General features: G+C 70.9%; 55 protein-coding genes and 2 pseudogenes (2 of these 57 running past the window's edge). 27 read left to right on the top strand and 30 right to left on the bottom strand.

The features are described from left to right. The 13 genes from ACFWRT_RS11575 to ACFWRT_RS11515 form a co-directional block, all read right to left on the bottom strand. Positions 1-379: the 5' portion of a YccF domain-containing protein gene (locus ACFWRT_RS11575; protein ID WP_380955130.1), read on the bottom strand. The gene continues 14 nt to the left of window position 1, outside the view; only the first 379 of its 393 coding nucleotides appear in the window; its start codon is at positions 377-379; its stop codon lies off the left edge, out of view. Continuing rightward, the gene (htpX, locus tag ACFWRT_RS11570; RefSeq protein WP_018510621.1) at positions 376-1,239 is read right to left on the bottom strand and encodes a zinc metalloprotease HtpX; all 864 of its coding nucleotides are present in this window, start codon (positions 1,237-1,239) and stop codon (positions 376-378) included. The genes ACFWRT_RS11575 and htpX overlap by 4 nt, the downstream gene beginning before the upstream one ends. A gap of 288 nt (positions 1,240-1,527) precedes the next feature. Then, positions 1,528-1,983 (bottom strand): large conductance mechanosensitive channel protein MscL, encoded by a 456-nt coding sequence (gene mscL / locus ACFWRT_RS11565; RefSeq protein ID WP_380955128.1) that lies wholly within the window; start codon positions 1,981-1,983, stop codon positions 1,528-1,530. Between the two features lie 118 nt (positions 1,984-2,101). Beyond that, positions 2,102-3,670 carry an NADH-quinone oxidoreductase subunit N gene (locus tag ACFWRT_RS11560; RefSeq protein ID WP_380955126.1) on the bottom strand — a complete coding sequence of 523 codons (1,569 nt, stop codon included), beginning with the start codon at positions 3,668-3,670 and terminating at the stop codon, positions 2,102-2,104. Continuing rightward, entirely contained in the window at positions 3,667-5,385 is a 1,719-nt protein-coding gene (locus ACFWRT_RS11555; protein ID WP_380955124.1) for a complex I subunit 4 family protein, read from the bottom strand. Before ACFWRT_RS11555 ends, ACFWRT_RS11560 begins: the two co-directional genes overlap by 4 nt. Beyond that, positions 5,382-7,382: an NADH-quinone oxidoreductase subunit 5 family protein gene (locus ACFWRT_RS11550; protein WP_380955123.1), complete on the bottom strand. Its 2,001-nt coding sequence runs from the start codon at positions 7,380-7,382 to the stop codon at positions 5,382-5,384. Before ACFWRT_RS11550 ends, ACFWRT_RS11555 begins: the two co-directional genes overlap by 4 nt. After that, positions 7,379-7,735, bottom strand: a complete 357-nt coding sequence (gene nuoK / locus ACFWRT_RS11545; protein ID WP_109979154.1) for an NADH-quinone oxidoreductase subunit NuoK — start codon at positions 7,733-7,735, stop codon at positions 7,379-7,381. Before nuoK ends, ACFWRT_RS11550 begins: the two co-directional genes overlap by 4 nt. Then, positions 7,735-8,361, bottom strand: a complete 627-nt coding sequence (locus ACFWRT_RS11540) for an NADH-quinone oxidoreductase subunit J family protein (protein WP_380955122.1) — start codon at positions 8,359-8,361, stop codon at positions 7,735-7,737. The genes nuoK and ACFWRT_RS11540 overlap by 1 nt, the downstream gene beginning before the upstream one ends. Beyond that, entirely contained in the window at positions 8,358-8,933 is a 576-nt protein-coding gene (locus ACFWRT_RS11535) for a NuoI/complex I 23 kDa subunit family protein (RefSeq protein WP_380955121.1), read from the bottom strand. Before ACFWRT_RS11535 ends, ACFWRT_RS11540 begins: the two co-directional genes overlap by 4 nt. After that, positions 8,933-9,901 (bottom strand): complex I subunit 1/NuoH family protein, encoded by a 969-nt coding sequence (locus ACFWRT_RS11530; protein WP_380955120.1) that lies wholly within the window; start codon positions 9,899-9,901, stop codon positions 8,933-8,935. Before ACFWRT_RS11530 ends, ACFWRT_RS11535 begins: the two co-directional genes overlap by 1 nt. Then, complete coding sequence (locus ACFWRT_RS11525) at positions 9,898-11,313, bottom strand: NADH-quinone oxidoreductase subunit C (protein ID WP_381121260.1); 1,416 nt, start codon at positions 11,311-11,313, stop codon at positions 9,898-9,900. Before ACFWRT_RS11525 ends, ACFWRT_RS11530 begins: the two co-directional genes overlap by 4 nt. After that, entirely contained in the window at positions 11,310-11,990 is a 681-nt protein-coding gene (locus ACFWRT_RS11520) for an NADH-quinone oxidoreductase subunit B (protein WP_380953564.1), read from the bottom strand. The genes ACFWRT_RS11525 and ACFWRT_RS11520 overlap by 4 nt, the downstream gene beginning before the upstream one ends. Continuing rightward, complete coding sequence (locus tag ACFWRT_RS11515) at positions 11,981-12,406, bottom strand: NADH-quinone oxidoreductase subunit A (RefSeq protein ID WP_380953573.1); 426 nt, start codon at positions 12,404-12,406, stop codon at positions 11,981-11,983. Before ACFWRT_RS11515 ends, ACFWRT_RS11520 begins: the two co-directional genes overlap by 10 nt. A gap of 207 nt (positions 12,407-12,613) precedes the next feature. Here ACFWRT_RS11515 and ACFWRT_RS11510 point away from each other — a divergent pair, with 207 nt between their 5' ends. The 5 genes from ACFWRT_RS11510 (at position 12,614) to ACFWRT_RS11490 (ending at position 19,693) form a co-directional block, all read left to right on the top strand. After that, positions 12,614-13,804, top strand: a complete 1,191-nt coding sequence (locus ACFWRT_RS11510; protein ID WP_380953563.1) for a sensor histidine kinase — start codon at positions 12,614-12,616, stop codon at positions 13,802-13,804. A 244-nt stretch (positions 13,805-14,048) separates the two neighbouring features. Beyond that, the gene (locus ACFWRT_RS11505) at positions 14,049-15,428 is read left to right on the top strand and encodes a sensor histidine kinase (RefSeq protein ID WP_380953562.1); all 1,380 of its coding nucleotides are present in this window, start codon (positions 14,049-14,051) and stop codon (positions 15,426-15,428) included. 237 nt (positions 15,429-15,665) lie between these two features. Then, positions 15,666-16,325 (top strand): LuxR C-terminal-related transcriptional regulator, encoded by a 660-nt coding sequence (locus ACFWRT_RS11500; RefSeq protein ID WP_380953561.1) that lies wholly within the window; start codon positions 15,666-15,668, stop codon positions 16,323-16,325. Positions 16,326-16,665: 340 nt separating this feature from the next. Further along, positions 16,666-18,627, top strand: a complete 1,962-nt coding sequence (locus ACFWRT_RS11495) for a 2-oxoacid:acceptor oxidoreductase subunit alpha (RefSeq protein ID WP_380953560.1) — start codon at positions 16,666-16,668, stop codon at positions 18,625-18,627. Further along, positions 18,620-19,693, top strand: a complete 1,074-nt coding sequence (locus ACFWRT_RS11490; protein ID WP_380953559.1) for a 2-oxoacid:ferredoxin oxidoreductase subunit beta — start codon at positions 18,620-18,622, stop codon at positions 19,691-19,693. Before ACFWRT_RS11495 ends, ACFWRT_RS11490 begins: the two co-directional genes overlap by 8 nt. Positions 19,694-19,804: 111 nt before the next feature. On the opposite strand, the gene ACFWRT_RS11485 is transcribed toward ACFWRT_RS11490, so the two are convergent. Beyond that, positions 19,805-20,230, bottom strand: a complete 426-nt coding sequence (locus ACFWRT_RS11485) for a winged helix-turn-helix transcriptional regulator (protein ID WP_380953558.1) — start codon at positions 20,228-20,230, stop codon at positions 19,805-19,807. A 93-nt stretch (positions 20,231-20,323) separates the two neighbouring features. Here ACFWRT_RS11485 and ACFWRT_RS11480 point away from each other — a divergent pair, with 93 nt between their 5' ends. From ACFWRT_RS11480 to ACFWRT_RS11460, 5 genes are all read left to right on the top strand, one after another. Continuing rightward, on the top strand, positions 20,324-21,184 hold the full coding sequence (locus tag ACFWRT_RS11480; RefSeq protein ID WP_380953557.1) for an SDR family oxidoreductase: 861 nt from the start codon (positions 20,324-20,326) through the stop codon (positions 21,182-21,184). Positions 21,185-21,368: 184 nt separating this feature from the next. Continuing rightward, positions 21,369-22,394 (top strand): EamA family transporter RarD, encoded by a 1,026-nt coding sequence (gene rarD / locus ACFWRT_RS11475; protein WP_380953556.1) that lies wholly within the window; start codon positions 21,369-21,371, stop codon positions 22,392-22,394. A 69-nt stretch (positions 22,395-22,463) separates the two neighbouring features. After that, positions 22,464-24,164 (top strand): FAD-dependent oxidoreductase, encoded by a 1,701-nt coding sequence (locus ACFWRT_RS11470; protein ID WP_380953555.1) that lies wholly within the window; start codon positions 22,464-22,466, stop codon positions 24,162-24,164. Positions 24,165-24,182: 18 nt separating this feature from the next. Then, on the top strand, positions 24,183-24,668 hold the full coding sequence (locus tag ACFWRT_RS11465; RefSeq protein ID WP_380953554.1) for a hypothetical protein: 486 nt from the start codon (positions 24,183-24,185) through the stop codon (positions 24,666-24,668). A 129-nt stretch (positions 24,669-24,797) separates the two neighbouring features. Next, entirely contained in the window at positions 24,798-25,583 is a 786-nt protein-coding gene (locus ACFWRT_RS11460) for a carbonic anhydrase (protein ID WP_380953553.1), read from the top strand. A 51-nt stretch (positions 25,584-25,634) separates the two neighbouring features. Here the strand turns inward: ACFWRT_RS11460 and ACFWRT_RS11455 are convergent. Then, positions 25,635-25,715: pseudogene (locus ACFWRT_RS11455) on the bottom strand (SRPBCC domain-containing protein); the annotation flags it as partial. A gap of 5 nt (positions 25,716-25,720) precedes the next feature. Further along, positions 25,721-26,296 (bottom strand): CGNR zinc finger domain-containing protein, encoded by a 576-nt coding sequence (locus ACFWRT_RS11450; protein ID WP_380953572.1) that lies wholly within the window; start codon positions 26,294-26,296, stop codon positions 25,721-25,723. A gap of 88 nt (positions 26,297-26,384) precedes the next feature. Here ACFWRT_RS11450 and ACFWRT_RS11445 point away from each other — a divergent pair, with 88 nt between their 5' ends. Further along, a complete protein-coding gene (locus ACFWRT_RS11445; protein WP_380953552.1) occupies positions 26,385-26,840 on the top strand; it encodes a VOC family protein in 456 nt (151 codons plus the stop codon). A 62-nt stretch (positions 26,841-26,902) separates the two neighbouring features. Next, the gene (locus ACFWRT_RS11440; RefSeq protein WP_380953551.1) at positions 26,903-27,292 is read left to right on the top strand and encodes a VOC family protein; all 390 of its coding nucleotides are present in this window, start codon (positions 26,903-26,905) and stop codon (positions 27,290-27,292) included. A 37-nt stretch (positions 27,293-27,329) separates the two neighbouring features. On the opposite strand, the gene ACFWRT_RS11435 is transcribed toward ACFWRT_RS11440, so the two are convergent. The 3 genes from ACFWRT_RS11435 to ACFWRT_RS11425 all read right to left on the bottom strand — a co-directional run bounded on the left by ACFWRT_RS11435 (position 27,330) and on the right by ACFWRT_RS11425 (position 28,578). Next, positions 27,330-27,881 carry a hypothetical protein gene (locus ACFWRT_RS11435; RefSeq protein WP_380953550.1) on the bottom strand — a complete coding sequence of 184 codons (552 nt, stop codon included), beginning with the start codon at positions 27,879-27,881 and terminating at the stop codon, positions 27,330-27,332. Between the two features lie 62 nt (positions 27,882-27,943). Continuing rightward, positions 27,944-28,318, bottom strand: a complete 375-nt coding sequence (locus tag ACFWRT_RS11430; protein ID WP_380953549.1) for a hypothetical protein — start codon at positions 28,316-28,318, stop codon at positions 27,944-27,946. Beyond that, on the bottom strand, positions 28,318-28,578 hold the full coding sequence (locus tag ACFWRT_RS11425; protein WP_109979140.1) for a hypothetical protein: 261 nt from the start codon (positions 28,576-28,578) through the stop codon (positions 28,318-28,320). The genes ACFWRT_RS11430 and ACFWRT_RS11425 overlap by 1 nt, the downstream gene beginning before the upstream one ends. 73 nt (positions 28,579-28,651) lie before the next feature. On the opposite strand from ACFWRT_RS11425, the gene ACFWRT_RS11420 reads away from it, so the two are divergent. From ACFWRT_RS11420 to ACFWRT_RS11370, 11 genes and pseudogenes are all read left to right on the top strand, one after another. Beyond that, entirely contained in the window at positions 28,652-29,512 is an 861-nt protein-coding gene (locus tag ACFWRT_RS11420; RefSeq protein ID WP_380953571.1) for a helix-turn-helix domain-containing protein, read from the top strand. Then, positions 29,509-29,724, top strand: coding sequence for a DUF397 domain-containing protein (locus ACFWRT_RS11415; RefSeq protein ID WP_380953548.1), 216 nt, complete (start codon positions 29,509-29,511; stop codon positions 29,722-29,724). Before ACFWRT_RS11420 ends, ACFWRT_RS11415 begins: the two co-directional genes overlap by 4 nt. 103 nt (positions 29,725-29,827) lie before the next feature. Continuing rightward, positions 29,828-30,144: pseudogene (locus tag ACFWRT_RS11410) on the top strand (transposase); the annotation flags it as partial. Between the two features lie 714 nt (positions 30,145-30,858). Further along, positions 30,859-31,221: a hypothetical protein gene (locus ACFWRT_RS11405; RefSeq protein WP_380953547.1), complete on the top strand. Its 363-nt coding sequence runs from the start codon at positions 30,859-30,861 to the stop codon at positions 31,219-31,221. A gap of 31 nt (positions 31,222-31,252) precedes the next feature. Further along, entirely contained in the window at positions 31,253-31,933 is a 681-nt protein-coding gene (locus ACFWRT_RS11400; RefSeq protein WP_380953546.1) for an ABC transporter ATP-binding protein, read from the top strand. Beyond that, a complete protein-coding gene (locus ACFWRT_RS11395) occupies positions 31,933-34,533 on the top strand; it encodes a hypothetical protein (RefSeq protein WP_380953545.1) in 2,601 nt (866 codons plus the stop codon). The genes ACFWRT_RS11400 and ACFWRT_RS11395 overlap by 1 nt, the downstream gene beginning before the upstream one ends. Before the next feature lie 286 nt (positions 34,534-34,819). Beyond that, positions 34,820-35,014, top strand: coding sequence for a hypothetical protein (locus ACFWRT_RS11390; RefSeq protein ID WP_380953544.1), 195 nt, complete (start codon positions 34,820-34,822; stop codon positions 35,012-35,014). Next, on the top strand, positions 35,007-35,522 hold the full coding sequence (locus ACFWRT_RS11385; RefSeq protein WP_380953543.1) for a DUF6879 family protein: 516 nt from the start codon (positions 35,007-35,009) through the stop codon (positions 35,520-35,522). Before ACFWRT_RS11390 ends, ACFWRT_RS11385 begins: the two co-directional genes overlap by 8 nt. Further along, entirely contained in the window at positions 35,519-36,352 is an 834-nt protein-coding gene (locus ACFWRT_RS11380; RefSeq protein WP_380953542.1) for a helix-turn-helix domain-containing protein, read from the top strand. Before ACFWRT_RS11385 ends, ACFWRT_RS11380 begins: the two co-directional genes overlap by 4 nt. Positions 36,353-36,425: 73 nt before the next feature. Next, positions 36,426-36,650 (top strand): DUF397 domain-containing protein, encoded by a 225-nt coding sequence (locus tag ACFWRT_RS11375; protein WP_380953541.1) that lies wholly within the window; start codon positions 36,426-36,428, stop codon positions 36,648-36,650. A gap of 14 nt (positions 36,651-36,664) precedes the next feature. Then, entirely contained in the window at positions 36,665-37,141 is a 477-nt protein-coding gene (locus tag ACFWRT_RS11370; protein WP_380953540.1) for a hypothetical protein, read from the top strand. A 31-nt stretch (positions 37,142-37,172) separates the two neighbouring features. Here the strand turns inward: ACFWRT_RS11370 and ACFWRT_RS11365 are convergent, their stop codons facing one another. Further along, positions 37,173-38,072 (bottom strand): hypothetical protein, encoded by a 900-nt coding sequence (locus ACFWRT_RS11365; RefSeq protein WP_380953539.1) that lies wholly within the window; start codon positions 38,070-38,072, stop codon positions 37,173-37,175. Positions 38,073-38,358: 286 nt separating this feature from the next. Then, positions 38,359-39,555 carry a S1 family peptidase gene (locus ACFWRT_RS11360; protein WP_380953570.1) on the bottom strand — a complete coding sequence of 399 codons (1,197 nt, stop codon included), beginning with the start codon at positions 39,553-39,555 and terminating at the stop codon, positions 38,359-38,361. Positions 39,556-39,922: 367 nt separating this feature from the next. Between ACFWRT_RS11360 and ACFWRT_RS11355 the strand changes: the two genes are divergently transcribed. Next, positions 39,923-40,729, top strand: coding sequence for an HAD family hydrolase (locus ACFWRT_RS11355; RefSeq protein ID WP_380953538.1), 807 nt, complete (start codon positions 39,923-39,925; stop codon positions 40,727-40,729). Between the two features lie 44 nt (positions 40,730-40,773). On the opposite strand, the gene ACFWRT_RS11350 is transcribed toward ACFWRT_RS11355, so the two are convergent. The 9 genes from ACFWRT_RS11350 to ACFWRT_RS11310 form a co-directional block, all read right to left on the bottom strand. Beyond that, the gene (locus tag ACFWRT_RS11350; RefSeq protein WP_380953537.1) at positions 40,774-42,924 is read right to left on the bottom strand and encodes an ATP-binding SpoIIE family protein phosphatase; all 2,151 of its coding nucleotides are present in this window, start codon (positions 42,922-42,924) and stop codon (positions 40,774-40,776) included. A 574-nt stretch (positions 42,925-43,498) separates the two neighbouring features. Further along, positions 43,499-44,194, bottom strand: a complete 696-nt coding sequence (locus tag ACFWRT_RS11345) for an alpha/beta hydrolase (protein WP_380953536.1) — start codon at positions 44,192-44,194, stop codon at positions 43,499-43,501. Between the two features lie 214 nt (positions 44,195-44,408). Next, positions 44,409-45,284, bottom strand: a complete 876-nt coding sequence (locus ACFWRT_RS11340) for a lipase family alpha/beta hydrolase (RefSeq protein WP_380953535.1) — start codon at positions 45,282-45,284, stop codon at positions 44,409-44,411. 148 nt (positions 45,285-45,432) lie between these two features. Continuing rightward, positions 45,433-46,095, bottom strand: a complete 663-nt coding sequence (locus ACFWRT_RS11335; protein WP_380953534.1) for a TetR/AcrR family transcriptional regulator — start codon at positions 46,093-46,095, stop codon at positions 45,433-45,435. A 37-nt stretch (positions 46,096-46,132) separates the two neighbouring features. Next, positions 46,133-46,723 (bottom strand): TetR/AcrR family transcriptional regulator, encoded by a 591-nt coding sequence (locus tag ACFWRT_RS11330; protein ID WP_380953533.1) that lies wholly within the window; start codon positions 46,721-46,723, stop codon positions 46,133-46,135. Between the two features lie 259 nt (positions 46,724-46,982). Then, positions 46,983-47,891 carry an ABC transporter permease gene (locus ACFWRT_RS11325; RefSeq protein ID WP_380953532.1) on the bottom strand — a complete coding sequence of 303 codons (909 nt, stop codon included), beginning with the start codon at positions 47,889-47,891 and terminating at the stop codon, positions 46,983-46,985. Next, on the bottom strand, positions 47,878-48,951 hold the full coding sequence (locus tag ACFWRT_RS11320; RefSeq protein WP_380953531.1) for an ATP-binding cassette domain-containing protein: 1,074 nt from the start codon (positions 48,949-48,951) through the stop codon (positions 47,878-47,880). The genes ACFWRT_RS11325 and ACFWRT_RS11320 overlap by 14 nt, the downstream gene beginning before the upstream one ends. A 115-nt stretch (positions 48,952-49,066) precedes the next feature. Beyond that, positions 49,067-50,332, bottom strand: coding sequence for a LolA family protein (locus tag ACFWRT_RS11315; protein WP_380953530.1), 1,266 nt, complete (start codon positions 50,330-50,332; stop codon positions 49,067-49,069). A gap of 285 nt (positions 50,333-50,617) precedes the next feature. Beyond that, entirely contained in the window at positions 50,618-51,628 is a 1,011-nt protein-coding gene (locus ACFWRT_RS11310) for a polyprenyl synthetase family protein (RefSeq protein WP_380953529.1), read from the bottom strand. Between the two features lie 159 nt (positions 51,629-51,787). Between ACFWRT_RS11310 and ACFWRT_RS11305 the strand changes: the two genes are divergently transcribed. The 3 genes from ACFWRT_RS11305 to fahA all read left to right on the top strand — a co-directional run. After that, positions 51,788-53,287: a peptide MFS transporter gene (locus tag ACFWRT_RS11305; protein ID WP_380953528.1), complete on the top strand. Its 1,500-nt coding sequence runs from the start codon at positions 51,788-51,790 to the stop codon at positions 53,285-53,287. A gap of 156 nt (positions 53,288-53,443) precedes the next feature. Beyond that, entirely contained in the window at positions 53,444-55,438 is a 1,995-nt protein-coding gene (locus ACFWRT_RS11300) for a CocE/NonD family hydrolase (RefSeq protein ID WP_380953527.1), read from the top strand. A gap of 169 nt (positions 55,439-55,607) precedes the next feature. Continuing rightward, a protein-coding gene (gene fahA, locus ACFWRT_RS11295; protein ID WP_380953526.1) for a fumarylacetoacetase crosses the window boundary here: on the top strand, positions 55,608-56,027 show its 5' portion. Its footprint extends 810 nt past the window's final position; the window shows 420 of its 1,230 coding nt (coding positions 1-420); its start codon is at positions 55,608-55,610; its stop codon lies off the right edge, out of view.

Here is a 56,027-nt window from a genome sequence, read left to right as displayed (position 1 = left end):
ACGGCTGGTCCGTGGGGATGATCTCCTTGCCGAACGGCATCAGCGAGACGGGGATCAGCTTGAAGTTGGCGATGCCCAGGGGGATGCCGATGATCGTGATGCAGAGGGCGATGCCGGTGGTGATGTGGCCGAGGGCGAGCCACCATCCGGCGAGGACCAGCCAGAGGACGTTGCCGACACAGGAGGGCGATCCGGCGTCCCTGCGGTCGACGACGGTGTGGCCGAAGGGCCAGAGCGCGTACACCCCGATCCTGAAGGCGGCGACGCCGAACGGGATGCCGATGATCGTGATGCAGAGCAGGACGCCTGCGAGGAGATAGCCGAGGAACATCCAGAACCCGCAGAGGACGAGCCAGATGATGTTCAGGATGGTTTTCATGGGCGGCGACCTGCCATCTGTTCCAGTCGGGAGATGCGCTCCGCCATCGGCGGATGGGTGGAGAACATCTTGGCCATCCCCTGTCCGGGGCGGAAGGGGTTCGCGATCATCATGTGGCTCGCGGTCTCGATCCTCGGCTCCGGGGGCAGCGGGAGCTGTTTCGTTCCTGCGTCGAGTTTGCGCAGGGCGCTCGCGAGGGCGAGCGGGTCCCCGGTGAGCTGCGCTCCGGAGGCGTCGGCCTCGTACTCGCGGGAACGGCTGACCGCGAGCTGGATGACGGAGGCGGCGAGCGGGCCGAGGATCATGATCAGGAGCATGCCCAGAAGGCCGGGGCCTTCATCATCGTTGGAGCGGCCGATGGGGATGAGCCAGGCGAAGTTGACCAGGAACATGACGACGGAGGCGAGCGCTCCGGCGACGGAGGAGATGAGGATGTCCCGGTTGTAGACGTGGCTCAGCTCGTGGCCCAGGACCCCGCGCAGCTCCCGCTCGTCGAGGATCTGGAGGATGCCCTCGGTGCAGCAGACGGCCGCGTTGCGCGGATTACGGCCGGTGGCGAACGCGTTGGGCGCCTGGGTCGGTGAGATGTAGAGGCGGGGCATCGGCTGGCGTGCCGCGGTGGAGAGCTCGCGGACGATCCGGTAGAGCTGTGGCGCCTCGAATTCGCTCACGGGGCGGGCCCGCATCGCCCGCAGAGCCAGCTTGTCGCTGTTCCAGTAGGCGTACGCGTTGGTGCCGACGGCCACGACGAGGGCGATGACGAGGCCCGTACGTCCGAAGAAGCTGCCGATGATGATGATGAGTGCGGACAGGCCCCCGAGGAGTACGGCGGTTTTCAGCCCGTTGTGCCGGCGGTGCACGGTACGCCCTCCAAGTGGTGCAGCAGGGGAACCCTTTGCATGGTGGTGCTCCACTCCCCCAGTGGAGCCTCCCGTACTGGTCAACGCCAGGCGAGGGAAGCTAGTTCCCTTGTGCGTGCGGCCGGAGGGCGGGGCCGTTCCGGCGTGATCCGGCCGGTTCCGGCTCCTGGCCCGTACAGCGTGGCACTGGGCCGTACGGGTGTCGGGGCGTGTGTGCGTCAGCGCTGGACGGGCAGGGGGCTCCGCACGGGGCGGGGGCTCGACTCGGTGCCGGACGCGCAGCCCGGCTCAGCGCTGGACGGGCAGCTTGGCGAGGGCGACGGCCTCGGGGTCGGGCTCGACCTCGCTGGTGCAGTGGGCGCAGCGGGAGGCCACGGCGGGGATCGCGCTGAAGCAGCGCGGGCAGTCGCGGAGGGCGGCCTTGATGTCGACCTCCTCCTCCTTGGTGAAGCGGTTCTGCACCTTGGTCATGGGCACGACGACGCAGAAGTAGAGGACCGCGGCGGTGATGATGAAGGCGATCGCGGCGCTGACGAAGAGGCCGTAGGGGAACTTCACTCCGTCGACGCTGTAGAAGGCCTTGCTGAAGTCTCCGGTGCCACGGGTGGCGAGGCCGATCAACGGGGTGATGAAGGCGTTGCTGAAGCCGGTGACGACGGCGGTGAAGGCTGCTCCGACGGCGAGGCCGATCGCCATCGAGATGACGTTGCCCCGCAGGATGAAGTCCTTGAACCCGTTCAGCACTGCTCTCTCTCTCCTCTATGGATTTCGTACGTCTTCGCCGTGTATGTGACGTGGGCAGCCACGACCTTGCCCTGTGGCGGCCGCCCTGGGCAAACCGATCTTCCGCCTCCGAGAGACGTCAGAAGAGGTTGACGGCGGCGAACCTCAGGACCAGTTGCGGGGCCCCGGAGAGGAGGACGCCGACGGCCGTGGTGAGGACGATCGCCGTGGTGAGCGGGACCGGGGCCCGGAATCGGCGCGGTGTTCCGGAGGCTGGCGTTCCAGTGGTCGGGTCCGTGGTTTCCGGGCTCCTGAAGAGGATCGCGGTCCACTGGAGGTAGTAGTAGAGGGCGATCACCACGTTGACGGCCATGACGACGGCGAGCCAGCCGAGCCCCGCGTCGACGGCCGCCGAGAAGACGGTGACCTTCGCGAAGAGCCCGATGATGCCGGGCGGCAGCCCGGCCAGGCAGAGCAGGAAGAACCCGAGCGCGAGAGCGGCGAGCGGGCGGGTGGCGTACAGGGCCCGGTAGTCGGCGATGCGGTTGCCGGGTTCCGTACGGGCGACGAGAGCCGCGACGGCGAAGGCGCCGAGGTTCACGACGGCGTACATGAGTGCGTACGCGACGGTGGAGCCGATCTGTTCGTCGCTGGAGTACGCGGCGGCGGCGATCGGGACGAGCAGATAGCCGGCCTGGGCGACGGAGGACCAGGCCAGGAGCCGGACGGCGCTGCGGGCACGGTCGGCCCTCTGGCGGAGGGCCGCCACGTTGCCGACGGTCATGGTGAGGGCGGCCAGGACGGCTACCGCGGGGCCCCAGACGTCGGCATAGGAAGGGAACGCGATGACCGTGACGAGGATGAGGCCCGAGAAGCCGACGGTCTTCCCGACGACGGAGAGATAGGCGGCGATCGGGAGGGGGGCACCCACATAGGTGTCGGGGACCCAGAAGTGGAAGGGGGCCGCGGCGGTCTTGAAGGCGAAGCCGACAAGGGTGAGGACGACGCCGGTCTTGGCGAGGGTGTCGAGCACCGGAGGTACGTCGTCCAGGTGGGCGGCGATCTCGGTGAGGTGCAGGGTGCCCGTGGTCGCGTACACGAAGCTGACGCCGAGGAGCATGACGGCGGTGGCGACGACGGAGGAGAGGAAGAACTTGAGCGCGGCCTCGGAGGAGCGCCGGTCACCGCGCTTGATGCCCACGAGGGCGAAGGCCGGCAGCGAGGCGACCTCCAGGGCGACGACGAGGGTGGCGAGGTCGCGGGAGGCGGGCAGGAGGGCCGCGCCCGCCGCGGAGGCGAGGAGCAGGAACCAGTACTCGCCCGCCGGGAGCTTCCGGGTGTCGTCGAGGGAGAGCAGCGCGGTGAGGAACGCCCCTCCCAGGACGAGGGCCTGGATCACCAGGGTGAAGTGGTCGGCGGTGTAGCTGCACGCCTGGGCGCCGGTGGTGACACAGAAGGTGGAGCGGTCGCCGGCACGCAGCGGGATCAGGAGGGCGAGGGCGGCGGCGAGGGCGGTGAGAGTTCCGTAGCCGAGGAGCTTCTTGCGGTGCTCGGGGAGGAAGAGGTCGGCGACGAGCACCAGCAGGGCGGCCAGCGCGGTGAGGGTGGGGGGCGCGATGGCGAGCCAGTCGATGGACTGGACGACGCTGGGGGCGGTGTCGGCCGCCGCGGTGAGGGCGCCCGGGGCGGTGCTGAGGTCCGCGGTCACGACTTGCCTCCTGCGAGGAGCTTCTGCACGGCCGGATCGGTGAGGCCGAGGAGGATCGCGGGCCAGAGTCCGGCGAGGACGGTGAGGGCGGCGAGCGGGGTCCAGGCGGCGGCTTCGTACCCCTGGATGTCGGCGAGCTGCGGCGTGGTGGCCGGCCGGTCTCCGGTGGCCCCGGAGCGCCGGGGCGCGCTCGGCGGCTGGGGCGCGTCTGCCGGATTGGGCGCGTCTGCCGACTGGGGCGCGTTTGTCGGCTGCGGGGTCCGGTCGTCGGGCGAGAGCTGGGAGTGGGGCGCGTGCTCGCCCATACAGACGCGGCGGACCACGATGAGCATGTACGCGGCGGTGAGGAGGGTACCGAACGCGCCGATGGCCATGAACGTACGGAACGCCGGGCGGCTGAGGCCTTCTGCGGGGCTGTAGGCGCCGAACAGGGTGAGCATCTCGCCCCAGAATCCGGCGAGTCCGGGCAGGCCGAGCGAGGCGACCGCGGCGAAGGCGAGCAGGGCGCCGAGGCGGGGCGCCCGGCCGTAGAGGGCGGCTCCGGTGGCGCCGGCGAGGGTGTCGAGGTCGGCGGTGCCGTAGCGGTCCTTGATGGCGCCGACCAGGAAGAACAGCAGGCCGGTGATGAGGCCGTGGGCGATGTTGGCGAAGAGCGCGCCGTTGACCCCGGTGGGCGTCATGGTGGCGATGCCGAGCAGCACGAAGCCCATGTGGCCGACGGAGGAGTACGCGATGAGCCGCTTGAGGTCCCCCTTGGCGCCGTTGCGGGCGAGGGCCAGGCAGGCGAGCGACCCGTAGACGATGCCGACGACGGCGAAGGCGGCGAGACAGGGCGCGAAGGTGCGCATGCCGTCGGGGGCGATGGGGAGCAGGATCCGGACGAATCCGTACGTTCCCATCTTCAGCAGGACGCCCGCCAGGAGCACCGAGCCGACGGTCGGGGCGGCGGTGTGGGCGTCGGGGAGCCAACTGTGCAGGGGCCACATCGGGGTCTTCACGGCGAGCCCGATGCCGACCGCGAGAACGGCGATGACCTGCACGGATGTGGTGAGGCCACGGCCGTTGTCAGTGGCGAGTGCCACCATGTCGAAGGTGCCGCTCTTCAGCCCGATGAGGAGCAGGCCCAGCAGCATGACGACCGAGCCGAGCAGCGTGTAGAGGATGAACTTCCAGGCGGCGGCGCGCCGTTGGTCACCGCCCCAGCGGGCGATGAGGAAGTACATCGGGATGAGGACCATCTCGAAGGCGAGGAAGAAGAGCAGCAGGTCGAGGACGGCGAAGGTGGCGAGGGTGCCGGATTGCAGGACGAGGACGAGGGCGGTGAACGCCTTCGGTGAGGGGCCCGCGGGCAGCTTGAAGTAGCTGTACAGCGCGCAGAGGAAGGTCAGCAGCGCGGTCAGGAGCAGGAGGGGGAGCGAGATGCCGTCGATGCCGAGGTGGATGCGGACGCCGAGCGCCGGGATCCAGCTGATGTCGGTGGTCGCCTGCATCGTGGCGGGGTGGTCGTGGTCGAAGCCGACGGCCAGGACGATCGCGGCGATGAGGACGGCGCCGGTCACGGTCACGCCGTGGCGGAGCACGGCCTGGTCGGGGTTCTTGCCCCTGAGCCCGGGCGGGGCGGGGAGCAGGGCCGCGACGGCGCCGAGGAGCGGGGCGACGACGATGAACGCGAGAAGGAACTGCATCACGGACGGGCTGATATCGATCACGGTCACGACCCCGCGTTGACGTTGGCGAAGACGACGGCGGCGATCGCCAGGACGAGGGAACCGGCGAGCAGGACGCTGAGGTAGGTCTGCACGTTTCCGGTCTGGGCACGGCGTACGGCGGTGCCGAGGAGGCGCGTGGCGGCGCCCGAGCCGTCGACGTAGGTGTCGACGACCGCGCGGTCCAGGAAGCGCACGAGGCGGGCGGCCTGCTGGACGGGCCGGACGAACAGCGCCGTGTAGAGGGCGTCGAGGTGGAAGCCGGTGACCGCGTGGCGGTGGAGCGGGCCCAGGAGGAGGCGTCCGGGGTCGGCCGGGTCGGGGGCGTCCGCGATGGTGCCGTAGGCGGCGGTGTGGGACGTCATGGCCTCGGCTTCGACGAGGGCGGGTTCGGCGCCGGGGTGGGCGGCGACGGCGCCGATGGGGGTACGGGCGGCGAGCGCCGTGGTGTGGCGCCAGGCGCCGTAGGTGACGAGACCGCCGACGAGGCCGACGCCGGTGGAGAGGACAGCCGTGGTGAGGGACGGGGTGAGGGCGTGTCCGTCGAACCAGTCGCCGATCACGCCCGCGGTGAGTCCGAAGGCGATGGTGGGGACGGCCAGGACCCACAGGACGGAGGTCATGGCGAGGGGCTGGCGGCCGTGGTCGGGCACTTCGGTGCCGCGGCCCTTGAAGGCGAGGAGCCAGAGGCGGGTGGCGTAGGCGGCGGTGAGGACGGCGGCGAGCAGCCCGGCGACGAGGATCGTCCAGCCCGCGGCGGCGGGGGCGACGGTCCGGTCCCCCATCGCGGTGTGCTCGGCGGCGACGAGGACGGCTTCCTTGGAGAAGAAGCCGGCGAACGGCGGGATGGCGGCGAGCGCGAGGAGGGCGACGGTCATCGTCCAGTAGGCGTCGGGGATCCGGCGCGCGAGGCCGCCCATGCGGGACATGGCGGCGAGTGAGTTGGTGCCGGCGGCGTGGATGACGACGCCGGCCGCGAGGAAGAGGACCGCTTTGAACGCACCGTGCGAGATCAGGTGGAAGACGGCGGCGCCACGGTCGGCGACGGCCAGGGCGCCGGACATGTAGCCGAGCTGACCGATCGTCGAGTAGGCGAGGACGCGCTTGATGTCGTCCTGGGCGAGGGCGGCGAGCCCGGAGCCGATCATCGTGACGGCCGCCATCACGGCGAGGACGACGAGGGCCGCGCCGGAGGCGGCGAACACGGGGAGCAGCCGGGCCACGAAGTAGATCCCGGCGGCGACCATCGTCGCGGCGTGGATGAGCGCGGAGACGGGGGTGGGGCCGGCCATCGCGTCGGGCAGCCAGGTGTGCAGGGGGAACTGGGCGGACTTCCCGGCGACGCCCGCGAGGAGCAGCAGGGCGATGAGGGTGGGGTGGTCCAGGCCTCCGTTGGTGACGGCCGCCAGGATCTTGGTGATCCGGAAGCTGCCGGTGTCGGCGGCGAGGGCGAACAGACCGATCAGGAAGGGGACATCGCCGAGCTTGGTGACGAGGAAGGCCTTGAGGGAGGCGGCGCGGGCTTCGGGCGTCTCCCAGTAGTGGCCGACCAGGAAGTACGAGCAGATGCCCATGATCTCCCAGCCGACCAGGAGCACCATGAGGTCGCCGGAGTAGACGACGAGCAGCATCGCGGAGGTGAAGAGGGAGACCAGGGCCGCGTAGGAGGGGTAGCGGGCGTCGTCGCGGAGGTAGGCCGTGGAGTAGAGCTGTACGCAGGTGGCGACGACGGTGACGAGGACGGCGACCAGTACGGCGAAGCCGTCGAGGTGCAGCGCCAGGTCGATCGGGACGGACCCGGTGGGGGTGAGCTGGGTCGCGGCGTCGATGGCGCGGCCGCCGCCCTGGCGGACGGCGACGAGCACGGCGAGGACGGCCGCGGTGAGCGTCGGCAGGATCGCCAGGGGGCGGACGAAGCCGGGGGCGGTGCGGCCGAGCGCGAGTCCGGCGACGGCTCCGAGGAAGGGGAGGAGCGGGACGAGGGCGGCGAGGGTCGTCGTGGTCACGAGGTGGCCTCTGCGTTCGTGGTGCTCCGTGCTGTTTCGGCGTCGTCGGTCTCGGCGGTGTCGCGGAGCCGGTCGATGTCGGAGGAGCCGCGGTTGCGGTAGACGGCGAGGACGATCGCGAGGCCGATGCCGATCTCGGCGGCGGCGATGGCGATGGTGAAGAGGGTGAGGGCCTGGCCGGAGTGCAGGGTGTCGCGGAGCCAGACGTCGAAGGCGACGAGGTTGAGGTTGACGGCGTTGAGCATCAGCTCGACGGACATCAGGACCAGGATCGCGTTGCGGCGCGCGAGGACGCCGTAGAGGCCGGTGCAGAAGAGGAGGGCGGCGAGTACGGCTGGATAGGCGAGGTGCATCAGCTCTGTCCCTCCTTGCCGCGTCGGGTCTCCGTGTTACGGGCGGGCCGCACGGCGGCGTCCGTGTCGTGCTTGCGGGACAGGACGATGGCGCCGACGAGGGCGGCGAGCAGCAGCACGGAGAGCGCCTCGAAGGGGAGGACCCAGTTCCGGAAGAGGAAGGCTCCGGTGACGGCGGTGGAGCCCTGGGCCGGTCCTTCGAGGTCGATCCAGGTCGTACGGAAGGCGTCCACGACGACCCAGACGAGCGCGGCCGCCGAGGCGAGGGCCACGCCCAGGGCGACCCACCGGTTGCCCGAGTCGGCGTCCGGGGAGCGGCCGATGGGGGCCCGGGTGAGCATCAGGCCGAAGAGGAGGAGGACGACGATGGAACCGACGTAGATCAGTACCTGCACCCAGGCGATGAACTCGGCCGTGAGCAGGAGGTACTCGACGGCCAGTCCGCCGAGCGCCACGACGAGCCAGAGGGCGGCGTGCACCAGTTGCCTGGTCGTGACGGTGATGACGGCGGCACCGAGGGTGGCGAGGCCGACCAGGACGAACGCGATCTCGACGCCGGTCGGGGAGAGGAAGCCGGGGTGGTCGGCGACGGCTGCGGCCAACGGCGCTGCGATGGAGTGCGTCACGGGGTTCCTCCGTCCTCGCTCTGTTGGGCTTGCTGGACTTGCTGGACTTGCTGGGTGGCGAGTTTGTCGGCCGTCTTGCGGGCGGCGGCGATCTCCTTCGGCTCCTCAGCCCCGGGGTCGAGCGCGGGCGGCTCCGGCACGGTCCACATCCACTCGCGGAGCTTGTCCCGTTCATGGGTGAGCTCGTGGATGTCCGTCTCCGCGTACTCGAACTCGGGCGACCAGAAGAGGGCGTCGAAGGGGCAGACCTCGATGCAGATACCGCAGTACATGCAGAGGGAGAAGTCGATGGCGAAGCGGTCCAGGACGTTGCGGCTGCGCTCGCGTCCGCCGGGGGCGGCGGGCGGCACCGTCTCCTTGTGGGAGTCGATGTAGATGCACCAGTCGGGGCACTCACGGGCGCAGAGCATGCAGACCGTGCAGTTCTCCTCGAACAGCCCGATGACACCGCGTGAGCGGGGCGGGAGTTCGGGCTGGGTGTCGGGGTACTGCGCGGTGACGGTCTTCTTCGTCATCGTGCGCAGGGTGACGGCGAGGCCCTTGGCGAGGCCTGATCCGGGGATCGGGGGCATCAGTTGATCGCCACCTTCACGATGCCGGTGAGCGCGATCTGCGCGAGGGCGAGGGGGACGAGGGTGGTCCAGGCGAGCTTCTGCAACTGGTCCTCACGCAGACGCGGGTAGCTGACGCGCAGCCAGATGACGACGAACGCGAGGAGGGCGGTCTTGAGGAGGGTCCAGAGCCAGCCGAGTCCGTCGGCTCCGAAGGGACCGTGCCAGCCGCCGAGGAAGAGGACGGTGGTCAGGGCGCAGAGGATGACGATGCCCGCGTACTCGGCGAGCAGGAACAGGGCGAAGCGCAGCCCCGTGTACTCGGTGTACGCGCCGAAGATGATCTCGGAGTCGGCGACCGGCATGTCGAAGGGCGGGCGCTGGAGTTCGGCGAGGCCGGCGACGAAGAAGACCAGGGCTCCGGTGATCTGCCAGGGCAGCCACCACCACGCGAAGGCGTCGAGGATGCCGGTGAGCGAGACCGTGCCGGCCGCCATGGCGACGGAGGCGGCGGCGAGGAGCATCGGGAGTTCGTAGGAGAGGAGCTGGGCGGCGGTGCGGAGGCCGCCGAGGAGGGAGAACTTGTTGGCCGAGGCCCAGCCCGCCATGAGCGAGCCGAGGACGCCGATGCCCATGACGGCCAGCACGAAGAAGATGCCCGCGTCGATGACCTGGCCCACCGCGCCGTCGCCGGGGCCGATGGGGATGGCCACGAGGACGAGGAGGTACGGGAGGAGGGCGACGGCGGGGGCGAGCTGGAAGACGCGGCGGTCGGCGGCGGCCGGGACCACGTCCTCCTTCTGCGCGAACTTCACGCCGTCCGCGACGAGCTGGGCCCAGCCGTGGAAGCCGCCCGCGTACATGGGGCCCAGGCGGCCCTGCATATGGGCCATCACCTTGTGTTCGGTCTGGCCCACGAGGAGGGGGGCGACCAGGAACACGACGAAGACGATGGCCAGGCGGAGGGCGACGTCGAGTACGTCGTTCACTCGGGATCGCCTCCGGCGGGGTGGGGGTTGTCGGGGTCAGGCGTGGGCTCGGACTTGGGCTCGGGCTCGGACTTGGGCTCGGGCTCGGGCTCGGTGGGGGTGGGCTCGTCCGTCGGCGGGCGGTCTGGGTCGGGGTCCGGGGTGGTCCTGGGCTCGGTGGGGGCGGGGGTGGGGCCGCTGCGCGGGGCTTCTCCCCTACCCGCCCCTTCCCGAACCGGGGGCTCTGCCCCCGGACCCCCGCTCCTCAAACGCCGGAGGGGCTGGGAAGACGGGTCGCCGCTCTCCGCCTCGGGGCCACCCGGTGAGGCATCCGGGTCGTCGAACGCCGGTTGGGCGTCGTGCCAAGGGGCGTCCGTCGCGCGGGCGCGCTGGCTCGCCGAGCCCTGGGAGGCCGAGCGGGAGCGGCGCGGCGGGCGCGGCGCGTCGGCCCCCGGGGGCTGCTGCTGGCTCGCCGAACCGTCGGACGCGGAACGGGTGCGGCGCGGGCGGGGGGCCGGGGGTGAACCGGGCGGTACGTCGCCGGACGACGCGCCTCCCGGAGGCGTGGTCGCGGGAGGCGTGGTCGCGGGCGGCGGCTGCACGGCCTCCGGCGAAGCCGCGTCCGACGACCCGGGTGCGGGAGTGCCAAGTGCCGGGGCCTCAGGCGCGAGGCCCCCCGACTCCGGAGACCCCGGGCCCGAGGGCTCGGGCGGGGTCGTGCGCGGGCGTTGCGCCGCTGAGCCCTCGGTCGCCGAGCGGGTGCGGCGGGGTGGGCGGTCGGCGGCCGTCGCCGCCGGGCGCGCTGCGCGGCCCGGGCGGGCTGCGGCCGGGGGGAGCTGGCCCTTGAGGGGGCCCCATTCGTTCGGGTCCGGGACGCCGGGGGGAAGCATCGTGCGCCGCTTGGGGCCGCCGTGTTCGGACTCGCCCGGCTCCTTCGCACCGGGCCAGGCCTTGGCGACCCGGGCAGCCAGGACGAAGTCCTTGCGGAGCGGGTGGCCCTCGAAGCCCTCCGGCAGCAGGAGCGGGGCGAGGCCGGGGTGGCCCTCGAAGGCGACGCCGAACATCTCGTGCGTCTCGCGCTCGTGCCAGGCCGCGCCCGCGTAGACGTCGATCGCGCTGGGCAAGGCGGCCACGTCGTGCGGAACGGTGGTGCGCAGCATCAGCCGGCGGACCGTGCCGCCGCCGAGCGCCGCGACGTGCGCGCAGACGCGGAAGCCGGTGCCCGGCTCGTCCACGGCGCTGAGCCAGTCGAAGTACGTGCAGCCGAGTCCGTCGCGGGCGGTCCGCAGTGCGGTGATCCACTCCGTGGCGGGGACGTCGACGGTGAGCAGGTCGTAGGCCGACTCCGCCGTCGCACTCTCGCCGAACAGCTCCGTGACGGCGTCCGGGAGCCGGTCGTACGGGGGGTGGCCCTCGGGTTGACGCTCGCTCACCGCTGCTCCTCCCCCGCTGCCGGTGGTGTAGGTGCGGTCACCAGGCCGCTGCGCAGCGCCGCCGTGGAGGGGGTACCTCCGGAGAGGCTGGGGCCGTCCCCGTACCGCTCCGCCAGGGACTCGCGCGCGATCTTCTCCTGGAGCTTGAGAATGCCCTGGAGCAGCGCCTCGGGCCGGGGCGGGCAGCCGGGTACGTACACATCGACGGGGATGATCTGGTCGACGCCCTTGGTGACGGAGTACGAGTCCCAGTAGGGGCCGCCGCAGTTGGAACAGGCGCCGAAGGAGATGACGTACTTCGGTTCGGGCATCTGCTCGTAGAGGCGCTTCACCGCGGGGGCCATCTTGTCCGTCACCGTGCCGGAGACGATCATCAGGTCCGCCTGGCGGGGGCCGGGGGCGAAGGGGATCACGCCGAGCCGGATGAAGTCGTGGCGGGCCATGGAGGCGGCGATGAACTCGATGGCGCAGCAGGCGAGTCCGAAGTTGAAGACCCAGAGGCTGTAGCGGCGGCCCCAGTTGAGGACGACCTTCATCGGTTCGGGCGCGAGCCGGGAGAGGATGCCGAGACGCTTCGGTTCCGGGAGGAGCACCGGTTCCGGCCCGGTTGCCGCCTGTGGGCCGGCGGAGGGTTCCGGCTGGTGTCCTGCGGGGGTCGGCCGGCTCGTCAGGCCCATGCGAGGACGCCCTTCTTCCATGCGTAGAGCAGTCCCACGGCAAGGAAGCCGAGGAAGATGAACATTTCCACCAGCGTGGTCGCGCCGTATCCGGGTGCCGCGAAGACCGTGGCCCACGGGAACAGGAAGATGGAGTCGACGGCGAAGATGACATAGAGGAACGCGTAGACGTAGTAGCGGACCTGGGTGTGGGCCCAGCCCTCTCCGACCGGGTCGACGCCGCACTCGTACGTCAGGAGCTTCTCCGGCGTCGGGACCACGGGCCGCAGGAGCCGTCCGGCTCCGAAGGCCACGGCGACGAACAGGACGCCGACCACGGCGAGCAGGCCGACCACCGAGTAGCTCTGGAAGTACTCCGAGGCGAGGGCGGTCTGTTGGTGGACCGGCACGTACGCCACGTGCGGCACTTCCGGCACGTACGCCACGTCCCTCACGTCCACCCCGTGTTCCTCGTCATCCGGTTGTCGCCCCGAACGTATCCGGGGCCCCTCTGTACGCACGGGAGTCTAGGCCCTGATAAACGCCCAGTAAGCAGCCGCGTCGCACACAGGTGGGGTTATCCCTACTTCACCCCACCTACGAGCCCCATGGCGTGCGCGGACACCGCCCGGCAGGCTGGTGCCATGACCATGAGCCCTTCCGTGACGGCCCCCGACCGGCCGCCGCCCGCCCGCCTCGCCTTCGACCGGTGGACCTGGCGGGAGATCGCGCATCTGCTGGCCGATCTGCCGTTGGCCATCGCCGGTTTCGTCTACGCACTCCTCGTGATCACCGTCGGTGTGGGCCTCTCCGTCACCGTGATCGGACTGCCGGTGCTCGTCAGCGGGTTGCGGGGCGCGCGGTGGCTGGGCCGGGTGGAGCGGGGCCGGGCGCGGTCGTTGCTCGGGGTGCGGATCGAGGAGCCGAGCCCGTTGCCGCGCGGCCGGGGGGACGAGGGGGTGTTCACCTGGCTCTGGTCGGGGCTGAAGGACCCGGTGGGGTGGCGTTCCCTGCTGTACGCGTTCATCCGGCTGCCGTGGGGGGTCCTGACGTTCGGGGTGACGTTGGTGAGCCTGATCGTGCTGTGGCCGGTCCTCCCGTTCATCGCCCGCGGGCTGACCACGGCCGACCGGGCGATGGTGCGGGGGCTGTTGTCGCCCTCGGACGAGCTGGAGCGGCGGATCGCGGAGCTGGAATCGGACCGGGGCGTGGTCGTGGACACCGCAGCCGCCGACCTGCGCCGGATCGAGCGGGACCTCCACGACGGCGCGCAGGCCCGGCTCGTCGCCCTGGCGATGGGGTTGGGGCTGGCGAGGGAGAAGCTGACGCACGATCCGGAAGCGGCCGCCCGGATGGTGGAGGAGGCCCATGGTGAGGTGAAGGTCGCCCTTCAGGAGTTGCGCGACCTCGCCCGGGGTATCCATCCCGCTGTCCTCACCGATCGCGGTCTCGACGCCGCCCTCTCCGCCATCGCCTCCCGCTGCACGGTCCCCGTCACGGTGTCGGTGGATCTGCCGGGGCGTCCGGCGGAGGCGATCGAGGGCATCGCCTACTTCACCGTGTCGGAGCTCCTTCAGAACGTCAGCAAGCACAGCGGTGCCGGGTCCGCCTCCGTCGAGGTGTGGCGTGCGGCGGACCGGTTGCTGATCCAGGTCACGGACGACGGTTCGGGCGGCGCGCGGATGGACGGCGGTACGGGCATGGCGGGGCTGGCCGAGCGGCTGGGGGCGGTGGACGGGCTGTTCGTCCTGGACTCCCCGGTGGGCGGGCCGACGTCCGTCACCGCCGAGCTGCCCTGGCGCGACCGGGTCCCGGCGGAGAGCCGGGCCTCCTGAGCGCTCCGCCGGCGTACGGGGGTGGGGAAAACCCCCGTACGGATACGGAGACCGGCCACATGGTGCCGGGGAGGGCGGCCCAGCACCCTTGAAGGAGCACAGCTTGAAGCAGCACAGCTCGACGTGACACGTCTCGACGTGACACGGCTCGACGCAGCACGGTCTGCGGCGGATGAACACGGGCGCGGAGCAGGGACGCGGAACACCCCGCCGATCGACAGAAGAGACGGAACGGACGGCACTCATGGCCACGGCATACGGACCGGACACCCGGGACCACAAGGGATCGGGCACGCGCGGCCACACAGGTCAGGGCGCTGGGCCCCAGGGGCAGGCCCCGGTGAAGCACTTCTTCCCGGCGGCGCTGCGGGCGCCTCTGGAGGCGCGCAGTTGGCGCGAGCTGCTCTATGTCCTGCTGAGCCTGCCGCTCAGCACGGCGATGTTCGTCTTCGCGATCACCATGACCTCGGTCAGCGCCGGCCTGCTCATCACCTTCGTCGGGATCCCCCTGCTGGCCGTCGGCCTGGCCGCCTGCCGGGGCTTCGGGGTGATGGAGCGGGCCCGGGCGCGCGGGCTGCTGAAGCTGGACGTGGCGGAGCCCGTGCGGGTGCGGGGGAAGAGCGGCGGCCCGATGTCGTGGATCGGTGCCGTCCTCAAGAGCGGGGTCTCCTGGCGTCACCTTCTTTACGCGCTGCTGCACTTCCCCTGGGCCGTGTTCACGTTCTGCGTGTCGGTGACGTTCTGGACGTACGGCCTGGCGGCGCTGACGTATCCGCTGTGGCACTGGGTGTTCCCCGTGTTCGCGGGCTCCGACGGCCTCCAGCTGTACGGGGACCGCACCCACACGGAGTATCTGGACTCGCCCGTCGAGCTGGCGGCGACGGGTGCGGTGGGTCTGGTGCTGGTGCTGGTGTCGCCGTGGATCGTGCGCGGGCTGGTCTCGGTGGACCGGCTGATGGTGTCCGGTCTGCTGGGCCCGTCGGCGCTCTCCGCCCGGGTCACGGAGCTGGAGTCGGACCGGGGCGTGGTCGTGGACACCGCAGCCGCCGACCTGCGCCGGATAGAACGGGACCTCCACGACGGCGCGCAGGCCCGGCTCGTCGCTCTGGCGATGGGGTTGGGGCTGGCGAAGGAGAAGTTCACCGACGACCCCGAGGCGGCCGCGCGGATGGTGGACGAGGCCCATGGTGAGGTCAAGGTCGCCCTCCAAGAGCTGCGGGACCTCGCCCGGGGCATCCACCCCGCCGTCCTGACCGACCGCGGTCTCGACGCCGCCCTCTCCGCCATCGCCTCCCGCTGCACCGTCCCCGTCACGGTCGAGGTGGACCTGGATGCCCGGCCCGCGCAGGCCATCGAGGGCATCGCGTACTTCACCGTGTCGGAGCTGTTGCAGAACGTCAGCAAGCACGCGCGGGCGACCCGGGCGTCGGTCGATGTGTGGCGGACGTCCGACCGGCTGATGCTCCAGGTCACGGACGACGGGCAGGGCGGGGCGTCCACGGCGGCCGGCAGCGGTCTGGCCGGGCTGACGGAGCGGCTGGACGCGGTGGACGGGGTCCTGGTGGTCCATTCACCGGCCGGCGGCCCGACGACGGTCACCGCGGAGCTGCCCTGGCGCGGCTGACCGCCCCTCGCCCCCATCGCCGCCCCTCGCCCCCGTCCGCCGACCCCGTCGCCGGTTCCGGGCCGGGGACGGGGTTTCCGTCCGGGTGGCCGGATCGGGCACGTTATCCACAGGGCCCCCATCCGCGCCCCGGGCCTGGGATGCTGAAGGTGTCGGGCGCGGTGCGCACAGAAGCACGGCGCCTCAGAGACTCAGGACAGCGGGGGACGCAGCGTCGTGCAGCACGTGGAGAACAGAGTGCGGGTAGTCATCGCCGAGGATTCGGTCCTGCTGCGGGAAGGCCTCACCCGCCTGCTCACCGATCTCGGGCACGACGTGGTCGCGGGGGTGGGCGATGCCGAGGCCCTGCTGAAGACCGTGGCGGACCTCGGGGCGGAGCGGGCGCTGCCCGATGTGGTGGTGGCCGATGTGCGGATGCCACCGACCCATACCGACGAGGGCGTTCGGGCGGCGGTGCGGCTGCGGAGGGAGTACCCGGGGATAGGGGTGCTGGTCCTCTCGCAGTACGTGGAGGAGCAGTACGCCACCGAGCTGCTGGCGGGCAGCAGCCGGGGCGTGGGGTACCTCCTCAAGGACCGGGTGGCCGAGGTCCGCGAGTTCGTGGACGCGGTCGTACGGGTGGCGCGCGGGGGGACGGCGCTGGACCCGGAGGTGGTGGCGCAGTTGCTGGGCCGCAGCCGCAAGCAGGACGTCCTGACGGGGCTGACGCCGCGCGAGCGGGAGGTCCTGGGTCTGATGGCCGAGGGCCGGACGAACTCGGCGATCGCCCGGCAGCTCGTGGTGAGCGACGGAGCGGTGGAGAAGCACGTCAGCAATATCTTCCAGAAGCTCGGGCTCTCGCCGAGCGACGGCGATCACCGGCGCGTCCTCGCCGTACTGACCTACCTGAACTCCTAGCAATCTGACACCCTGCCAGCTAGTTGCCCGACCCATCGGTGAGCGCCGGGTGAGCACCCGGCGTGCACCCTATGAATCCCCCCTGAGGGGTGTCCGGCGAGCCTCCGCCGGGCAGCTCTGGGCGGGAGGACCTAGCACCAAAGACCTACGAGCAGAGCACTTCCATCCAGCGATCGGGGGGCTTGAGAAAGATGATAAAACGGGCTAAAAAGGCGTCTCAAAACAGCGTCCACCATATGATCGGCCCCTGGAGGGCGAACCGCACGGACGTAGGGTTGCCTCTGGAGCCGCCGGCTGGCCGGACGGTTCCGAACCGCCGCCCCAAGGGAGGTCCAGTTCAGTGACGAGCCAGGTCAGTAGCGCGGAGAAGGCCGATGAGGCCAACGACGCCGTCCTCGGGGGGCAGCGCGCCCCCCTGTCAGGAACGACGGGAACCACCGAAGGCGACGGGAAAGAGGTCCGCCGCCTGGACCGGGTGATCATCCGTTTCGCGGGTGACTCGGGTGACGGGATGCAGCTCACGGGTGACCGGTTCACCTCGGAGACGGCATCGTTCGGGAACGATCTCTCCACCCTGCCGAACTTCCCAGCCGAGATCCGGGCCCCCGCAGGCACGCTGCCAGGGGTTTCTTCCTTCCAGCTCCACTTTGCCGATCATGACATCCTCACCCCCGGCGACGCACCCAACGTTCTGGTCGCGATGAACCCCGCCGCCCTGAAGGCGAACATCGACGACGTACCGCGCGGCGCGGAGATCATTGTCAACACCGACGAGTTCACCAAGCGCCCGATGGCGAAGGTGGGGTATGCGACCAGTCCGCTGGAGGACGGGTCGCTGGAGGCGTACAACGTCCACCCGGTGCCGCTGACGACGCTGACGATCGAGGCGCTGAAGGAGTTCGGGCTCTCCCGCAAGGAGGCCGAGCGGTCCAAGAACATGTTCGCGCTCGGGCTGCTGTCCTGGATGTACCACCGGCCGACCGAGGGGACGGAGACGTTCCTGCGGCAGAAGTTCGCGAAGAAGCCGCAGATCGCCGAGGCCAACGTGGCCGCCTTCCGGGCCGGGTGGAATTTCGGCGAGACGACCGAGGACTTCGCCGTCAGTTACGAGGTCGCTCCGGCCTCGCAGGCCTTCCCCACCGGCACCTACCGCAACATCTCGGGGAACCTCGCCCTCTCCTACGGCCTGATCGCCGCCGGTCAACTGGCGGATCTGCCGCTCTACCTGGGCTCGTACCCGATCACCCCGGCCTCGGACATCCTGCACGAGCTGTCCCGCCACAAGAACTTCGGCGTGCGCACCTTCCAGGCGGAGGACGAGATCGCCGGGATCGGGGCGGCCCTGGGCGCGGCATTCGGCGGGGCGCTGGGGGTGACCACGACCTCGGGGCCGGGTGTGGCGCTGAAGTCGGAGACGATCGGGCTCGCGGTCTCCCTGGAGCTGCCGCTGCTGATCATCGACATCCAGCGCGGCGGGCCCTCCACCGGCCTGCCGACCAAGACCGAGCAGGCGGACCTGCTCCAGGCGATGTACGGCAGGAACGGCGAGGCCCCGGTGCCGATCGTGGCCCCGCAGACCCCGGCCGACTGCTTCGACGCCGCGATCGAAGCGGCCCGCATCGCCCTGACGTACCGCACCCCGGTCTTCCTGCTCTCCGACGGCTATCTGGCCAACGGCTCCGAGCCGTGGCGCATCCCGGAGACCGACAGCCTGCCCGACCTCACCACCCCCTTCGCCACCGGGCCGAACCACACCCTGGCCGACGGCACCGAGGTCTTCTGGCCCTACAAGCGCGACCCGCAGACCCTGGCCCGCCCCTGGGCCGTCCCCGGCACCCCCGGCCTCGAACACCGCATCGGCGGGATCGAGAAGCAGGACGGCACCGGCAACATCTCCTACGACCCCGCCAACCACGACCTGATGGTCCGCACCCGCCAGGCCAAGGTCGACAACATCGAGGTCCCCGACCTCGTCGTCGACGACCCCGCCGGAGCGGCGACGCTGGTGCTCGGCTGGGGTTCGACGTACGGGCCGATCACCGCCGCCGTCCGCCGGCTCCGCGCCGCCGGGCAGCCCATCGCGCAGGCCCACCTCAGACATCTCAACCCCTTCCCGAGAAACCTCGGCGAGGTACTGAGGAGTTACGACAAGGTCGTCGTCCCGGAGATGAACCTCGGACAGCTCGCGATGCTGCTGCGGGCGAAGTACCTGGTGGACGCCCACAGCTACAACCAGGTCAACGGAATGCCCTTCAAGGCCGAGCAGCTCGCCACCGCTCTCAAGGAGGCCATCGATGCCTGACACCCAGGAACTGCTCCACAACGAGCTGCTGCAACTGGTGCCCAAGGCCGAGGCGAAACAGTCCATGAAGGACTTCAAGTCCGACCAGGAGGTGCGCTGGTGCCCCGGCTGCGGCGACTACGCCGTCCTCGCCGCGGTGCAGGGCTTCATGCCGGAGCTGGGACTGGCCAAGGAGAACATCACCTTCGTCTCCGGCATCGGCTGCTCCTCCCGCTTCCCGTACTACATGAACACGTACGGGATGCACTCCATCCACGGCCGCGCCCCCTCCATCGCCACCGGGCTCGCCACCTCCCGCCGCGATCTGTCGGTCTGGGTGGTCACCGGTGACGGCGACGCGCTCTCCATCGGCGGCAACCACCTCATCCACGCCCTGCGCCGCAACGTCAACCTCAAGATCCTGCTCTTCAACAACCGGATCTACGGGCTGACCAAGGGCCAGTACAGCCCCACCTCCGAGGTCGGCAAGATCACCAAGTCGACGCCGATGGGTTCGCTCGACGCGCCCTTCAACCCGGTGTCCCTCGCCATCGGCGCGGAGGCCTCGTTCGTGGCGCGCACGGTCGACTCCGACCGCAAGCACCTCACCAGCGTGCTGCGCGCGGCGGCCGAGCACCCGGGCACAGCACTGGTGGAGATCTACCAGAACTGCAACATCTTCAACGACGGCGCGTTCGAGGTCCTCAAGGACAAGGAGCAGGCCGCCGAGGCCGTCATCCGCCTCGAACACGGAGAGCCGATCCTCTTCGGTGCCGAGGGCACCAAGGGCGTGGTCCGCAACCAGGCCACCGGTGACCTGGAGGTCGTCGCCGTCACCGATGAGAACCGCTCGCAGGTGCTCGTCCACGACGCCCACGCCGACTCCCCGACCACGGCGTTCGCGCTCTCCCGCCTCGCCGACGCGGACACCCTGCACCACACCCCCATCGGGGTGCTGCGCAGCGTCCAGCGGCCCGTCTACGACACCTTGATGTCCGACCAGGTGGACGCCGCCGTGGAGCGCGACGGCAAGGGCGACCTCGGCGCACTCCTCGCCGGGGCCGACACCTGGACCGTCGTCGGCTGACCCCCCACGGCGTCACGGCGGAGGCCCGGCAGGGTCAGGGCAGAGGCCCGGACCCGATCCCCGAACAGATCGACCGGAACGACCGGAACGACCGGAACGACCGGAACGGGATCAGGGCCGGGCCTCGTCGTACGCCTCGCGCGCCGTCTGCACCGCGTCCACCTGGCGTTCGGTCCAGCGGGCGAGGGCCCACACCTGTTCGGCGGCCTCGGTGCCGAGCGGGGTGAGCGAGTAGTCCACCCGGGGCGGGATCACCGGCTTCGCGTCCCGGTGGACGAAGCCGTCGCGCTCCAGTGTCTGGAGGGTCTGGGCCAGCATCTTCTCGCTGACCCCGCCGATCGTGCGGCGCAGCTCGCTGAAGCGGTACGAGCGCTCCAGCAGGGCCGCCAGGACGAGGACGCCCCAGCGGCTCGTCACATGCTCCAGCACCCCTCGCGACGGGCACATCGGCTGGTTGACGTCCTGGATGGGCTTCGTGAGGCCTTCCAGGCCTACCGGACCCGTTCCCGTTCCAGTGCCACGCTCACTCACTCCCATGCCAGTACCTTACTTCAAAGTGGGTACTTTCCATTAGTTAGTGTCCGCCCTACGCTCGATCGGGAAAGCAGTCACCAACCGCAGGAGCCCCCCATGAGCATCGTCGTCACCGGAGCCACCGGAGAACTCGGCCGTCTCGTCATCGACGAACTGCTGGCCAAGGTCCCGGCCGGCGAGATCGTCGCGGTCGTCCGCAACAAGGAGAAGGCCGCCGCGCTCGCGGCCCGGGGCGTCGAGCTCCGTATCGCCGACTACGACCGCCCCGAGACCCTCGCCGAGGCCTTCCGCGCCGGCGACCGGGTGCTGCTGATCTCCGGCAGCGAGGTGGGCAAGCGGGTCGCGCAGCACTCCGCGCTCATCGACGCGGCCAAGGCGGCGGGCGTGGCGCAGCTCGCGTACACCGGCATCCTCGGCGGACCGGACGCGGACTTCCTGCTGGCCGAGGAGCACAAGGCCACCGAGCAACTGATCCTGGATTCCGGGCTGCCGTACACCTTCCTCCGCAACGGCTGGTACACGGAGAACTACACCGCCAACCTCGCCCCCGTCCTGGAGCACGGCGCGGTCGTCGCCAACGCGGGCGAGGGCAGGATCGCCTCCGCCTCCCGGGCCGACTACGCCGCCGCGGCGGCGGCCGCGGTGACCGGCGAGGGCCACCTCGGCAAGGCCTACGAGCTGAGCGGCGACACCGCCTGGTCGCTCGCCGAGTACGCGGCCCTGCTGTCCGAGCTGACCGGCAAGGAGATCACGTACAAGGAGGTCCCGGCCGCCGTGCACCAGGAGATCCTGGTCGGCGCGGGCCTGCCCGAGGGGTTCGCCGCGATCCTCACCGACGTGGACGAGGCCATCGCGCGCGGGCGGCTGGCGGGGACGAGCGGCGACCTGGCCCGGCTGGCCGGCCGCCCGACGACTCCGCTGGCCACGACCGTACGAGCGGCACTCGCCACCGCCTGATCCCTGACCCGCACCGCCCCTCCCGCACCGCCCCTCCCGCGCCTGCCAAAAGCGCCTGCGCGAGCGCCGGTCAGGAGCGCCTGTCATGAGTGTTTTCCTGAGACGGCTATGACACGAGGCCCTTCCGGCGTTACCGTCATGCCGTCGGGCAGACGCGCCGGCGCAGGTAGTCCGGGAGGGGCCCGTGAAGGGGAAGAACGAACAGCGGGCCGGCCTGCTGTACGGAGTCGGCGCGTACGGGATGTGGGGCATCGTCCCCCTCTTCTGGCCGCTCCTGAAGCCGTCCGGGGCGATCGAGATCCTCGCGCACCGGATGGTCTGGTCACTGGTCCTCGTCGGGATCGCCCTGCTCGTGGTCCGGCGCTGGGCCTGGATCGGCGAGCTGGCGCGCGACCCGCGCAAGCTGGGCCTCATATCGGTGGCGGCGGCGACCATCACCGTCAACTGGGGCCTCTACATCTGGGCCGTCAACAACGGCCAGGTCGTCGAGGCCTCGCTCGGCTACTTCATCAACCCGCTGGTCACCATCGCCATGGGCGTCCTCCTGCTCGGCGAGCGGCTGCGGCCGGTGCAGTGGATCGCGGTCGCCACCGGCCTGGCCGCCGTACTCGTCCTGGCGATCGGGTACGGGCGGCCGCCGTGGATCTCGCTGATCCTGGCGTTCTCCTTCGCCACGTACGGCCTGGTCAAGAAGAAGGTCAACATGGGCGGCCTGGAGTCGCTGGCCGCCGAGACCGCCGTCCTGTTCCTGCCCGCGCTCGGCTTCCTGCTCTGGCTGACGGCCACCGGCGCGTCGACGTTCACGGCCGGAGACGCGGGGCTGGGGCACGGGGCACTGCTCGCCGCGACCGGCATCGTCACGGCGGTCCCGCTGATCTGCTTCGGCGCGGCGGCGATCCGGGTGCCGCTCTCGACGCTGGGACTGCTCCAGTACCTGGCCCCGGTCTTCCAGTTCGCCCTCGGCATCGTCTACTTCCACGAGGAGATGCCGCCCGAGCGGTGGGCCGGGTTCGCGCTGGTCTGGCTGGCCCTGTCCCTGCTGACCTGGGACGCGTTGCGCAACGCCCGCCGCAACCGGGTCCTGGCGGCGAAGCTGCTGGCGACCGCCGCGGCGGCTGCGGCACCGGCGGCCCCAGCACATATGGCCCCGGAGGCCGTGACGTCGGAGGCCGCAGCCTCGGAGACGGCGACCCAACAAAAAATTACCTAGTTGCTTTTATTACTCAGTTACGTTTTCCTCGTGGCTCCGACGGAATCGTGACCGAGGAGAGCGACAGCCATGACCGACGACGTACTCATCGTGGGCGCGGGCCCCACCGGCCTGACCCTGGCACTCGACCTGGCCCGGCGGGGCGTCGCCGTACGGGTGGTGGACAAGTCCGCCGCCCACCCCCGCACCTCACGCGCCAAGGGTCCCAACCCCCGGTCGCTGGAGATCCTGGCGGACCTGGGAGTGGCGGACGAGGTGCTGGACGCCGGTTCGGCGCCGCTGCCCATGCGCGTGTACCGCGACCACCGCCCGGTCGCCGAGACCGACCCGTGGGCGGACGCGGCCCCGACACCGGCCGCGCGGTTCGACCGGCCGTGGCTGATCGCCCAGTGGCGGCTGGAGGAGATCCTGCGCGCGCGGCTGGCAGGTCACGGCGTCCACGTCGAGCTGGGCCGCGAGGTCGTGGGCCTGGCGGAGGGGGCCGACGGGGCGTACGTGGACGTGACGTTCGCCGGCGGATCGCAGGGCCGGGCGGAACGCGCGCGGTACGTCGTCGGGTGCGACGGCGCCCACAGCTCCGTACGCAAACTGCTCGGGATCACCTTCGACGGCACGACCGCCGAGGACCAGGTGATGGTCAGCGGCGATGTGGAGCTGGACCACGAGGAGCTGGACCACGTGGGCCTGGGGCGGGACCGGTGGCACCAGTGGTTCGACGAGGACGGGGCCGTGATGCTCTGCCCCATTCCCGGTACGCGGACGGGGTGGTGGTTCCAGGCCGGGCCCGAGCGGGACGAGCAGGGCCGGCCGCTCGCACCCACCCTCGACGGCTTCCGGCGGCTGCTCACCCGGCACACCGGCCTGCCGGGCCACCACCTGAGCCGGGCCGAGCTGCTGTCGACGTACCGGGTGAACGTCCGCATGGCCGACCGCTACCGGGTGGGCCGGGTCCTCCTCGCCGGCGACGCGGCCCATGTGCACGCCATCGCGGGCGGGCTCGGGATGAACACCGGGATCCAGGACGCGTTCAACCTGGGCTGGAAGCTGGGCCAGGTGCTCGCCGGGCAGGCGGAAGCGGCGCTGCTGGACACGTACGAGGAGGAGCGGCTGCCCGTCGCCGCCTGGACGCTGGACCTGGCCTCGGACCGGCTCCGGGCCACCCTGGAGGCGATCCGCGAACCGGGCGGGAACCTGAGTTCCGCGATGACCCCGGAGACGGCGGGACTCGGCATCGGCTACCGGTGGAGCAGCCTGGCGGACACGAAGGCGGGCGCAGGAGCGAACACGGACGCGGGCGCGGAAGCGGGCACGGGCACGGGAGCGGGCACGGGAGCGGGAGCGGAAGCGAAAACCGCGCCCGGCGGCCCGCGCCCCGGCGACCGCGCCCCCGATGCCCTCTGCCGGGACGCCGCGACCGGCGAGCGCACGCACCTGTACGGCACCTTCGCGGGCCCGCACACCACGGTCCTCGGCTTCGGCCCCGCGAGCACCGCGGTGCTGCGGGAGGTGGCCGCGTACGGTGCCGGGGTCCGCGCCTGCCGGGTGTACGGGGCCCGCGAGGAGCACGGCACGGCGGAGCCCGGTGCGGTGGTCGACGACCAGGGGCACGCGGCAGCCGCGTACGGCATCGGCGCAGGTGGAAGCGGTCTCGTCGTCATCCGGCCCGACCACCACGTGGGGGTGGTGGACCCGGCCGGCGACCCCGCTTCCGTACGGGAGTACCTGCGGCGGCTGCACGGGGCACCCGGCATGGTGGACGCGGTGCGATAAGGCTGATTGAGTGCGCGGATGGGGACTGTCCTGGGCGAGATGAGGCACGTGCGGTGGCACGAGCTGCAGCATGCGTACGGCTCCGCGTCCCAGGTTCCCGGCATGCTGTCGCGGATCGCCTGGGGTGACGGCCCGACCGCCGAGGACGCCCTGAGGGACCTGGACCAGTGGATCGGCGCCCCGGCCGTGTTCGACGCGACGGTGGCCGCGGTGCCGTTCCTGTGGGAGCTGGCGGCGACGGAGACGGTCAAGGACCGGGCGGGCGTGCTGGACCTGCTCGCCACGATCCTCGCCGCCGGCCACGCCCAGCACCCCGAGTGGACGCGCGCGGCGCACGAGGCGGTGGCGGAGGGGCGCCCGACGGCGGCCCGGCTGGCCGCAGGCGTCTCGCCTGCGCAGCCGCAGGCCGTACAGCAGCCCCAGGCCGTACAGGAGGCCGCCGCGCGGTTGCTGGCGGCGACGGACGGGCACGTGTGCGCCGCCTGCCGACCGCGTACGGACTGACGTCGGGGCGCGAGCACCGTGTCACGGGCGACCGGCCCCAAGTGCCCTACGGCCAAAGAGAGTTCAAGAGTTCGCCAAGACTTGGCCGACGCGAACGACCGGTAACGACAACGGAGTTACCGTCCGTGCGTGAAAACGACCCATCATGATCAAAACCGGGTGGCCACCAGCCGCCGCGCCCTGCTCCGCGCTTCCGTCGCCACCGCCGCGGTAGCCGCCGGAACCGGCCTCGTCACCGGCGCCTCCCCGGCCGGAGCCTCCCCGGCCGGAGCCTCCCCTGTCGACGCCTCCCCGTCCGGAGCCACCGCCTCCGGACGGCCCTCCCCCAGACCCGACACCCCTGCCGCCGCACTGGCGGAGCTCTCGGCGGGCAACCGGCGTTGGCGCACCCTGCACCAGCGGCACCCGCACGAGGCGCGCCCGCTGCGCCGGTCGCTGGTCTCCGGCCAGCACCCGTTCGCTCTCATCCTCGGCTGCATCGATTCCCGCGTACCGCCGGAGCTGGTCTTCGACCAGGGGCTCGGCGACCTGATGACCGTGCGCTCCGCCGGTGAGGTCCTCGACGAGGCCGTCCTCGGGAGCATCGCCTACGGAGTCCTGGAGCTCGGCATCCCCTTGGTCGTCGTCCTAGGCCACCAGGCGTGCGGGGCGGTCGCGGCCGCCGTGGAGGCGGAGGAGACGGGAGAGTCGCTACCCGCCCACATCCAGTACATAGCCGACCAGATCAAGCCCGCGATCGACCACGACCACCACGGCGACGCACGGGTGGACGCGACGATCGACGCGCAGGTGCGGCTGGTCCGTTCGCGGCTGTCGCGGGAGGCCGATCTCGCTGCCCAGGTGAACGCGGGCAAGCTGGCGATCGTCGGCGCACGCTACGAACTGAGCACGCAGTTGGTGCACCGGGTGAGGTGACCCCGCCGTCCCTCTCCGGCCCGCCGAACCCCTCAACCCCGCCGACGCCCCTCAGGTCAGCTCGGCCACCACCCGGTCCATCACGCCCTTCCAGTACGTACGCCGCTCCTCCCGTTCCTCCGCGCTCGCCAGCAGCTTCAGTCAGTGGTCAGCCGGGCGCGGTGAGCCCGGACCTTGTGGCGGTTGCCGCACCGCTCCATCGAGCACCAGCGCCGCCTGCCGGGCCGGGAGGTGTCGACGAACAGCAGGCGGCAGTCGTCGGCGCCGCACGTACGGACCCGGTGGGCGTACGCCCCCGTGAACAACTCGACGGCGTCCCGCGCGACGGTGGAGAGCAGCCCGGTCCCGGTCGCGCCCGCCGCCCACTCCCGTACCCCCTCGGCGGTCAGCCGGGCGGCCAGGGGCGGGTGCGCCGCCGCGTCGTTCACCGTGGCGAGGTCGTCCGGCGCGGGTGGCAGCGCCGCCACCTGGGCCTCCGCCAGCCGCCAGAGCGCATCGCGCAGACGGCGTGCGGCCGCCACCTCGTCCGGGCTCACGGCAAGGTCCAACCCGCCCGGCAACCGGCTCTTCCCCGCCCAGCGCACCAGATCCTCGGGGCCGTGCAGCACCTCGAAATACGCCAGGCGCCCGGGTCCGCCGGTCGGCAGGAGCTCCAGGCACAGGGCACCCGGATCGAACCGGAACGAGCTCCCGTCCGGATGCACCAGCAGCATCCCTGGAGGCGTCGCCTGCCGTCCCGGCGGCCCGGCTTCCGGCGTGTCCGTTGCGCTCGCACTCATGTAACCACTATAAACGGTTTCCATGACCTCCACACTGTCCTGGAAGCTCGTCATCGACAGCGCCGACCCGCACGCCCAGGCCGGATTCTGGGCCGAGGCGCTCGGCTACCTGATCGAGGACAACAGCACCCTCGTCGAGCAACTGCTCGCCGCCGGAGCCGTCCCCGAGGCCGTCACCACCCACGCCCACGGCCGCCGCGCCTGGCGCGACCTCGCGGCGGCCCGGCACCCGGACGACCCGTACGACGAGACGAGCGGTGCGGGGCTGGGGCGGCGGCTGCTGTTCCAGCGCGTCCCGGAGCCGAAGACGGTCAAGAACCGCCTCCACATCGACGTTCACACGCCGCCCGGCGAGCGCGATGCGCAGGCGGAACGGCTGGTGGCGCTGGGTGCGCGCATCCTGCGCGCGGTCGACGAGCAGGGCGGGAGCTGGCTCGTACTCGCAGATCCTGAGGACAACGAGTTCTGCGTGAGCTAATAGGTCACGCGTGACCCTCTGAGGTCTCCACCCCGACTTCGACCAACCAGGAGAGCACCCTCATGAAGATCCACCTGACCAGCGTCTTCGTCGACGACCAGGAGAAGGCCCTGCGCTTCTACACGGACGTTCTGGGGTTCGTGACGAAGCACGACGTGCCGATGGGCGGCACGGACCGCTGGCTGACCGTGGTCTCGGCGGAGGACCCCGACGGCACCGAACTCCTGCTGGAGCCGGACCGCCACCGCGCGGTCGGCCCGTACAAGACGGCCCTCGTCGAGGACGGCATCCCGGCCGCCGCCTTCGCCGTGGAGGACGTACGGGCGGAGTTCGAGCGGCTGCGCGGACTCGGGGTGCGGTTCACGCAGGAGCCGGTGGAGATGGGCCCGGTGACGACGGCGGTCCTGGACGACACGTGCGGCAACCTGATCCAGATCGCGCAGGCCGGGTAGGCGCGGCGGCAGGGCCGGGCCGGGACGGCAGGCGAGGCTAACCGGAAGACGTAACACCGGCACCGCCGCCACCCCCGTCCGCGTCCCCGTCCCCGTCCGCGTCCCCGTCCCCGTCGTCGCCCTCGTCCCCGTCGTCGCCCTCGTCCCCGTCGTCGCCCCGCTCCCGCCGGACCTCCTCCCTCATCCGCTCCGCCATCAGATCCGCGAGCGGGTCGGTCACATCCCAGGAGTGCGGGGCGGAGTGGCGGTCGAACAGGACGCACACCTGCCGCTCGTCGGTGGCGAGCGTGCGCAGCACGGCGGGGCACGGGGGCAGTTCGGCGAAGCGGAAGCTGCGGCGCAGGCCGGTGTCGGTGTCCGTGTCGGTCCAGAACATCCACAGGTCCCGCGAGGCGGCCATCTCGCCCGCCCAGAGCTGTGCGGCGTGCTCGGTCTTCTCGTCGTGCTCGCCCAGTTCGCACAGCAGCATGTCGTCCAGTTCGGGCACTTCGGGCACGGCAGGGGTCGGGCCCGGTTCGGGGTGCATGGCGGTGAGCACGACGAGCGTGCCCATCTCGGGGACTTCAGCGAAGGCGGTGCACTGCAACACGTCGATGATCCTTGCTGGTTGGAGGCGGGGGGAAGGGCAAGGGGAAGAGGAAGGTTCTCCGGCTACCGGCCCACCGGACGGACCACGAGCCCGTACCAGGTCAGGGCGTCCCGGGCGACGAACTCGTACGGCAGCCCGTCCGCGAGCCGCAGCAGCGCGTAGTCCTGCTCGCGGAAGCTGCCCGCCCAGGCCCGGAGTTCGGCCGGTGCGTCATGCGGTCCGCCGCTGCTGACCGGGTGCAGCGCGCAGGCCGGAATCCACGGGGTGTACGGGTCGGGGTCCAGCGCGTCCGCGAACCGCCGCGCCTGCCGCCGCAGCCACCGGAGCGCCAGCCGCCGGGTCGGAGCGACGGTCCCGCCGAGCCGGACGGACCTGATGGCATCGCCCGCGTGGCTCTCGGCGGCATACCAACGGGCGGGCGCCTGGGCGGGGTTCATCACAGCACTTCCCCCCGGCTGCGGGCGTTGAGGCGGGCGGTACGGGCGCGGAGCTGCTCCATGAGGAGCGCGGGGCGTACGTAGCGGGGCTCGACCTCCCACTCGATGCCGCCGCCCACCGGCCGCAGCGACCAGTAGAAGCCGGCGACCCCTCGGAACTCCCCCACACGGTCCCCACGAGTGGTGTCCACCAGGAGAGTTCCGGGATCAGGGACGCGTGGGCACCTCTCGTGATTCGGGCACACGTTCTCGCCGTACACCAAAAGACTCCTCTCTGTAGTCATACGACTACCGGGGAGGCTCAGCGTGACCTACCGTCGAAGTGTCTTCAACATGGCGGTTCGGGAGGGCACATTCGTGTATCGCAAGGAACTGAATGCCGAGGCCAGCCCGCAGGCGGCGTACGGTGCGCGTCTGCGCAAGTTACGGGACGCCCGGGGCTGGACACAGGACGATCTGGGCGACAAGGCCGGATGCAGCGGCAGGCATATCTCGGCGATGGAAACTGGTCGTAAATCCGCAACCCTGCCCTTCTCGCGGAGAGCCGATCAGATCTTCGGCCTGGTCGGCAGCCCCGAGTCCTTCGAGCGCGAATGGCGGGAGATCAAGCACGGCAGTCTGCTGGCGGGCTTCCCCGAATTCCTCGGCCTGGAGCGCCGGGCGGCGGAGATCCGGCTGTACGAGGTCGGTGTGATGCCGGGACTGCTCCAGACCCCGGAGTACGCGACGATCCTCGCGGAGAGCGCGGTCCGGCGCGGGACCATCACTCCCGAGCAGGCCCAGGAGCGGGTCGCGGTCACCGCGCAGCGGCAGGAGGCCGTCTTCGCGGGCCGGGAGACGATGGTCTTCGCGATGGTGGACGAGAGCTGCCTACGCCGCCCGGTCGGGCGACCCGAGGTCATGAAGGCGCAGTTGGACCGCCTCGTCGACTTCGCCGAACTGCCCAACACCATCCTTCAGGTGGTCCCGTTCGACCTGGGAGAGCACCGCCCGTTCGACCTGCCGGTCTACATCCTGACCATGGTGGACCGGTCGATCATGTCCTACGCCGAATCCGCGCAACAGGGCTATGTCGAAAGGGAAACCACCGGTGTCCTCCCCCTGCTCGCGGACTACCATCGGCTTCAGGCGGTAGCCCCCTCGCAGGCGGCCTCCGTCGACATCGTCCAGCAGTTCCGAAAGGGCACCCCGTGACAACCGAGACCCCCCGCTGGTTCACGTCCTCGTACAGCAACAACGGCGGTGCGTGCGTCGAGGTCGCCACCAACCTCGCCGCCCCGCACGGGATCGTCCCCGTCCGCGACTCCAAGCACGACACCACCACCGGCCCGGTCCTCACCGTCCCCGCCACCGCGTTCACCACCTTCGTCGCGGGCGTCCGCGCCGGGGAGTTCGGCGCGGTCTGAGAAGCCGCCCGGCCGCGCGCAGGCGGCCTGGCAGGGAAGCCCCACCGCACGTGTGCGGTGGGGCTTCTTCATGGACACCCTCGCCGCCTGCGTCGAGAAGGCCGTGGACCTCGACGGGGTGCTGGTGATCGCGCACTCCGAGAAGGGGGACGCCCCACCCACGTGGAAGCGGACCTTAAGGCCACCACCCACTGACGGGCTTCGTCGACCACGGCACCGGTGAGCCTTTGCGGTCCTCCTTCGACCGGGCGACGCGGGATCGACCATCGCATCCGACCCCATCACCGCCACCGGGCCGGCCCTGGCCCCGTTGCCGAAGGAGTACCGGCGCGGGCGTCGGACCCTATTCGCACCGACCCCACCGGCGGCACCCACACCTTCCTCGCCTGGCTCGCACAGCGCGGGAGACGTAGGTCCCACACTGCGTCGTCGCCGAAGGTGCGGGGTTGACCGAGCGTGATGTTCTCGCGGGCAGCCCCTTTTCTTGGGCCACCACTTCCAGCGCCTTGCCGTTCGCCAAGACAGTGCACCGAACTGCACGACGCCTTCGTTTACCTCGCCAGCAGCCTCTCCTCCTGGAACCGACCCAAAAAGGGTCCAACCTGATCGGATTGCGAGCTCCCGTAGAGGGCCTGAATCCCGGAAGTGGAGTGGATAGCACCGTCTACGAACGAGGATTCGGCCAAAATAGACGCACGGGGTAGCTGCTCGATCACTCGCTTGCGCAATTGGAAGACTATGCAAAGTTCGGCGGCGATAATGTGACACCACGCACCGAAGTGGCCTGAAGCCGCTGGTGCTGCGTAAGCATGAACCGGGGCATGTCGCACGTCGGCGCTTACCGGCAGGTCGTCCGGTGGTCGCTCCGGGGGCCGAGCGAAGAGCCGACACGGAGAAAGCCTTGCAGGGGCGGGCAGTTGCTACGATCCTTGTGCGTCGTGCTGCCTGAAACTGAGCGTTGTCGAAATGCCGTGCAACGTGATTCCATCCGATCTTGCAAGCATCTGGGGGGGGGGGGGGAAGTTTCTGCCGGTACGGACGAGGCGTTCGTGCTGCGTAACGCGGCTTGCCTGACGGCGTGATCCCGAGGTGCCTGTGTACGCGCAATGTCGGGATTCACGAGAAGGAGAGCACGTGAGAATCAAGAAGGCTATCGCTTCCGTCATGCTCGTCGGCTCCGCCCTGATGGTCACCCCCGTGGCCAACGCGGCGATAAGCGACTGCAACAACAACATGTGCATGTGGGGCAACAACGACTACCAGTGGATGATCGGCGAGCGAGCCCACGGCAGCGCCACGCTCGTCAATCTGAGCGGCGACAACGACAATGCGATGGACTCCTGGTCCAACGAGTCAGGCACCCACTCGGGCTGTATGTACGGCGCCTTCAACGGCACCGGCGACAGGCAGGGCATGGCTCCGGAAGCCAATGACAACAACGTCTCGCCGCTGAACAGCGACGAGGTCAGCTCGTGGCGAACCAGGTACGGCTGCTAAACCGCTCAGAGAGAGCAGAAGGGCTGACGAAATGACCGGAGCACCGCTCATCCAAACGCGCGACTTGTGTAAAGCCTACCGATCGGCAGTGGAAACGGTGTGGGCTGCACAGGAGGTGAACTTCGCCGCAGACGCGGGCGAGTTCGTCTGCGTATACGGGGCGAGCGGCTCCGGGAAGTCGACCCTGCTGAACCTGCTGGCCGGCCTGGATGTCGCCGACACCGGTGACATCCAGGTCGCCGGTGTCAACGTCAGTGCGGCGGATGAGGCCCAGCGCTCGCGGCTGCGGTTGGATGCCGTCGGAGTGGTCTTCCAGCACCACCAGTTGGTGGAGGAGTTCACCGCCGCCGAGAACGTTGCGTTGCCGCTGGAGGCGCGCGGGGAAACATCCTCTGCTGCTCGTGTGGAGGCTTTCGCCCAATTGGCCCGCGTGGGCCTGGCCGGGCTGGAGGACCGACTTCCAGGTCAGTTGTCCGGCGGCCAGCGGCAGCGGGTGGGTATTGCCCGCGCGCTGGCCGGTGACCGCGCGGTGCTCCTGGCGGACGAGCCGACAGGGGCGCTGGATTCGGCTGCCACGAGGGAAATGTTCACACTGCTGCGGAAGTTGTGCGACGAGGGGGTGCTGGCAGTGGTCTGCTCCCATGACCCCCGCTGCCGGGAGTTCGCCGACTCGGTTTATGAGGTCGTCGACGGCCGCCTGGAACAGCGCTGATGGCGCGGCAGCCGAAGCAGGCCGACAAGGGCAATTCGGTCCTGCCGCAGCCACGGCTCGCGGCACGGCTGGCATGGCGGCTGGGCCGGCGCCAGGGCCAATGGATCGGTGCCTCTTCAACGGTGTTCGTGGCGGGTCTGTTCACGATGGCCATGTTCATCGCGTTGTCGACGCTGTCACTCTCAGGTGCTCAGGAGGCCGATCGCGACCTGGGCCGTTTCGACGCTCTCGCGAGCGCCGAGATGACGATTCCCCCCGGCAGCAAGACGCCGGTCCCGGCCATGGCCCGGGCGGCGCAGCAGGCCGGTGCGAACGAGTCCGCCGCCTTCCTCACCGCGCTCGACGTGCAACTCGCCGTTACTCCGGCACGGAACGTGACGCTGCTGGAGGGACAGTGGAAGCCCAACCCCTACCCGGACGTGTACGAGTTGACGGCCGGGCGCTGGCCGCAACAGCCGGGCGAGGTCGTTGTGACCGACCCAGCGGACGTCAAAGCCGCAGCGGGCCAGACGCTCACCGTGCTGGGTGACCTTCGGCTCCGCGTGGTGGGCGTCGCGGACAACCACTACGCGAAAACCTCGGCCCTGCTCGCCGCGCCGGGCACATGGAGCAGCCTGGATCCGAAAGTAGCGGAGGGCTATCCCTCCCTGGCCGCGCAGCCGTACCTGCTGTGGACCGGGGGTCCGGAACAAGCCGTCATGGATGCGGTGACAAAGGCGCTCACGTCGTACAGCGATGGCTCCAGCTCGCAGGAGGCCGAGGGCGGACCGGAGCTTCTGCCCGGCCCGCCGACCCTTCGGGCACAGCTGGAGACCAGAGCAGCCGATTACTGGATCGAGAAGTCCCCCGCCGGATACGCCATCCCCGCCGTTCTGGTCCCCATCGGCGCCGTGCTGCTGATGTTCGGGCTCGTCGACCGACGCCTGCGGCGCACCGCGGAGACCATGGTGTCCTTGGGGCTGCGACCCGCCACCACGGTAGCGGCCGTGAGCTTGGCCTGTGTGGCATGGTGCCTGGCGGCAGCTACCGCCGGTGCCGCTGTCGGAGTCGCCACCGGCTGCGCCCTACGACCTCTCCTCGCGTACCTGCAAGACCGGCCGGTGGGAGATGTCGAAGGAGTGACAGACGCTGCTGCGCAGCTCCTCGCTCTGGTCGCGGCAACCGGAGTGCTGACCGGCGCGGGACTGCTTCTGGCCCGCCGGACCCGCAGTGAGCAGCCTCTCCCCACCACCACCTCACCGGCACACCAGCCGCGCGCGAAGAATCTCGGCAAGAAGAGTGTTGCGACGGTGATCCGCGATGTTCGCCAGCTGGCCGCGCTGGGCGTCTGGTGCGTCTGCGTTGTCTACACGGCGACACGCCTCGACACTCCGTCCGAGGGCATGTTCCTGACCGCCCTGATCACGGCCGCGGTGGTGCTGACGTTGCCGGAGTTCTTCGGATTCGCGACCCGCCTGCTCACGGAGCATGACGCCCGCCGCAGGCTGGCCCGCCGTCAACTGCAGGCCGACCGACGGCGGGCACAGGCCGCCCTCGCCGTCCTTACGGTGATCATCGGCGCCAGCCTGGGCATGCTCGCCCTTCTCGACACCCTGATCCGCAGCAGCGAGAACACCGTGCAACCGGAGGTCCTGCCCGGCCAGGTACTCCTGGCGCACCGGGCCAGCAGCGCCTTCGCACCACCCGAGCGGATGCTCACCGTGCTCAAGGAGAGCAAAGTTCTCGAAGGCCTTCCCCAGGTGGAACTCCACCGCCTCTCGAAGGAGACCGTGGACGAGACCGGCCCCGTCCCCAGCACAACTCGCCAAGGCAACGAAGGCGGCATCCTGGCCGTCGACTCACCCGACGACGTCCCCGTTCTGACCGGCCGCCCCCTCACCGCCGACCAGCGTGCGCTGCTCGACCGCGGCGGCCTCCTCGTCTGGGCGGACCGCGACAACGCCCCGCCCTCCGAAGGACAGCCGACCCGACTTGTGGTGGCCGAGGACGACCGCATCCTCACCGAAACCCCTCCCCTGCCCGCCAAGCCACTGGAACTGGCACGCACGGGCTGGCGCGCCGGCACCGACGGAATCCTTCTCGTCGACACCGCCCGCCGCCTTGGCCTCCCCATCGCCGCGCAGGGCCCGATCATGGTCACCGACGCCGACGACGGGCAGGACGCGCGCGTGCAACAGATTCTCCAGGACCACGCGATCGACGCACGCGCCGCCTACATCTACGTCGAGCCAGAACCACCAGTCCCGGATACAGCGCTGTACGTCTCCGCTGCGGCCTTGGCCCTGCTTGCGCTCTTCACCGTCCTCACTGCGCTCCGCGGCCAGACCCGGGCACTGAAGACCTACGTCGACAGCCTCATCGCGCTGGGCATCCCGCCATCCTGGGGCCGCCACATCATCCTCTGGCAGTACGCCCTCCTTCTCGGAACCGCCACTCTCCTCGGGCTCTTCATCGCCATCGTCCCGACCGTGGCTCTGGCCACCCAGATCCCCGACTTCGAGCTCAGCATTCCCTGGGGACAGATGAGCCTGCTCCTCGCCACTCTCGCCCTGGCCTCCGCACTCGCCGCAACCCGATCGACGCTCGCCCTACGCCGGTAGGGGGTAGCAAGTCCCGGGAGCCGCAGCTCCCACGGACACAACCGACCAGCGACGAAAGGGCACGCCGTGACGAAGCCGAACGCGCGCAGGCGGCCTGGCAGGGAAGCCCCACCGCAGTGTGCGGTGGGGCTTCCTGCTGCCCGAGGAGCGGCGCGGAGCTCGGCTCGGACAGCAAGCCCGGTGAAGGGGCTTGAGTTTCCCGTTCCGGAAACTGGAACCCCTTGCCCTGCCCATCGCCGACCGGAAAGATCGGACGGGACATCGGTAGCGGCAGAGGGGAAAGCCCGTGAAAATGACGGTGCTTGCTACGACCTGCGAGAAGACGAACTGCCCGACGGTCTACAAGACGGACCGGGGCACGATCATCGTTCAGGGTGAAACTCCGACCGACCACGGACTCACGATTCCGGCCCACGAAACCCTCGTCGAAATCCCCATCGGGCTCATCCGCGAAGCTTTCGGAGGTCAGCTCAGTGCCTAAGACCTTGGGGGACCTGTTCGACGACTTCAAGCAGGAGGCATTCCGGCTGGAGACCCTCGACGACTACGGGCGCTCGGGCAATGTGGACGCGTACAGGCTGTACCTCGACGGCAAGCCCAAGCCGGAGGGCTACAACACCGACTGGCTGGACGAGGTACGCAAGAATGTCGACGCCGGCCGGAGAATGTACCGCGTCCACGTGGTCACCCGGCCGCTCACGCCCTATCTGCGGTATGAACTGGGTTGGGGATACACCACGAACAGCACGGCCGGCGAGGAGTTCTTCATCCTGGACGTGACGGAGCAGCCCAACCCGCTCGGAGACGTGGGCGACTTCTGGCTGTTCGACTCGGTCACCGCGGCACCCATGCGCTACACCCCTGACGGTGAGTTCGCCGGGGCCGTCGTCCTCTCCGGAGACCGGGCCGACGAGTTCGTCAGCTACAGGAACACAGCCCTGGCACACGCCGTACCGTTCGCAGACTGGTGGGCAGAGCACGGCACGTGAACCGTTCGGAGCTTGGCATCGCGCTGCGGGTGCTGCGGAACGCTTCCGGAAAGGAAGCCAAGGCAGTTGCCCGCGGCGCTGTCATGTCGCCGAGCAAGCTCAGCAGGATCGAGACAGGCAAGATCTCTCCGAGCGCAGACGACGTCAACCGCATCCTGACCGCCATAGGCGTCTCGGACGACGTCAAGGCGGAGTACATGGACGCCGCCCGCGCCGCGGCGACCGAGGCCACGGCCTGGCGTCTGATCCAGCGCGCGGGTCTTCACAAGGCTCAGCAGCGGCTGCGGGACGCGGAAGCGCAGTTGAGTCTCCTGCGGGTTTTCCAGCCGGCCTTGGTGCCCGGACTGCTCCAGACTCCCGAATACATGCGGGCGATCCTGTCCCGCTACGACGATCTGTCCGAAGAGACCGTCCGCCGCACCGCCAGCACGCGGATCGATCGGCAAGAGGCACTTTACGACGATTCCAAGACGCTTCAGTTCATCATCACTGAACCAGTGCTCCGGTGGCTGATCGTGCCGGCCAGGGTCATGGCAGGGCAGCTGGACCGACTGATTTCAGTGTCTCGGCTGCCGAGCGTAGACATACGGGTCGTGCCTCTCGCCGGACGGAAATACGACATCCCGAACCATGCTTTCGTGATCCAGGATGACCGTGCCGTAGCTGTCGAAACAGTTCATGCGGAAGTCGTCGTGACCGACCCGAGAGACATTTCCCTGTACGTAGCCAAGTTCGAGGGGTTCAGTAATTCCGCCGTTGCAGGTGACGCCATGCGGGACCTGATCTCAGATATCCGGGACGGGCTCTTGCGCGAACAGGAAACCAACTAGAAACCGCCTCCCTTTCTGGTCACCATTGCTGCCGACACACCAAGACGTCAGCAGCTCAGAAAGGGACCAGCCCATGTCCGACCTGTATGAACTCTCCATCACCGGAGCCGCATTCTCGAAGGCCTGCGGCGGCAACACCCACCCCGACGGCGAGGCGTGCGTGACGCTCGCGCGCATCGGGCCGGACGCCTGGGCCGTGGGCGACAGCAAGCGCCCCGGCGCCGAGCCGTTGCGGTTCACCACGGCGGAGCTGGACGCGGCGGGCATCGATCCCGCCCGCTTCGACCTCTCCGCCTGAGCGGCAACGCGCCGGTGCACCACCACGGTTACGCCTGGCTCGGGGAGAAGCGGACGTTCGACAAGGAGAGCATCCGCAGGCCCCCGGGCCGGGACCCGACGCCGACCAGCGACCCCGACGTGCAGGAGCGGTACCGGGAGGCGGTAGCCGTGTTCCCCGCCTCCGACGTACCCCCGATCCAGACAGCGCACTGGCTCATGAAACCGGCCTCGACGATCCGCGGGACCTGGGAGGAGCCGAAGGAGGCGGGTGCGTGGCTGGGCGCGCAGCTCACCGAGTTCGCGCCCCGGTTCGCCTCCGTGCAGGACCGGGAGGCAACCAGGTTGGTCCTCCTGGTGCGGGCGGCCGTCGAACGGCTCGCCTGGGGCGGGGACGTGTCCCTCGGCCACTACCTGCGGGGCACGGTCTTCCACTCCGTCGCCCTGGTGACCTGCTCCCCGAACCGCAGCGCGCCCGGCCTGCCCTGCCCCGCCCGGCGGACCGGCCCATGACGGGACCGGACCGGACCGGTCTCCGCGCCGATCAGTCCGGCCAGGTCCACTCGATCCCGTACACCCCTGGTACGCACCGCGTCGGCAGGAAGTGCGTGGTGTGGAACGCGTCCACCGGGACGGGCTGCCGCTGGGACGGCTCGGCGCCGATCCGGGTGCGGTGGTATCCCCAGCACCGGCTGGGGACCGCCCGGGGGTGGAAGCGCACGTGCAGCAGGTAGGCCCGCAGCGCCGTGGTCACGCGGCGCTCGTGCTGCCAGGAGGCCTTCCCCTCGTACCGGAGGGTGTAGGCGACCACCGCCGTCTCCGTCCGCGCCAGCCGCCGTCCGAGCGGGATGTCGGCCGCCGCGGAGCCCAGCTCCTCCAGGAACCGGATGCGCGGTACGGATCCGCCGGCGACCGACAGAACGGCGGTCCCCGCTTTCGGGGAGTCGAGGAAGTGCACGACGCTGAGGTGGTCGACGCCGTCGCGGATCGCCTGCACCACGGTGGTGACGGAGATCTCGCGGACGGCCCTGTGCTCGTCCAGGCAGACCGTGTCCTGCACGGTCAGGGCGCGCAGACCGTCGTTGAAGCGGGCGAAGGCGTCGCCCAGGGCCTGCTCGACGTCGGACCCCTCACCGTAGACGCCCCGGATGGTGGCCGGATCGGGTGGCCGGGTGCCGCCCCGGGGGCGGTGCGGGCCGAGCAGGGAACGCAGGGCGCCCTTGGGCAGGCCGAGCAGCGGCTCCAGAGCGTCCACGGCCCGCAGCGACTGGGCCTTCTCCGGTTGGCTGCGCCCCCGCTGCCAGTGGCTCAGGGTGGCCAGGCTGACGGATATCTGCTGCGCCCGCAGGTGGTCGCGGATGCGTTCCAGCGGCAGTCCGCGTCGGCGCAGGGCTTGGCGGAACACGGTCGCGAAGGTCGCGTCGGCTCCGTCGCGGTCGGGCATGTGCGGCATGGCGGCTCTCAACAGGCTGCGGGCACCGACGACTTCGGTACGCCGACCCGGACACGTACCGGCGTGCCGAACGCGCGCGCACCGGCGAACGGCAACGCGCGCACACCGACGTGCCGGACGCGCGTACGCCGGTGGACCGGCAGGCACGCATCCACGAGCACACGTCGGCGTACCGGAACGCCCACGGCTCGACGGCGGTCCTCGGGTCGGGCAGGCGACCGGGGGCCGCCCACCCTAGCCGGGTGGACAGCCCCTGGTCAGCCCCCTTGGACGGGGATCAGTTGGTGTTGAGGGTCAGTCCGTAGTAGGAGAGCGCGTCGTCGAGCGGCTGGAAGTAGGACGAGCCGCGGGAGTTGACGCCACCGGTGCACCGCTGGTTGGTCGGCCCGCCGGAGGTCATGCCCTGGGCCTGGTTGCCGGAGATGTAGGCGCCGCCGCTGTCCCCGCCCTCGGTGCAGACGCTGGAGGTGGCGAGGCCGGTCACGACGGTGTCGGGGCCGCCGTTCTGGTCGGTGTAGGTGACGCTGACGTTGTACGAGCCGATCTTGCCGCAGGTCCAGCCGGTGGTGGCGCCGGACTTGCAGATCGCGGCGCCGGAGGCGGCCCGGCTGCTGCCCCGGACGGCGACGGGGCTGCTGTTACCCCAGGTGCCGACGCTGGTGGTGATCGAGTGGCCGGAGTTGACGGACGCGATGCCCATGTCCACGCTGCGGGCGCCGAGGGCGAAGCGGGTCTTGGTGCCCTTGGCGAAGGCCGCCCCGTCGTAGCGCAGGGTCGGGAGGCCCTCGACGCAGTGGCCGGCGGTCACCAGGTACTGGTTCCCGGAGCGGTCGCGGGCGCCGTAGCCGACGGAGCACCAGCCGGTAGTGTTGTTGATCGTCATCTTGCTGCCGGGGTATATCGCGGCCTGGGCCGTGAGCTTCTCCTGGCCGCGCACGACCTTGACGGCGGAGCCGTGCTTCACCGCTGCGGCGAGGAACGCCTTGGCGGGGGCGGAACGGTCGCTGTTCACCTTCACGACGACCTGGTCGGCGGCAAGGTCTACTGACCAGGCGGCCACGCCTTCGGGCGTCTGCTTCACCGCGAGGGCGTCCAGCTCGGCCTTGACCCGGTCAAGGGCGTCCTCGCCACGGGCGGGAACCCGGGCGTCGATCCCGGCCCGCTCGAACCGGGCGGCCTCCGCGCGGTCGTCGGCGTTCACGGTGAGGCTGCCGGCGGCGTCGAAGAAGGCGCCGTCATCGGTCAGCCCGCTCTTGCGCAGTTCCACGAGCCGCTTCTGCTGGGCGTCCTGACGGTCCAGCCGGTCGGCCGCCGCCTTCTCGTCCACGCCGAGCGACGCGGCGAGCGCCCGGACCATCTCCGGCTGGTAGAGCGGGGCGGCCGACGAACCCGCGGCGGGCGTGGCGTCCTGGGTGGTGGCCTGGGCCGTCACCTGGGTCCCCAGGACCGCGGAGGCCGAGAGCGCGACCGCCAGGAGCGCGAATCTGCCGGAGCGCCGATTACCGGAGGTGCGGGAATTGCGGGAATTGCGGGAATTACGCACGCTGATTCCTTCCGAATGGCAGGCGAAAACCCGTGAGGGGGGTTGGTTCGGCGGACACGTCAGTGCGTATCGCCGAGAATGAGTTCTCGCCCGGCGGCCGGGGCGAGCCCCGCCGCGACATGAACTTTGACCCAACGGACCAGCTCCAACAAGGTGCTTGACGTGGGGAAGTTTTAACAGAATGCCCGGCGGACTGTTAAAGCGGCGGACCGTTTCCCGTCCCCTCGCCGCGCGCATATCCGCGCGATCGCGCCCCTTGCGGACAGGCGGCCATCCCAGCCCTTCTAGGCTGTGGCCCATGCCCCCGCCACCCGCATATGCCCTCGTCGCCACCGACCTGGACGGCACCCTGCTGCGCCCGGACGACTCCGTCAGCGCCCGCTCCCGCGCCGCGCTCGCCCTCGCCGCCTCCGCCGGGGCCCGGCACCTGATCGTCACCGGGCGGCCGGTCCCCGGCATACGGGTGCTGCTCGCCGAGCTGGCGTACACCGGGCTCGTCGTGTGCGGCCAGGGCACGCAGTTGTACGACGCCGACAGCGCACGGCTGCTCAGCTCGGTCACCCTGGACCGGGAGGCCGCCGACACCGCGCTCGGCAAGCTGGAGGCGGAGGTCGGGGCGGTGTTCGCGGCCGTGGACCAGGACGGGGTGGACGGCGTCACGCTGATCGAGGGCGGCTACCGGATGCCGAACCCGACGCTCCCCGCCCTCCGCGTGGACGCCCGGGACGCCCTGTGGGAGCGGCCGGTCATCAAGGTGCTGGTCCGCCACCCGCAGCTCGGCGACGACGCGCTGGCCGCCGCCGCGCGCGGGGTGGTGGGCGACCTGGCGAGCGTCTCCATGGCGGGGCCCGGCACGGTCGAGCTGGCTCCGTACGGGGTGGACAAGGGCACCGGGATCGCGGCGGCGGCCGAGCTGCTGGGGATCGCGGCGGAGGGGACGGTCGCGTTCGGGGACATGCCCAACGACCTGCCGATGTTCCGGCGTTCCGGCCACCGGGTGGCCATGGGCAACGCGCATCCGGAGCTGCGGGCGGCGGCGGACGAGGTGACGTCCACGAACGCGGAGGACGGGGTGGCGGAGGTGCTGGAGCGGCTGTTCGGCTGACGCCACGTCGCTCTGGTGGCCCCGCCGCCTCGTGATCAATACACCTAGTGCGTGGCGCCGCCGCTTCCCGGAAGGTTCTGTTCCGTCCACAGCACCTTGCCGTCCGGGCCGTGCCTGGCTCCCCAGTGGGCGGCGAGGCGGGAAACGATGAACAGGCCCCGGCCGCCCTCGTCGACCGTGTGGGCGTGGCGCAGGTGCGGGGAGGCGGTGGAGCCGTCGTGGACCTCGCAGGTGAGGGTGGTGTCCAGCAGGAGGCGGAGGCGGAGCGGCGGGGTTCCGTAGCGGACGGCGTTGGTGACCAGTTCGCTGACGATCAGCTCGGTCGCGTCGACGGTGTCCTCGTCGAGCCCCCAGCCCTGGAGCCGGTCGCGTACGAGCAGGCGGGCGGTGGCGGGGGTCGTGCGTTCCTGGGCGAGGTCCCAGGTGGCGACGCGGTGGTCGGAGACCGTACCCGTACGGGCCAGGAGCAGCGCCGCCCCGGCGGCCCGGGTGTCGTCGGGGAGCTCGTACACGATGTCGTCGCCCAGTTGCTGGAGGCTGCGGCCGGGGCGGGCCAGGGTCCGGGTGATGCGTTCTGCGGCGTGCTCGCCGGCGAGCAGTTCGGCCGTGCAGAACGCGAGGAGGCTGCCCTCCTCCAGGGTGACGGTGGCGGGGGCGAACAGGGCGCTGTCGGCGTCGAAGAGGCTCGGGCCCTCGGGGGCGTCCAGGGGGACGCCCCGGCCGTCGGGGCCGACGATCAGGGGCGCGGGATGGCCGGCCCGGGCGACCGTGCAGGTCCGGGTGAACGGGTCGTAGACCCCGTACACACATCCCGCCCGCAGCGGTTCGCCGTGGAGGGAGTCGCTCGGGGGCAGGGCCGCGCGCTCGTGGGCGAGGCGGTCGGCGGTCTCCTTGAGGCGGGCCAGTACCTCCTCCGGTTCCAGGTCGAGGCCGGCCAGTGCCTGGACGACGGTACGGAGCTGGCCCATGGCGATCGCCGACTGGAGCCCCTCCCCCGCGACCCCGCCGACGACGAGCGCCGTACGGGCCCCGGAGAGCGCGATCGTGTCGAACCAGCAGCCGCTGTCCCGGCCGGGCAGCAGCACGTGGGCGGTCTCCACGGCGGCCTGGTGGCGTTCGGCCTGCGGGAGGAGGCGGCGCTGGACGGTGGCGGCGATGACGTGCTCGCGCTCGTACCGGCGGGCGTTGTCGATGGCGAGGGCGGCGCGGGTGGCGGCCGTGGCGGCGAGGGAGACGTCCTCCTCGTCGAACGGCTCGGCGGCTCCGCAGCGGTACAGGCTGATCAGCCCGAGGACGGCTCCCCGCAGGGTGAGGGGCACGACGATGAGCGAGTGCGCGCCGGTCTCCGCGAGGCGGTGGACTCCTGCCGGGTCGGGGTCGAGCCACGGGGTGTCGGCGGTGAGCGGGACGAGCCGGGGGCGCAGGTCGGCGACGGCGAGCGCGTACGGCGTACGGGGCGGGAGGCGGCGGGTTCCGCCGACCGGGGAGGTCCCGCCGACCGGGCGGGTCCGGCCCGGCCCGTCGCCCCGGACGGTGCCGCCCCCGACGGTGTCGCAGCGGCCGCTCGCCGCGCAGCGCAGCGGGGTGTCGGGCGGCAGCGGGCCCACCGGCGGGTCGGCTCCGCGCAGGACCTCGTCCACCACCTCGATGACGGCGAGACCGGCGAAGCCCGGCACCAGGGCGTCGACGAAGGCCCGGCAGGTGGTGGCCACGTCCAGCGAGCCGCCGACCGCGTCGCGCACGGCGGCGAGCGCGGTCTCCCGGGCCCGGGCCCGCTCCCGCTCGGTGACGTCGATGACCGCGCTCAGCAGCCCGAGGGCGGGGCCGCCGGAGCCGTCCGGGCCGCCGGGGCCTTCGAGGCGGTAGGCGGAGACCAGGAAGGTGCGGTCGCCGGGGATGTGGCGAAGGCGGCCGCGTACGAGATGGTCGCGTACGGGCCCCTCACCTGCGAGGACCCGTTCGAGGAGCTGCTGGGACCCATGCGGGTCGTCGAGCCGGAAGGCCTCGGTGAAGCGGAGCCCGATGTACTCCTCGGTCCGGACACCCTCGACGAGGGGGTTGGCTCGGACGAGCCTGAGCTGCGGGTCGAGCACGAAGAGGCCTACGGCGGACTGGGTGAAGAGGGCCTTGAGCAGGGCCTCGTCCAAGCCTCCCGGAGGGGGTCCGGACCCGGCCGGGGTTTCGGCGTACGACACGGCTCCACCTGCCCCTCAGGCTCCGGCACACCGCTGCCCCGCAGCACCGGCACGTACGTGCCGGACCAGCATCGCCCGGCGGGGCTGGGGCGGCCACCGGGGGACGGCGGGGGTGTGACGGGGCGCCGGCCACCCGGGAGGGATACGGATTGAGCGGGCCGTCCACGTCGAAGGAACAGGAGTGGTCGGTGCACCGCTTCCCTGCCCGTCCCTCCGGGGTCCCGCCGGAGGAGGTGCGGCCGGCCCCGGTGGCGCCGGATCCGCCGGGGGGCCTCCGCCACCCGGCCGAGCAGCTGCGAACTCCACGCCCGGGGCAGGGCCGTCGCCGTTTCCGGCACCTTGACCACGCTCATCGCACACACCTCCCGGCGGGCCTCCCGGCAGACCTCCGGCGGTGGGCCAGGGGGTCCGCGCACCAGGCTCCACGGATGGACGGACGCCATCCGGGGCGGGGCGCCGGGCGGTCGACCGTATGGCGAAGACTCGCGCCGGGCCCGGGCTGCCGCTGGTCACCGGCGCACCACACACATGAGGGCGCCGCACGCAACATCCGTGGGGCGCCCTCCGGACGGGGTCAGCCGGCGGTCTCGCGTACGGCGTCCTCGATCAGGTCGACCACCGCCTGCGGCTGGGAGGCCAGGGAGGCGTGGCTCGCGTCGAGCTCGACGGTCCGGCGGGGGTTCATCCGCTGGGCCATGCGGCGTTCGTTGTCGGGGTGGATCATGCGGTCCTGGGTGGAGACCTGGTACCAGGCGGGCTTGTTCCGCCACGCCGGGGCGGTGACGTTGTCGCCGAAGGTGGAGCCGAGCGGCGCCTTCTGGGTGACGGCCATGACCAGGGCCTGATCGGCGGGCAGGTCCTGGCAGAAGCTCTCGCGGAACTTGTCCTGCGCGATCCAGAGGTAGCCGTCGGAGTCGGGGGCGATGTTGTCGAAGGCGGCGGGCGGGTTCTCCTGGCTGATCTGACCCGGGCTCTCGCCCGCGTCGGGGGCGAAGGCGGCGATGTAGACGAGGGCGGTGACGTTGGGCAGGTCGCCCGCCTCGGTGATGACGGCGCCGCCGTAGGAGTGGCCGACCAGGACGACGGGGCCGTCGACCTGCTTGACCATCTTTCGGGTGCGCTCGGCGTCGTCGGCCAGCGAGGTGAGGGGGTTCTCGACGGCTCGGATCTTGTCGTATCCGCGCTTGTTCAGCTCGGTGATGACGTTCGCCCAGTGGGCGGCGCCGCCCCAGAAACCATGGACGAGGACGATGGTGGGCTTGTCGGACATGATTCTCTTCCTCCGCGGGGACGGTCAGGTCACTGGAAGCGAGTCTTGTGCGCCGCGGCGCGGGCGGCACGGCGCGGAGGCCGAAAGGGTGTCGCTCCGTCACCGTCGGTGACTCCGTCACCGTGGTGGCGCGTCGGGTGGACGCGCGACTGTGAGGGCGGGCGGGGCCGCCCTCACAGGGGGTGTGCGCTCTCTCAGGGGTGTGCGCCGTACGTCAGATGCCGAGGGTGGTGAAGAGGCGGCACCGGAAGGGCTTGGACCCTTCGGGGTCGAGACGGTTCAGGACGAGCTGGGCGACGTTCGGGTCGATCGCCAGGCCGAGGTGGCCGGCGAAGTCCAGGCCGCACTTGTCCTGGAGCACGATGTTCGTGACGTTGGGCGCGGGGGCGAGCAGTCCGCTGGTGTACGGGGTGACCACCGTGTCGTAGCGGGTGACGATGGTGGTGTACGTCGGCCCGGGTACGGCGACGGGACCGTCGTTGAGTTTGGCCAGGAAGGCCGAGCCGGGCAGATAGTCCGTGCAGGCCCCGCAGCCCACGCCGGTCAGCAGACCCTGGAGCTTCAGCGCCTCGGCGAGCGTCGCGAGGCCGTTGAGGGTGGTGCCCTTGAAGTTGGAGCCGAAGCCGACGAAGTCGTCGACCTTCGCGGCGCCGCCCAGGTGCTTCATGTAGTAGGCGGGGACGGTGGTGCCCTCGGAGTGGCCGACAATGTCGACCTTCGACGCTCCTGTCGCGGCGCGCACGCGGTCGACGTACGTGCTCAGCTCGGCGGCGCTGTGGGCCATCGGCGCGAGCCCGCCGGCGAGGCCGCCGAGCAGGGTCTTGCCGTACGTCTGCGAGTAGACGCAGTAGCCGTTGGCGCGGAGCGTCGGCGCCAGCGTCAGGAAGTTGTCCCAGTGGTTGGCGCCCATGCCGTGGACGAGCACCACGGGCTCGGGGTGTGCGGTGCTGGGGCGGCAGGACCAGTTGTTCCAGCCCGACGACGGGGGTGTCTCGGCCGGGGCCGTTCCGGCCGAGGCCGTCGTCGTGAGGGTGGTCGAGGCGAGGACGGACAGCAGAAGGACCGTCAGGAACGTGCGGAGCTTTGCCATGCGGGCGACTCCCTGTTCGCGGTGGGATTACCGGAAGTACAGCACGGGGCATTGTTAGGAACAAGGCATCGTTTCCAAAAAAGATGCGCGGTTCCGAAGCCGGTGCGGGGAGGGAATGCCGGGGGGTGGGACTGGTTGCGGCGGGCCGTCAGGGAGTGGCGAGTCCCGCGCTGATGACGGTGTAGAAGCGGTCGAGTCCGGCCTGCAGGGCCGCTCGGTCGTCAGGCCGCGCGGTGTCACCGTCCAGGAGCCAGTCGGCGATGATGTCGAAGAGACCGCCGATCAGTCCCATGGCCACCACATGCGTGTGCGGGGCGACCGGGAGGCCGAGGCGCTGCCAGACGGTCTCGACGAAGGACGCCGCCCACCGGCGGTTGGTCCGGCGGTGCACCTCCGCCAGCGGCGTGACGGCACGGCCCTCGCCGAACGTCACCCGCGCCACCCGCACGTCGTCCACGAACGCGTCCGCGAAATGCCGGATCAGCCGCCGCGCCGCCTCGGTCCCGTCCTCGTCGTCGCGCACCGCGTCCAGCGCGGCGGTCAACCGGCCGGTCACGTCCACGACGATCCGGTCCAGCAGCGCCAGGTAGAGGTTCTCCTTGCCGGTGAACACTTCGTAGAAGCTCTTCGTGCCGACGTAGGCCTGCTTGCAGATCTGCTCGATCGAGGTGTCCTGGTACCCCTGGGCGGAGAACAGCTCCAGCGCCGCGTCCAGCAGATCCTCACGGCGCCTCGCGCGCCGCTCCTCGGCGTCCAGACCTCGGATCCGCCGGCCTCCCGGGCCCTTGCCGTTCACCTCTGCGCCGACCACCAGCCCAACATACAGGGGGCCTCCGGCAGGACAGCTCCTAGTACCCCGGCGCCCCCAGCGCCCGCAGCACATGGGCCACGAGGGCGGCGATCGTCTCCTCGTCGTAGACCGGTTTGCGCAGGAGGTGGCGGTAGTAGAGGGGGCCGTACAGCATCTCCACGGCCAGCGGGAGGTTCGCGCCGGGCAGGATCTGGCCCTGGTCCTGGGCGCTGCGCAGCCGGGCCACCGCCTGCTCCACGCGCGGGTCGACCAACTGTTCCTTCACCGCCTGCGCGAGGACGTCGTCGCGGTGGAGCTCGGAGAGGATGCCCGCGTACGCCGGGCCGAAGGGCGGCACCGTGAGCAGCTTCACCGCGCCCGCCAGGTGGGTGCGCAGGTCCGCGCCGATGTCACCGGTGTCCACGAACGGGGTGGCGTCCACCAGCGCGTCCGTGAACGCCTCCAGCAGGACCGCCCCTTTCGACGGCCACCAGCGGTAGATCGTCTTCTTGCTGACACCGGCGCGGGCCGCGATGGCCTCCACCGTGACGTGCCCGTACCCCTTCTCCGTACAGAGGTCGAGCGCGGCCTGCAGCGTCGCGCGGCGTGATCTCTCGCTGCGGCGCAGGCTACTGGGCGGTGTGATCATCCGGAGAGCATAGGGGGGTTTCAGCCATTCCTTATTGACAGGCAGTCGTCATAGGCCGAACAATACCCAAGCGGAAACGGAACGTACCGTGTCGGTTCGTTCCCACCCTCCGCACCGTTCGTGCCGTTCGTGCCGCGACGAGCCGATCGGGGGACGGCTCGCCCGGCCGACGGCATGGACGACCGCTCACCGATCTGATCCGATCCGATCCGGCCACCGGACGACCGCCCTGCCTGGCCCGGCCCTGATGGCCGCCGGCTCAGGCCGTGATGTCCTTCGTGGTGAAGCGTGCCCAGGCCGCCGAACCGAACACCGCCGCGTACAGGCCCTGGAGTTGGAAGTTCTTGCTGAGCTCCTCCCAGTGGACCGGCTCGCGCAGGACGTCCGCGAACGACATCCAGTGGTGCGGGAACAGGTAGGGGTGGATGCCGCTCAGCTGCGGGATGCTGTCCAGGATCTGCACCGTGATCAGCAGCCCGACCGTCGCCGCCATCGCCCCGATCCCGCTGTTGGTCAGCGTCGAGACGAAGAGCCCGACCGCGGCGAACCCGATCAGTGACGCCGCGACGGCCGCCGCCGTCAGCGCGGCCCGCACCAAACCCTCGCCGAAGCTGATCCGGGTACCGGAGATCGTCGTGACCTCGCCCACGGGAAAGAGCAGCGCGCCGACCGCCAGCGCCGAGGCCGCCACCACGAAGGTCGCGACCAGGCAGAAGGCCAGAACCGACGCGTATTTGGCCAGAAGTAGTCGGGTCCTGCCCGCCGGAGCGACCAATAGGTAGCGCAGCGTCCCGGCGCTCGCCTCGCCCGCGATCGCGTCGCCCGCAACCACGCCGACGGCCATCGGGAGGAAGACCGGGAGCGTCGCGGCGAGGGCGGCGAAGACCAGGAAGAGCCCGTTGTTGGTGACCTGCGTCAGGAACGCCGGGCCTCCCCCGCCGTCCGGCCCGCCCCCTGATCCCGATCCCGCACCGCCGCCGCCCGTCTCGATGCGGACCGCGATCCCGATGAGTACGGGGACGGCGGCGAGCACCGCGAGGAGCGCGTACGTGCGGTGGCGGCGGAGGATGGTGGTGATCTCGGAGCGGAGGATTCCGAGCGTCCATAGAGGGTTACGGGGGTTCTGCCCCGTGGTCCCCGTCGGTCCGGCGGTCTCAGCCTGCGACATCGAATCCCTCTCCCGTGAGTGCCACGAACGCGTCCTCCAGCGATCCGCCCTCGATCCCGAACGCCCGCACCCGCACCCCGCCGCCCACCAGCGCCGCGTTGAGGTCCGCGAGGTCCACCGTGGCGGGCGGGGCGTCGGCGGTCAGCCGGTCGCCGTCCACGCTCACGCCTCCGAGGCCGTGCTCCTGGAGGATGCGAGCGGCGTCGGCGGGGTCGGGGGTGGTGACGGCGAGGCGGCCGCGGGCGCTCGCGGCGAGTTCGGCGACCGAACCCTGGACCAGCAGTCGGCCACGAGCCATCACCGCCGCGTGGGTGCATACCTGTTCGATCTCGTCCAGCAGGTGCGAGGAGAGGAACACCGTGGTCCCCTCGGCCGCCAGCTCCCGGACCAGGGAGCGGATCTCCCGCATGCCCTGCGGGTCGAGGCCGTTGGTCGGCTCGTCCAGGACGAGCAGGCGGCGGGGCCGGAGCAGGGCGGCGGCGAGCCCGAGACGCTGTTTCATGCCGAAGGAGTACACCTTCGCCTTCTTGGCCGAAGCGGCGGCGAGGCCGACCCGGTCCAGGGCGTGGGCGACGCGGGCACGGCGGGTGCGCGGGTCGGCGGTGGGGTCGGCCCGGTCGTACCGCAGGAGGTTGTCGCGGCCGCTCAGGTAGCCGTACAGGGCGGGGCCCTCGATCAGCGCGCCGACCTCCGGGAGGACCGTACGGGCCGCCCGGGGCATGGGGCGGCCGAGGACGCTGGCCGTGCCGGACGTGGGGTCGATGAGGCCCATGAGCATCCGGATGGTGGTGGTCTTGCCGGAGCCGTTGGGGCCGAGGAAGCCGAAGACGCTGCCGCCGGGGACGGTGAGGTCGAGGCCGTCGACGGCGAGCCGGCCGCCCCGGAAGCGCTTGGTGAGGCCGCGGGTCTCGATGACGGGGTTCTCGATGACGGGGGCGGCTCCGCCCCGGGCCGCATACGTCGGGGCTGTCGCTGTGTCCCCAGCCCTCGCCGTGCCCGCAGCCGCCGTGCCCGCAGCCGCCGCCGCGCCCGCAGTCGCCGCTGTCTCCGTCTCCGTCATGCCGGTCGCACCTCTCAGCTCAGCACGCGCGGGGGCCCAGGGCGGGCGCAGAGGCCGGACCGCCCCGCCGCACGGGTGCGCGACGGGGCGGTACGACCGGGTGATCCCGTAGGCCCTACTTGGCGCCGTCGGCCGCCCGTACCAGCGCGTCCTTCGTCACCGCTCCGACATATACCTTGCCGTCGTCGGTCAGCAGGGCGTTGACGAGGCGGGTCTTGAAGACCGTGCCCGAGCCGAACTTCCCGGTGACCTTGTCGCCGAGCGCGTCCAGGAAGCCCTGGGCCTCGGCCGGGACGTCGCCCGAGCCCGCCGTGGGCAGGCCCTTGCCGCCGGGGATCTCGATGGCGGCGATCGACGTCCACCCCTTGCCGATGACGTTGACGCCCTCGGAGCCCTCCAGCCCCTCCAGCCCCGGGATCTGGCCGGAGAACTGCTCCGGAAGCGCCTTCTGCGGCGTGCCGTGCTCGTCCTTGCCGGTCTCCAGCTCGTCGGCCTCCGTCACCTTGGCGCCCTTGGGAGGGGTGAAGTCGAACGACGAGGCGGCGGGCTTGGCGAAGTCCACCTTGGTGAAGCCGGCGTCGACCACGGCCTTGCCGCCGGCCGCCGCGGCCAGCGTGAACTTCAGCGGTACGCCGTTCTCCGCGTCCACCGCGATCCGGACCGAACCGACCGTCGAGCCTTCCTGCTTCGGCTTGATGAGCAGTTGGTACGCGTCACGGCCCGCCACCTGCGCGGTGCCGTCCACGGTGACCGACGTGGTGTCGCCGACCGCCGCCAGCGCCTGCTCGGCGAAGTCCTTCGGGGTGGCGGGGACGCCCTTCGGAGCCTTCGGGTCCTTCGGGGCCTCCTTCTCGGCGCCCGCGCCCTCGGGCGCCTCGGCGTGATAGACCTCGTCGGACTTCGAGTCGTACGCCCAGACCTCGCCCTGGTTGTGGACGACGCTGTACTCGGAGGCCTTGCCGAGGATGGAGAGCCGCTGCTTCTCCGGGCCGTCGACGGCCACCCGCAGCGTGTGCGTGCCGGAGGTCAGCTCCATGAGCTTGTCCTCCGGTGCGGCGGCGCCGCCGTCCTTGCCCTCGCCGTCCGCGCCCGGCAGGAACGATCCCGCGAGGCCGTCGAGGGGCAGGCCGAGGTCCGTGCTGATCTTGAACGTGCCGGAGAGCTGCTCCTCGTCGGAAGCGGCGATCTTCTCGATGAGTTCCTGTGCGCTGATCTTCGGCAGGTCCGGGTCGCCGGCGTTGGCGAGTGCCGGGACGAGCCCGATGGTCGCGGCCGCCACCCCCGCGACCGCGACGGGGACGATGTAGCGCGCCGCCTTCCGACGGCCCACGACAGTGCCCGTGGCCTCGCCGATGGTCTCCGCGCTGTCGTTCGGTGCCATGTGTGCCCTACCTCCGTGGTCGGCGGCTTCCGTCCGGTTGCTCATCCACTCCCTGCCGCCATTCTCACCCGATGTGGTCAGGAGTGGTTGGTATCCATCTGACCAAATCGGGCGGCCTGAAGCGTCAACCCCGGGGATCAACCTGACTACTGCTCCGGTATGACAACCGGACGGGGCACATCAGCCATCCCGTAGGGGTAGGGCCCCGGGTGGCCTATTGGGTGACGCGTCGTCAACCAAGGAGGGCGCCGGGGGAACGCACCGGGGAACGCGCCGCGCGTGCTCTCAGCCCGCGCGATGCACCACCGCGTCGCACAGCTCCTCCAGGGCCGACTTCGCGTACCCCTCCGGCAGCGGCGCCAGCGTGGCGCGTGCCTCCTGGGCGTAGCGGACGGTGTCCTGGCGGGCCTGCTCCAGCGCCGGGTGGGCGCGCAGCCGGCGCAGCGCCTCGGCGAGGGTGTCGTCGTCGCTCAGGTCGCCGTCGATCAGCTCGACGAGCTCCAGGTCGTCGGGCTTGCCGTCCTCCGCGGCCTGGGCACGCAGCCGCAGCACCGGGAGGGTGGGGATGCCTTCGCGCAGGTCGGTGCCGGGGGTCTTGCCGGACTCGTGGGAGTCCGAAGCGATGTCGAGGACGTCGTCGGCGAGCTGGAAGGCGATGCCGAGCCGCTCCCCGTACTGCGTGAGGATGTCCACGGTCCGCTCGTCGGCGCCGGCCATCAGCGCGCCGAACCGGCCGGAGACGGCGACCAGCGAGCCGGTCTTGCCGCTGAGCACGTCCAGGTAGTGATCGACCGGGTCCCGGCCGTCGCGCGGGCCCGCGGTCTCCAGGATCTGGCCGGTGACCAGCCGCTCGAACGCCTCGGCCTGGATGCGTACGGCATCGGGACCGAGGTCGGCCAGGATGTGGGAGGCGCGGGCGAACAGGAAGTCGCCGGTGAGGACCGCCACCGAGTTGCCCCAGCGGGTGTTGGCGCTCTCCACCCCGCGGCGTACGTCGGCCTCGTCCATCACGTCGTCGTGGTACAGCGTGGCCAGGTGGGTCAGCTCGACGACGACGGCCGCGGGGACGACACCCGGCGCGTCGGGGTCACCGAACTGTGACGCGAGCATGACCAGCAGGGGGCGGAACCGCTTGCCCCCGGCCCGCACCAGGTGCTGGGCGGCCTCCGTGATGAAGGGCACATCGCTCTTGGTGGCTTCGAGGAGCCCTGCTTCGACAGCGGCCAGGCCCGTCTGGACGTCGGCCTCAAGAGCCTGGTCCCGCACGTGCAGTCCGAACGGCCCGACGACGGTCACGAGGGCATCTCCTGTCTGCTGACGATCACACTCATTGTCGATGTGTCGCTGAGTCTCGAATCAACTTCAGCGTATCCGGTCTCCTGTGGATCACCGTGGGCGCCTTCCCATCACCGCCGGTATGTTCGGGATCAGCTCATACGATCAGGAGTCTCCGCTTTGTCCCACACCGCTGCCGACACCGAGCCGGACCGGCCCCCGCCCGAGGACGACCGCGCCTTCTTCGGCCAGCCACGGGGTCTGATGACCCTGTCGGGCCTGGAGGTCTGGGAACGGTTCTCGTTCCTCGGCATGCAGGCGATCCTGGTGCTGTTCTTCGCCGACACCGTCGCGGGCGGCGGCATGGGCATGGACCCCGGCACCGCCGCCTCCGTATCCGCCGCGTACGGCACCCTCGTCTACCTGGTCTCCGTGGCCGGCGGCTGGCTGGCCGACCGGATCCTCGGCTCGTACCGGGCCGTGCTGTACGGCGGCATCCTCATCGCCTGCGGCCACTACGCCATGGCCGTGCCGACCGACGCGATGACCTGGGTCGGGCTCGGGCTGATCAGCGCCGGGACGGGGCTCCTCAAGCCCAACGTGGCCTCGATGGTCGGCAAGCTCTACCGCACCGACGACGAGCGGCGCGACGCCGGCTTCGCGCTCTACTACATGGGCATCAACATCGGCGCCTTCGCCGGCCCGCTGATCACCGGCTGGCTCGGCGACCACGCGAGCTGGCACTGGGGCTTCTCGGCCGCCGCGATCGGGATGACCCTCGGCCTGATCCAGTACGTGGCGGGCCGTCGTCACCTGGTCGGACGCAAGGAGGGCGCCGAATTCGCGCTCGCCCCCGCCGCCATGCGCCGCGCGATGCGGCTGATCATCGGCGGGGCCGTCGTGGTCGCCGTCCTCGCCACCGCCCTGGCGCTGGCGGGCTGGCTCACCATCGACCGGTTCGTGGACGTGCTCACGGTCATCTCGGTCATCGCCCCGATCACGTACTTCGTGGTGATGTTCCGCAGCCCGCGGGTCACCGCCGAGGAACGCGGCAGGCTGCGGCCGTACGTCGTGCTCTTCCTGGGGTCCGTCGTCTTCAACTTCATCCTCTTCCAGGCGTACTCCACGATGATCCTGCTGGCGTCGACCAACGCCCGCACGGAGATCCTCGGCTTCACCTTCCCGGCCAGTTGGTACGCCTCCGCGCTCGGCGCCTTCGAGGTCGCGCTCGCGCCCGTCGTGGCCGCCACCTGGGTCAGGATGGGCCGCCGCCAGCCGCACGCCTCCAACAAGATCGCCTTCGGCGTCATCCTGGGCGGGCTGTCGTTCCTGCTGATGGTCCTGCCCACCTCCGGCCACGCCGACGACACGTACAAGATGGCCGCCTGGTGGATCGTCGGCTCCTACCTGCTGCTGGGGCTCGGTGACGTCCTGCTGGAGACCTCCGGCCTCTCCGCCAGCAGCAAGCTCGCCCCGAAGGCCTTCGCCAGCCAGACGATGGCCCTGTGGTTCCTGTCCCTGGCCGTCGCCAACGGCATCCAGGCGCAGGTCGTGAAGTTGTACGGCGAGGTCTCCACCCCCGCCTACTTCGGCGTCAACGGCGCGATCGCCGTGGCAGCGGGCGTCGCGATGATCGCCGCCGCGCCCTGGCTGAAGCGCACGATGCACCCCGTCCACTGAGCCGTACGCCCCGAGCACCCCGTCCACTGGCAGCCGTCGCTGAAAGAAGGCGTCGGGTCCTCCACAGAGCGTCGCGTCCTCTACAGAGCGCTGCGTCCTCTACAGAGCGTCGCGTCCTCATAAGAAGGCGTCCCCCGTCCCCCACCGAGGTGACCCATGAACATCACGACCGAGTTCCCGTACGAGACGACCCGCGAGGACGTGGACATCCCGCTGCCCGGCGGGACCCGGCTCTACGCCCGGATCTGGCGGCCCCTGACCGACGAACCGGTCCCCGCGCTGCTGGAGTACCTGCCCTACCGGCTCGGCGACTGGACCGCCCCGCGCGACTGGCAGCGCCACCCCTGGTACGCGGGCCACGGCTACGCCTCCGTACGGGTCGATGTCCGGGGCCACGGCAACAGCGAGGGGCTGCCGGGCGACGAGTACGACGCGCAGGAGCTCACCGACGGGGTCGCCGTCATCCACTGGCTGGCCCAGCAGGAGTGGTGCTCGGGCCGGGTCGGGATGTTCGGCATCTCCTGGGGCGGCTTCAACTCGCTCCAGATCGCCGCGCTCGCCCCCGAGCCGCTGAAGGCGATCGTCACCGTCTGCTCGGCCGACGACCGCTACGACAACGACGTCCACTACATGGGCGGCTCCGTCCTCGCCGTCGACATGCACGCCTGGGCCGCCACCATGCTCGCCTTCGTCTCCCGCCCGCCGGACCCGGCGCAGGTCGGCGACGGCTGGAAGGAGATGTGGCTGGAGCGGCTGGAGGCGGTCGAGCCGCTCATCCACACCTGGCTGGCCCACCAGAGCCGCGACGACTACTGGAAGCACGGCAGCGTCTGCGAGGACTACGGGGCGATCAAGGCCAACGTGCTGGCGGTCGGCGGCTGGCACGACCCGTACCGCGACACCGTCCTGCGCCTGGTCGAGCACCTGGACCCCGGGCAGGTGCGAGGGATCATCGGCCCGTGGTCGCACCAGTACCCGGACCGGGGGCTGCCGCCGGGTCCCGCGATCGGCTTCCTCCAGGAGACGCTGCGCTGGTGGGACCAGCACCTGAAGGGCAAGGAGACGGGCGTGATGCGGGAGCCGCTGCTGCGGTCCTGGATCAGCGGCTCGCACCCGCCCGCCACGGTGTACGAGACGCTGCCCGGCCGCTGGGTCGGGGACGCCTCCTGGCCCTCGGCGAACGTCTCCCCGGTGGCGTACGCGCTCCAGGGCGGTGAGCGGATCGTCGCCTCGCCGCAGCAGACCGGCCTGGACGCGGGCCGCTTCTTCCCGTTCGGCAACGAGGCGGACCTGCCGCCGGACCAGCGCGACGAGGACGCGAAGTCGGTGTCGTTCGAGTTCCCGGTCGAGGAGGCGCCGATCGAGATCCTCGGCCGCCCCCGGGTGAAGCTCCGCCTCCGGATGGACGTACCGCGCGGCCAGGCTATCGCCCGGCTCTGCGACGTGGCGCCCGACGGCTCCTCCACCCTGGTCACCCGGGGCGTCCTCAACCTCGCCGCCCGGCACGGCCGCGACCGCACCGACGACTGGACGCCCGGCGACACCGAGGACGTGGTCTTCGACCTCAACGGCATCGGCCACACCTTCCCGCCCGGCCACCGCATCCGGCTCGCGGTCTCCTCCTCGTACTGGCCCTGGATCTGGCCGCAGGCCGGCTCGGCCGGGTTCACGCTCGACGCGGACGGCAGCTTCGTCGAACTGCCGGTGCGCCGCCACACCGAGGACCCGGCGATCACCTTCGGCGAACCGGAACAGGCCGAACCGCTCGGCGTCGTCTACCCGGTCACCCTGGAGGAGCCGCGCCCGGAACGGCTCGTCGTCCGCGATGTCGCCAAGGGCGAGTGGCGGCTGGAGGTCGACCCGCGCTACGGCGGTACACGGGTCTACCCCGACGGCCTCGAATTCACCGAGGACGCCCTGGAGACGTACACGATCCAGCAGGACGACCCGCTCTCCGCCCGCACCCGCAGCGACTGGCGGATCCGGCTGCACCGGCCGGAGATGTCCTGGGACGTGGAGATCGAGACGCGCTCGGAGATCGCCGCCGACGACAACGACTTCATCACCTCGAACGAGGTGATCTGCAAGGACGGCGGCGAGGTCGTCTTCCACCGCACCTGGGAGAAGCGGATTCCGCGCACGGCGGGCTGAGCGGGCCGCGTCGCGTTCGAAGGGTCCTCCGGATTTCCGGGGGACCCTTCGAACTTTCCGGGCAATAGGCACAGTTGGGGATGGTCGGGGATAGTCGGGGCACTGCCGTGGGGTAGGACCTCCGACGTAACGTGTCCTCCACACGACCTGGAAAGCGAGGCAGCAACACATGCCCGAGCAGAGCAGCCCGCTCGACCTGCCCGAGGGCGACCCCTTCGGCCCGCACAACCTCCCCTACGGTGTGTTCTCCACCCCTGACCACCCCGAGGACCGCCGGGTCGGCGTCCGCATCGGCAACCACGTGCTGGACGCCGGCGCCGCCGCCCACGCGCTCGGCTCCCCGTACGCCGGACTGCTGGCCCAGCCGAGCCTGACGCCGCTGCTCGCGGCGGGCCGCACCGCCTGGAGCGATGTGCGCCGCGCGCTCACCGCCTGGCTGACGGTCCCGGGCCACCGCGCGGACATCGAGCCGCTGCTGCACCCGGTCGACGCGGTGACGCTGCACCTGCCGTACGAGGTCGCGGACTACGTCGACTTCTACGCCAGCGAGCACCACGCCACCAACGTCGGGCAGATCTTCCGGCCGGAC

This window comes from Streptomyces cyaneofuscatus (assembly GCF_042718795.1).
Taxonomy (GTDB): domain Bacteria; phylum Actinomycetota; class Actinomycetes; order Streptomycetales; family Streptomycetaceae; genus Streptomyces; species Streptomyces cyaneofuscatus_A.
This window is presented reverse-complemented; position numbering and strand designations above follow the sequence as displayed.

What these genes read in the sequence shown, in the direction of transcription:
- nuoK (WP_109979154.1), bottom strand. Translation starts at nt 7,735, where the DNA reads ATGCACCTCGCCTATCCAGCCGTACTCGCCGCCCTCCTCTTCTGCACC.
- ACFWRT_RS11535 (WP_380955121.1), bottom strand. Translation starts at nt 8,933, where the DNA reads ATGCCCCCGATCCCCGGATCAGGCCTCGCCAAGGGCCTCGCCGTCACC.
- ACFWRT_RS11520 (WP_380953564.1), bottom strand. Translation starts at nt 11,990, where the DNA reads ATGGGCCTGACGAGCCGGCCGACCCCCGCAGGACACCAGCCGGAACCC.
- ACFWRT_RS11510 (WP_380953563.1), top strand. Translation starts at nt 12,614, where the DNA reads ATGACCATGAGCCCTTCCGTGACGGCCCCCGACCGGCCGCCGCCCGCC.
- ACFWRT_RS11505 (WP_380953562.1), top strand. Translation starts at nt 14,049, where the DNA reads ATGGCCACGGCATACGGACCGGACACCCGGGACCACAAGGGATCGGGC.
- ACFWRT_RS11490 (WP_380953559.1), top strand. Translation starts at nt 18,620, where the DNA reads ATGCCTGACACCCAGGAACTGCTCCACAACGAGCTGCTGCAACTGGTG.
- ACFWRT_RS11485 (WP_380953558.1), bottom strand. Translation starts at nt 20,230, where the DNA reads ATGGGAGTGAGTGAGCGTGGCACTGGAACGGGAACGGGTCCGGTAGGC.
- ACFWRT_RS11480 (WP_380953557.1), top strand. Translation starts at nt 20,324, where the DNA reads ATGAGCATCGTCGTCACCGGAGCCACCGGAGAACTCGGCCGTCTCGTC.
- ACFWRT_RS11470 (WP_380953555.1), top strand. Translation starts at nt 22,464, where the DNA reads ATGACCGACGACGTACTCATCGTGGGCGCGGGCCCCACCGGCCTGACC.
- ACFWRT_RS11465 (WP_380953554.1), top strand. Translation starts at nt 24,183, where the DNA reads ATGGGGACTGTCCTGGGCGAGATGAGGCACGTGCGGTGGCACGAGCTG.
- ACFWRT_RS11450 (WP_380953572.1), bottom strand. Translation starts at nt 26,296, where the DNA reads ATGCTGCTGGTGCATCCGGACGGGAGCTCGTTCCGGTTCGATCCGGGT.
- ACFWRT_RS11445 (WP_380953552.1), top strand. Translation starts at nt 26,385, where the DNA reads ATGACCTCCACACTGTCCTGGAAGCTCGTCATCGACAGCGCCGACCCG.
- ACFWRT_RS11440 (WP_380953551.1), top strand. Translation starts at nt 26,903, where the DNA reads ATGAAGATCCACCTGACCAGCGTCTTCGTCGACGACCAGGAGAAGGCC.
- ACFWRT_RS11430 (WP_380953549.1), bottom strand. Translation starts at nt 28,318, where the DNA reads ATGAACCCCGCCCAGGCGCCCGCCCGTTGGTATGCCGCCGAGAGCCAC.
- ACFWRT_RS11420 (WP_380953571.1), top strand. Translation starts at nt 28,652, where the DNA reads ATGGCGGTTCGGGAGGGCACATTCGTGTATCGCAAGGAACTGAATGCC.
- ACFWRT_RS11400 (WP_380953546.1), top strand. Translation starts at nt 31,253, where the DNA reads ATGACCGGAGCACCGCTCATCCAAACGCGCGACTTGTGTAAAGCCTAC.
- ACFWRT_RS11395 (WP_380953545.1), top strand. Translation starts at nt 31,933, where the DNA reads ATGGCGCGGCAGCCGAAGCAGGCCGACAAGGGCAATTCGGTCCTGCCG.
- ACFWRT_RS11375 (WP_380953541.1), top strand. Translation starts at nt 36,426, where the DNA reads ATGTCCGACCTGTATGAACTCTCCATCACCGGAGCCGCATTCTCGAAG.
- ACFWRT_RS11365 (WP_380953539.1), bottom strand. Translation starts at nt 38,072, where the DNA reads ATGCCCGACCGCGACGGAGCCGACGCGACCTTCGCGACCGTGTTCCGC.
- ACFWRT_RS11355 (WP_380953538.1), top strand. Translation starts at nt 39,923, where the DNA reads ATGCCCCCGCCACCCGCATATGCCCTCGTCGCCACCGACCTGGACGGC.
- ACFWRT_RS11345 (WP_380953536.1), bottom strand. Translation starts at nt 44,194, where the DNA reads ATGTCCGACAAGCCCACCATCGTCCTCGTCCATGGTTTCTGGGGCGGC.
- ACFWRT_RS11340 (WP_380953535.1), bottom strand. Translation starts at nt 45,284, where the DNA reads ATGGCAAAGCTCCGCACGTTCCTGACGGTCCTTCTGCTGTCCGTCCTC.
- ACFWRT_RS11330 (WP_380953533.1), bottom strand. Translation starts at nt 46,723, where the DNA reads ATGATCACACCGCCCAGTAGCCTGCGCCGCAGCGAGAGATCACGCCGC.
- ACFWRT_RS11325 (WP_380953532.1), bottom strand. Translation starts at nt 47,891, where the DNA reads ATGTCGCAGGCTGAGACCGCCGGACCGACGGGGACCACGGGGCAGAAC.
- ACFWRT_RS11320 (WP_380953531.1), bottom strand. Translation starts at nt 48,951, where the DNA reads ATGACGGAGACGGAGACAGCGGCGACTGCGGGCGCGGCGGCGGCTGCG.
- ACFWRT_RS11315 (WP_380953530.1), bottom strand. Translation starts at nt 50,332, where the DNA reads ATGGCACCGAACGACAGCGCGGAGACCATCGGCGAGGCCACGGGCACT.
- ACFWRT_RS11300 (WP_380953527.1), top strand. Translation starts at nt 53,444, where the DNA reads ATGAACATCACGACCGAGTTCCCGTACGAGACGACCCGCGAGGACGTG.